Source organism: Marinobacter sp. V34 (assembly GCF_055524115.1).
In genome coordinates, this window is sequence record NZ_JBUPZY010000009.1 from 113,323 (window position 1) to 170,993 (window position 57,671).

Below are 57,671 nucleotides of genomic sequence, written 5' to 3' on the forward strand. Positions count from 1 at the left end.
CATCGCCTCCTCCGTTGCCGGCGACGTGGCAGCCGCCTACCGCATCCCCACCCTCACCCGCGACGTATTCCTGGATCACGAGCAAACCGAAGAGTTTGTGGATCAACAGTTCGAACTGCTGATCAAGCGGGCAAGGGAGAACGGCAGCGCCATCGGGATCGGCCATCCTCATAAGGTTACCGTGGATTATCTTAAGAAACGCCTGCCAGAGCTGGACGAACAGGGAATTGCCATAGCCACCGTAAGTGGAGTCTGGGCCCTGCGAAATGGAAACCGGCCGATGTTTGCGGAGGGTGAGAAACGAGCGATCCGGCCGGCGCTGGCCAAACAGGAGTCAGCGGATTAACGGTATGTCGGGCTCGTCAAAGCCCTAGCCCGACACAGTTTCAGTCACGCACCACAATCCCCTGGGCCTTCATAAACGCCTTGGCTTCCGGAATCGTATGCTGCCCAAAGTGAAAGATGGACGCCGCCAGCACGGCATCAGCGCGCCCTTCCGTGACACCATCCGCCAAATGCTGAAGCTCGCCAACACCGCCAGACGCAATCACAGGCACCGACACAGCATCGCTGATCGCACGCGTGAGCCCCAGATCGAAACCGATCTTGGTGCCGTCGCGGTCCATACTGGTCAACAGTAGCTCACCGGCACCCATGGTTGTCATTTTGCGGGCCCAGTCCACAGCATCCAAACCTGTCGGCTTGCGCCCGCCATGGGTGAAAATCTCCCAGCGCGGCTCTTCACCCTCACCACTGACCCGTTTGGCATCAATCGCCACCACAATACACTGACTGCCGAAGCGGCCCGCAGCCTCACGAACGAATTCCGGATTGAACACCGCCGCAGTATTGATAGACACCTTGTCAGCCCCGGCATTCAGCAGCTTGCGGATATCTTCAACGGTACGTACGCCGCCGCCCACCGTCAGCGGAATAAAAACCTCAGCCGCCATCCGCTCCACGGTTTCATAGGTGGTATCGCGGCTTTCGTGACTGGCCGTAATGTCCAGGAAGGTGATCTCATCAGCGCCCTGTTCATTGTACTTACGGGCCACCTCAACAGGGTCACCGGCATCGCGGATATCGACGAAGTTCACGCCTTTGACAACGCGGCCCTTATCAACGTCCAGACAGGGAATAATGCGTTTCGCCAGAGCCATAATCGAGTTACCCCTTCAGGCTGTCACAGAAGGCTTGAGCTTCAGCCACATCGAGAGTGCCTTCATAGATGGCACGGCCGGTAATGGCTCCCAGGATGCCCTTGTCAGCCACGGTAGCAAGGCGTTTGAGGTCGTCCATATTGGTAACTCCGCCAGAGGCAATCACAGGAATACCACCCTCTTCCGCCAGCGCAGCGGTTGCTTCGACATTGACGCCCTGCATCATTCCGTCGCGACTGATGTCGGTGTAGACAATGGCTTCGACACCGTCGTTGGCAAAGCGTTTCGCCAGATCTGTCGCCATGACTTCAGACACTTCCGCCCAGCCGTCAGTGGCAACACGGCCGTCTTTGGCGTCCAGACCGACAATAATATGGCCGGGAAAGCGCTTGCACATATCAGTAACGAAGTCCGGCTCTTTCACGGCCTTGGTACCAATAATGACCCACTGTACGCCGGCTTTAAGGTAAGCCTCGATGGTGTCGGCAGAGCGAATACCACCGCCGATCTGGATGGGCAGGTCCGGGTATTTGCGAGCAATGGCCTGGACGATTTCGCCGTTCACGGGTTCGCCGGCAAAGGCGCCATTCAGGTCCACCAGGTGCAGGCGACGGGCGCCAGCATCCACCCAGCGGGTCGCCATATCAACGGGGTCGTCTCCGAATACCGTGGAGTCGTCCATACGGCCCTGGCGCAGCCTTACGCACTTGCCGTCTTTGAGGTCTATGGCCGGGATGATCAGCATGTTCCAGTCCAATTGGTAAAGTTTTTCAGTAACTGCAGCCCCGCCCGAGCACTTTTTTCAGGGTGGAACTGCACCGCAAAGATGTTGTCTCTCGCCACCGCTGCTGCCAGATCGACGCCGTAACGGGTACGGCCGGCAATGTCCGGGTTGCCCTCGGCTTCAGCGTAGTAGCTGTGCACGAAATAGAATCGGTCGCCGTCAGGGATATCGTGCCAAAGTGGGTGATCCATGGTCTGGTGGACCTCGTTCCAGCCCATATGGGGCACTTTCAGTCGTTCGCCATTTTCGGTGAGATTGTCACCAAAAAAACGAACTTCCGATGGGAACAGATCAATGCAGTCCACCCAGCCGTTTTCCTCACTGCGGGACATCAGCGCCTGCATGCCTACGCAGATGCCAAGCAAAGGCCTGTCGGCAGCGACTTCCTTTACGAGGCTATCAATGCCAAGGCGACGAATTTCCGCCATGCAGTCCCGGATGGCACCTACGCCCGGCAGGATCACCCGGTCCGCACTGCGGATCTGATCGGCATTGTCGGTGACCAGTACGCGGGCGTCTGGTGCGACGTGTTCAACCGCCTTGCTGACGGAATGAAGGTTACCCATGCCGTAGTCAATAATGGCAACGGTTTTCATGTGAAGAGAGACTTCCTGAATCGTGGTTCTTTACTTGGTATAAGGGGCCGCTTACAGCGACCCCTTGGTAGACGGTGTGATACCCGCCATGCGCTCATCCATTTCGATGGCCACGCGCAGGGCACGACCGAAGGCCTTGAACACGGTTTCAATCTGGTGGTGGGTGTTCTTGCCCTTCAGATTGTCGATGTGCAGTGTAACCATGGAATGATTCACAAAGCCCTGAAAGAACTCTGCGAACAGGTCCACATCAAAGCCACCGACTGCACCACGGGTGTAAGGCACATCCATAAGCAGGCCGGGACGGCCGGACAGGTCAATCACCACGCGGGAAAGCGCTTCGTCCAGCGGCACATAGGCATGGCCATACCGGCGAATGCCCTTCTTATCGCCAACAGCTTGCTTAAAGGCCTGCCCCAGGGTGATGCCGATGTCTTCCACGGTGTGGTGGTCATCAATATGCAAATCGCCTTTCGAGACAATGTTCAGGTCCACCAGCCCGTGGCGGGCAATCTGGTCCATCATGTGCTCGAGGAAAGGCACTCCCGTATCAAAACTGGATTTGCCGGTGCCGTCGAGATCAATTTCAACAGTGATCTGTGTTTCCAGGGTATTTCTTTCTACCCGAGCCTTGCGTTCGGCCATGGGGACTCCAAAGTCATCAATCGGCATATGCCGGAAAAGTGTCTGCGCGCATTATACCTTTTATGATTCTCCGCGTCCCGCAACGGCCTTTATAGCCTTGATAGCAGCAGCCATCAGAACGCTTTTTTCAGGTTACTCATGTAAGTATCAACCAGGCTGTTGAACTCGTGCTTGATCACCGGGCTGATCGCCAGTTTCAACAGGCTCGGCAGTGGTACAGTCAGCTCAGCGCTGGTCTGGAATTTCACAGAGGTAGTGCTGTCGTCTTTCTTTTTGAGGGTCCAGGAGCCTTTCACAACACCATTACCCTCTCCTTTCACCGGCTCCCAGGTAATCTTGCCGTTGTCCTTGTCAGCGAAGTACTTGCACGCATAAACAGACTGAATGGCATGCTTGTCTACGCCCACCTTTTCCATTTCCCAGCGATACGCATTGTCACCCAGATCCACCAGGTTATGCACCTTGGGGAAATGGTTTGCCGATGCGGGCACGTCCGCCAGCAGCTCGAATACTTCGTCATATCCGGCGGGCAGGTCCAGTTCCCGGTTAAGCTCAATAGAGACAGTAATAGCCACTGCTTGCTCCTTTTTATCGTTGTAAGACGCGCTTTATATCGTTGTGTAGAAATAAGGTGCCTATTTTGGCTGATCACTAACGTATTGTCATACACTCAGGCTTTTATTTTGTTACCCCTGGGTTATCCTTGGGCTAATCACAAGCCCAGTTACCGGACACGAATTAACGGAAGGACGCCAAAATCATGAAAGCTGTTCGTTATGTGGCTCTTGCCATCGTTGGCCTGCTCATTCTCGCCGTTGCTGCCGTCGCCATCGCGGTTGCCGTTATTGACCCAAACACCTATAAGCCACAGATTGAGAAAGTGGTCGAGAATAAAACCAACCTTGACCTGATCCTGGCCGGGGATATTGGCTGGTCGTTCATCCCACTGGGTCTGGAACTGAACGACGTTGAGGCCACGCTGGAAGATGAACGCCTGGTCAAGCTTGATCAACTGGTGGCCCAGGTCAGCTTCTGGTCCCTGGTAACCATGTCGCCTCGGGTCGACACGTTCCTGTTGAGCGGGCTGGATGCCAACCTGTCCGTCGATAAAAACGGCAACGGTAACTGGACGCGGATCATGCCTGAAGGGGAAGAGCAGCCGCAGCAGGAAGAACCCGCCGCCCCAACTGAAACGGCTGAAGAACAGCCGGAGGGCAGCGGCAGCAGCGAGCCTTTGAACTTCAACGTAGAAAGCGTGGAAATCAGCAACGCCCGCGTCCATTACGAAGACAGGGGCACGGGACAGGCATTTACTCTGGAAGACTTCACCGTAAACGCCAGCGAGATCACCCTGGGCTCAAGTTTCCCATTGGACGTGTCGTTCCGCTTTGCCACCAACCAACCCCAGTTTGAAGTTCAGGGGGACATCAGTGCTCGCCTGGCCGCCAATGAGGCTCTCAACGAGTTCGGTGTGTCCGGACTGGAGGCCATCTTCGACATGAACGGCGAGCCCTTTGGTGGCGAATCCGTTCGCGCCGAACTTGCCGGCTCCCTGGAAGCCAACCTGGAGAATGAAACCGCCACGCTCAACGGCTTCTCTGCCAGCCTCGCGGACCTGAAGCTGAATACCGACCTGACGGTGAACGGCTTTGGTGACAAACCTAAGCTCGAAGGCAGCCTCAGCGTTGACGAATTTTCTCTCAAAGCGCTTCTGGCTGCCCTTGGCCAACCCGCCATCGAAACAGAAGACCCTGACGTGATGAAAGCCGTCGCTTTCTCCACCAACATCGGCGGCCCAGCTGGCACCGTTGAACTCAGTGACCTCACCATCAGCCTGGACGACACCACCTTCCAGGGCGGCGCCAGCTATGCCCTGGCCAACAGCGCCATTGGCCTGAATCTCCAGGGTGACGCTATCAATGCCGACCGCTATCTGCCGCCTGCCAGCGAGGAACAACCCGAAGCGGCCGCAGAGGAAGCCCCGCAAGGCGGTGGCGCCCCGGCGGAAGAGAGCGACTTGCTGCCCCTGGAAACACTCCGCTCGTTAGCACTGGACATTAATCTCGGTCTGGGGGAACTGATTGTCAGCAACCTCACCATCAAGGAAATCAAGTCGGTCATCACCGCAAACAACGGTGTGCTGGAAGTACAGGACTTCAGCGGCAAACTGTACGAAGGCTCTTTCGGCGCGAAGGTCACTCTGGACGCCCGTACCGATAACCCGAAGTGGACCATCGGCTCCAAGGTTAACAACGTGCAGACCCTGCCACTGCTGACCGACCTTGCTGAAGTGGATATGCTTGCCGGTGGCGCCAACCTGTCCGTGGACGTGAATACCACAGGCAATCGCATCTCCGCCCTGCGCAGCAACGCCAAAGGCGACATCAACTTCAACCTGGCCGAGGGTGAGTTTACCCGCATGAACCTCACCCGCATGGCGTGCCAGGGCATTGCACTGGCCAACCAGGATAGCCTCTCGACATCGGACTGGGGCACCAGCACCCCCTTCAATGACATGAAGGGCACCCTCAAGATTGACGGCAATACCCTGAACAACACGGACCTTGTGGCCGCCCTCGCAGGCATGAGACTTGAAGGCGACGGCACTGTGGACCTGGCCGCTTCCGACCTGGATTACGAGGTTGGCCTGCGAATCGTGGGCGAGATTCACCGCGATGAGGCTTGCCGAGTGACCGAATACGTGGAAAACGTGGTGATCCCGGTTGAGTGCCGTGGCGACTTCGCCGAAGACCCGGCCGGCCTCTGCTCCTTCGACGGCTCACGCTTCCGCGATACCCTGAAAACCATTGCCGCCAACGCTGCCAAAGCCAAGGCGCGCGAAAAAGTGGACGAAGCCAAATCCAAAGCGGAAGACAAAGTCTCCGAAAAACTGAAGGAAAAGCTGGGTGAAGAGAGTGGTGAAAAAGTGAAAGACGCTCTCAAGGGCCTGTTCGGTCAATGAACGACGGTTTTGCCCAAAAGCTTCTCGCCTGGTACGACGAAAACGGCAGGCACGACCTGCCCTGGCATCATGACCGGAACCCATACCGCGTGTGGGTTTCGGAAATCATGCTTCAGCAAACCCAGGTGACCACTGTTATTCCCTACTTCGAAGCCTTTATGCAGCGCTTTCCAGATGTGAAAGCACTCGCCTCCGCCCCTGTGGATGACGTGCTCAGCCACTGGTCCGGTCTTGGGTACTACGCCCGCGCCCGCAATCTCCGGAAAGCGGCACAACACGTGGTCGACGATCACGAAGGCGAGTTTCCCGGTAGCCTGGAACAACTCCAGGCCCTGCCCGGCATTGGCCGCTCCACCGCTGCGGCCATCCTTGCCCAGGCCTTTCAGCAACGGGCAGCCATACTGGATGGCAACGTAAAACGGGTACTGGCCCGTTATCACGCCATCCCCGGCTGGCCGGGTAAAAACGACGTGCTCAACCAACTCTGGGAACGCGCTGAAGAACACACGCCCGAGGCACGCATCCGCGACTACACCCAGGCCATCATGGACTTGGGCGCCATGGTCTGCACTCGCAGCCGTCCAGCGTGCGATAGTTGTCCGCTGCAAGACGGATGCGACGCCTATGCCAACAGCGAAACCAGCCTCTACCCCGGCTCAAAGCCGAAGAAAGCCAAGCCCGAGAAAACCACCTGGATGGTGATACTGGAAGATCACCAAGGTCGCATACTGCTGGAACGCAGACCGCCCAGTGGAATCTGGGGCGGCCTCTGGAGCCTTCCCGAACTGGACCCGGCCTACGGCGCGGAAGAACTGCCAGATGCCTGCGAGCAGGCCTTCGGCTTCCACTGCAGCGCACCGGCACTCACCAGTGGCTTTCGTCACACCTTCAGCCACTACCACCTGCACATCCAGCCAGCGCGGCTGACTGTTCAAAGCGCCGCCCAAGTCAACGACACAGACAACCATCAATGGATTCACCGGGACGAAGCTCTCTCCCTCGGCCTGCCGGCCCCCGTTCGCACACTGCTGACCTCCCCGGAACAAACCCTCCTGCTCTGATCTGTTATCATCCCTGCAGATTTCAGCAATACCACCTCCAAACAGGAGTAGACATGAGCCGCACCGTATTCTGTCGCAAATACCAGGAAGACCTTGAAGGGCTGGACTTCCCCCCCATGCCCGGCAAGAAAGGCGAAGACATCTACGAAAACGTCAGCAAGAAAGCCTGGGAAGAATGGCAGGCTCAGCAAACCATGCTGATCAACGAAAAGCACCTGAGCCTGATGGACCCCAACACCCGCAAGTACCTGCAGGCGCAGATGGAACGCTTTTTCAACAACGAGCCGTTCGACCAGGCCGAAGGGTACGTGCCACCGGAGAAGTAAGCCGCCAACCTGTGGAAGCGCCTATGAAAATTTTCCTGGAACGGCCTTGACTCAGGCAACCTAAACCGGTTTAATAGCGCCCCGTTGCAGCAGCACCGCAACACGCCCGGATAGCTCAGTCGGTAGAGCAGGGGATTGAAAATCCCCGTGTCGGTGGTTCGATTCCGCCTCCGGGCACCATTAGAATTCAGATGAAGCCCACCCTAGCGTGGGCTTTGTCGTATCTGGCTCCCAGAAAAACCAACATTTTCCGCGCCTCATCCTCTCATTGGTTTCGCCTTCAGACTGGCACAAAAGGCGAGCACAATGGCTATCCGTATGGCCCATTGCTTCCTCGGCTACACCGTCTACCTGATCTCAACCACGTTCACGTTCTATGCAAGTTCAGCCAAGCAGGCACTCCCGCGAGAGCTTCTGGCTGACTTCCCGGCGCTGTCGCCTAAGGCGGTTGCCCTGGTCATTGGAGTATCCGGCGCGCAGTTGTTTCTGGATTCGGTCCAGTTTTTTCCGATACTTCTCACAGCGGGCGTTTTTACGCTCGCGCTCGCGGGCTTCCTGTTTTTCGGATAGCGTTCGCCTGCCGCCACTACCGGCTTCAAGACTACGATTCACCTGCTTGTTGATGGTGCTTACACGCTTGCCTCGGGTGATGTTCTCCCGCATGGGAACAAGCGAGGGGCGCTTGAGCTCCACATGCTCGTGTTCACGCGCCACAGGCTTTATGTCGGTGAAGTGCGCAACGCCCTGATCATCAATCCAAGTGTACATTTTTTGGGCTGATGAAATGGCGGGGATGACGAAAAATAAAAGAACTGCGGCCGGCCTCCATGGCATCGGTTTCCACTCCCTGTGGTTTGTGTGTCGGCGCGGGCATTATAAACAAAACCGCCAGCGAGTGAGAGGGCCAGGGTGCTCCCTGGCCCTCAAATCACGCATCCAGAAGCTCGATCCAGTGTTGAACTGGCACCTGCGCCTTGGTTTCGAGATGCATCTGGCAGCCAATATTGGCCGTGACGATGCGGTCAGGATTATCTACAGTCAGCGCCTTGAGCTTGTTGTTTAGCAAGCGTTGGCTGAGCTTGGGCTGGAGAATGGAGTAGGTGCCGGCGGAACCGCAGCACAGATGTTTCTCCTTGGTTTCCGCCAGATCAATGCCGGCCTTGCGCAATACCTGGTCCACCACGCCGTTTTGCTGCATGGCGTGCTGCAAGGTGCAGGGGCAATGGAAAGCCACCTTGCCGGCTCCCTGGGGCACCTTCAGTTTTTCCAGATCCTGTTCAAGCAGGAAGGCGCCAAGGTCGATGGTCATGTCGCTGACTTTCTGCGCCTTGGCGGCGTACATCGGGTCATCCTTTAACAGATGACCGCACTCCTGAACCATCGCCCCGCAACCGGAAGCGGTCATGATGATGGCCTCGGCGCCGGCTTCGATGGCGGGCCACCATGCGTCGATGTTGCGGCGCATGGCGTTAAGGGCTTGATCGTGTTCTGAGAGGTGATGGTTCACCGCACCACAGCATCCGGCTTCCGGTGCTTCCACCATGGTGACGCCCAGTTTGTAGAGCACCCGGGCAGCCGCGGCGTTGGTGTTGGGCGTGGCAGAGGGCTGAACACAACCGGCAAGGGCCAGTACGATGCGGTCGTGGCTGGCAGCCGGCCAAGGGCTGGCCTTTTTCCTGGGCGGTACTTTGGTGCGCAATACGGATGGTAATACCGGGCGGAACAATTGCCCCATGCGCAGCAGAATTCCGAACAGTCGACGGTTAGGAAGTACCCGTGCCAGCGACCAGCGTATCCAGCGCTCCTTGGGCGGCCTTGGCATTTCCTGTTCCATCAGGCCCCGGCTGATGTCGACCAGGCGGCCGTACTGCACGCCAGATGGGCAGGTGGTTTCGCAGCTGCGGCAGGTGAGGCAGCGGTCGAGGTGTTCGCGGGATTTTTCGGTGACTTCTTCGCCTTCCAGGAACATTTTCATCAGGTAGATGCGGCCGCGGGGGCCGTCGCGTTCGTCGTTCAATTCCTGGTAGGTTGGGCAGGTGGCGGTACAGAAGCCGCAATGCACGCAGGCGCGAAGGATGGATTCGGCTTCCTGGCCTTCTGGGGTGTTGGCGAATTGTTGGACTAGATTGGTTTGCATTATTTACCTGCTTTCTGAATATTGGTGCACAAGTGAGCGGATAGGGCGCCTCTGAAACACGCTCCTTCGGCACATCCATGTGACGCTTGGACTCCGCCATCCATGGCTCCGTACAGTTTCAGAGACGCCCTACCCGCTCACTTCCCCGGCATCTTCGCAGCCCTCACAGCCACAAATCAGATTCCGGACTAAATTATTAAAGCCAGCTGTACAGTCGCCCGGGGTTAAAAATACCGTCGGGATCGAACGACTTTTTCAGTCGTTGCTGGATTTCCTTTAAAGCCCTCGGCTGGTGGTGCATTACCTCATCGGTGCGATCCCCGCCGCGGAACAGGCTTACCTGGCCACCGGCGCGTTGGGCTATGGTTTCCAGTTTGGCGATATCAGCTTCGCCTCGGTACCAGCGCTGGGAGCCGGCCCAGTCGATCAGCCAGGGGCCGTCGAGGTCCGGGTTTTCGGCGGTGGAGCCCACGGAGAAGCGCCAAAGTGGGCCATCACCGGCAAAGAATTCGTGCTGCATGTGTTGCAGTTGTTGCCAGAATTTGTCGCCCTGCTCGATGACCTCACCGGTCCATTTTTCGGCGGTAGCCTCCACGGCGGATTTGGCGCCAGCGAGTCGCAGATACACTTTGCCATCCACCCAGGCAGCGCCGGTGATGGGCTTGGGCTCTTTGGCGCGGCTGTTCATGTAGTGGATGACATCGTCCATCGCCATGTCCTGCACCAGGGTCAGGGACATCGCCGGTTTGGGCATGACTTTGAGGCTGATTTCGGTGATCGCTCCCAACGTGCCCATGGCGCCGGCCTGCAGTCGGGAGGTGTCGTAGCCAGCCACGTTTTTCATCACCTGGCCGCCGAAGCGCAAGTGTTCACCTTTTCCGTTGAGCATGCGAATGCCCAACACCTGGTCCCGTACCGAACCGGACCAGGGCCGTGCAGGGCCAGACAGATTGCAGGCGAGTGTGCCACCGAGGGTGGAACCATCACCAAACCTGGGCGGTTCGAAGTGCAGGCACTGGCCTTCTTCGGCCAGGGTGGCTTCGATTTCCGCAAGGGTGGTGCCGGCACGTGCGGTCAATATCAGTTCCACAGGATGATATTCAACAATCCCCGTGTGCTCGCTCATTTTCAGAGAGCCTGCATCGGTGTCGGCGGCCCGCCCCATGAAGGCCTTGGTATCGCCGCCTTCGATATTCAGTTTCTGGCCCGTCTTCCGGGCTTGGAGAACCTGCTCCTGCAGCTTCTGAGACAGATCAGCCATGCGCCGCGTCCACCGTGTCGTGCTTGTGTTGTTTATGCTCCAGTGAGCGGTATTCCTGGCAGAAACGCAGGGCGGGAACGCCCTTGCCAGGGTTGAGAATGCCAGCCGGGTCGAACGCCGCTTTGACGTCGTGGAACTGCTGCAGTTCTTCGTCGTTGAACTGCACGGCCATCTGGCGGATTTTTTCAACGCCTACGCCATGTTCACCGGTGATACAGCCGCCCACTTCCACGCATAGATTGAGAATACTGCTGCCAAACGCTTCAGTGCGCTCAAACTCTCCGGGCACGTTTGCATCGAACAGGATCAGCGGGTGCAGGTTGCCGTCGCCGGCGTGGAAGACGTTAGCGACCCGCAGGCCGAACTCCTCGGACATTCTCTCCATTTCCAGCAGCACGTGCGCCAGATGCCGGCGTGGAATGGTGCCGTCCATGCAGTAGTAATCAGGCGAAATTCGTCCAACGGCCGGGAACGCAGACTTACGACCCTTCCAGAGCAGCGCCCTCTCCTCTTCGCTCTGGGAGGTTTTGACCGACGTAGCACCCAATTTTCGGAACACGTCCTCGGCCTGCTCGATGTGTTCATGGACTTCTTCTTCGGTGCCGTCCACCTCACACAGCAGCAATGCTTTCGCCTCACGCGGGTAACCTGCCTGTGCAAAATCGTCCGCTGCAACAATGGCATAGCCATCCATCATCTCCAGGCCACCGGGGATAATGCCGTGGGAGATAATCCCGCTTACGGCATCACCAGCTTTCTGCACACTGTCGAAGCCGGCCATCACCACCTGGGCAATTTCCGGTTTCGGCAACAGCTTGACTTTCACCTTGGTGACGATGCCCAGCAATCCCTCAGACCCGGTCATCAACGCCAACAGATCCATGCCACAGGCGTCCAGAGCGTCGTTGCCGACAGTCACCCGGTCACCCTCGGCAGTGATCATTTCCACGCTGAGAATGTTGTGAACGGTCAAACCGTATTTCAGACAATGCACGCCGCCGGAGTTTTCCGCCACGTTGCCGCCAATGGTGCAGGCGATCTGCGAAGACGGATCCGGCCCGTAATAGAGACCGTACTGAGCAACCTCCTCGCTGATCGCCAGGTTACGCACACCCGGTTGCAGTAAGGCCGTTCGCGCCAGCGGGTCGATGTCGAGGATGCGGTTGAACTTGGCCAGCGACAACACCACGCCTTCCTTGTGCGGCATGGCACCGGCACTCAGGCCCGTTCCGGCACCACGGGCCACCACGGGCACCTCGTGCTCGTTGCAGAGTCGCATCACCCGTTGCACCTGTTCGGCGGTCTCCGGCAGCACCACGAGCATTGGCATCTCGCAGTACATGGACATGCCATCGCATTCATAGGGCTTCATGGTTTCGTCATCGGTGATGACGAAGTCCGGGTCTATGAACGCGCGGAACTGTTCCGCCAGCTCCGCTGCGCTGATTTTCGGTTTGCTGTTCATATCATTCTCTGGAAGTGATGGCTTTCAGTGAGACAGCCATCAACCGCGTTTGGTTTCAAAGTGATCAATCCCTGCCTGGGCACAGTCCATATCCTGTTGGGGAGTGCCGGAGCTGATACCGATACCACCTACAACCTCGCCATCGACCATCACCGGCAGGCCACCACCGACAGAGCTGATACGCCCACCCACTTCGGTATGGATGCCGAAAGCCAGCTTGCCGGGCACGTTCACGGCGTTGTAATCGTGGGTCGCCTTTTTCGCCGCCGATGCAGTGAAGGACTTGTCCTGGGCAATGGTCACGCTGGTGATCTTGCCGCCGTCCATGCGTTCGAACGCGATCAAATTACCGGACTCGTCGGTAATCGCGATGCACATGGGTACACCAATTTCGCGCGCCTTCTCGGCTGCACCTTCGATCAATACCCTGGCGTCCGCCAGATCAAGTCGTTTAACCGTCAACATGAGCAATTACTCCTCTTTTTAGCCATAAACCAAATTGGGCAGCCAGGTAACGACGCCCGGAATGAGCACACAGATAAACAAACCGAATGACTGGATGGCAAGAAATACCAGGGACGATTTGAAGATCGTGCCCATGGTGATATCCGGCGGACACACGCCCCGAATATAAAAAAGTGCATAACCGAAAGGTGGGCTGAGGAACGACATCTGCATATTCACCAGATAGAGCACACCAAACCACAGCACCACATCCTCGCCGGGCACTGGCGGGAAACCCAGCAGGCCGGGGAATTCCAGAGCCTCGACAATCGGGATGAAAATGGGCACCGCCAGCAGCAGAATACCAACCCAGTCAAGGAACATACCCAGCACCACCAGCAGAACCATCAGCAGCAGCAGGACAGCGTAGGGTGACAGACCAATACCCAGAATGGTTTCGGTAATGAAGTCTTGCCCACCCTGCAGGATATAGAACCCCACAAACACCGACGCGCCAAACATGATCCACAGCACCATCGCCGATGCCTTGGCGGTGGTTACCGACGCATCGCGAAGCGTGGCAACTGAGAACACTTTGTGTTTTATGGCCACCAGGATTGCGCCGAAGGAGCCAATACCCGCAGCTTCCACCGGAGTGGCAATACCGCCGAACAGCAAACCCAGCACCAGGAAAACCAGGAAAAGCGGTGCGATCAGGTCTTTCAATAACAGGAGTTTTTCTTTCAACCCAATCCGCTCTTCCTCCGGTACCGGCGGCCCGAGTTTTGGATTGATATTCGCGCGGATGCCCACGTAAAGGATATAAAGCGACGACAGGATCAGCCCCGGAATCACCGATCCCAGGTAAAGCTCGCCCACTGACTGCTGCGCGACAACCGCATAAAGAATCGCAAGGATTGAAGGCGGTATCAGGATGCCCAGCGTGCCCCCGGCCATGATTGAGCCCAACGCGATCTTCTGGTCGTATCCGCGTTTGAGCATCGCAGGTAGCGCAATAATGCCCATAGTCACCACAGCCGCACCAATAACCCCAACCATAGCGGCCAGAATCGTGGACGCCAGTATGGTTGCAATGGCCAGGCCGCCGCCAAGGCCGCCCATCCACTTGTAGACCACGTTGAACATTTCTTCGATAAGGCCAGCACGTTCCAGCATGGACGCCATGAAGATGAACAGCGGTATCGCGGCCAGGTCCGAGTTGGTCATCATCGGGAAGATCCGGCTGGGGATGATGTTCAGCATCATCGAGTCACCCACCAGATAGATAAACGCGACGCCCAGACCACCCGTCACAAAGGCCAGGGGTAACCCCATCATCAACAGCACGGCCAGCGAGCCGAACATGATGTAGGTCAGCGGGCCGATCTTCACATCCGACAACAGGCCGGACAGCTTGAACAGGAATTTTTCGTCGCTCCAGGGGTCGTAAAACAGAATATTGATTACTTCCACCAGCACGACAAAAGCAAGGGCAACCGTGGCGATAATCATCAGCCAGGTGCCGAGCTTACCGATCAGGGAACCGGTCCCCTGGTTGGTCATGGTATCTGAGCTCATGCGTGTTGCTCCCGGCCAAGTTTAACGAAGATAGTGATGTCCTTGAGCAGCTTGGACAGGCCCGCCAGGAACAACAGCGTCGATCCGAGGAGCATTACGCCCTTCACCGGCCAGTACTGAATGCCCCATGTCTCAACGGTTCGTTCGTCCATGGAATAAGAGTTCTCAAGGAAGGTCCAGGAGGTAATCATCAACGCAATCGCGAACATGAAGAAGAACATGGACGTGAAAATATCCATGCCTACGCGGCCCCGAAGTGGCAAGAAGTTGTAAACTACGTCAACCCGCACATGGGAACCGTGAAGCAGTGCAAACGCACCCGCCATCAGGTACTGCATGCCGAACAGCAGAAAACTGGCTTCGTGTACCCAGATGGTGGGCTGGTTGAACAAATAGCGCATCACCACTTCGAAGAAATAGAACACCACCGCGTTCACGGTCCAGAAGGAAATAAAGACACCGGATTTCTCACTGATCCAATCCACCGCCTTGGTGAACCAGTTACTCGCATCACTGTAATCGACGCTTTTTTTCAGTTCCGCTTCAATCTGTTGAAGCTTCTCGTTGGCCTCGGCATTTTTATCGATGGCTTCCACACCACGTTGGGACAACCAACGGTCCAGCGCCATCATGATCAACGGCATTACCGCCAGCCAGCCCCAGTAGAACCAGTGAGGCAATACAAAGCCGAACGCACTCAGATCAGACATGTTTTATCACCTTTAATCACAGAGCGGGGAAGGCAGCGAGCGTGCCGTCGGCGCACTCCCTGCCTTCCCCGTGATCGGTTTATTATGGTTGTGCAGGCTTACATGCCTTTGATGTCTTCTTCGTTGAGGTAGCCAACGGTCTCGTTCATCATGTACTCAAGCTGGATATCCAGAATTGCCCGGGCATCATCGTTCTTGCCGGCCCAGTTGAACCAGATCGGGATGGCAGCCTTCCGGAACTTTTCCAAGTCTTCCTGGCTCAGACGAGTCACCGTAGAGCCATCCTCTTTGAACTTCTCCATCGCTTCAATATTGCGCTTCTGAATGGTCAGGTAGTGCTTCTGGGAGTATATGCGAACCTCGTCCTCAACCAACTGCTGAAGTTCCGGATCCAGCGCATTCCAGGCACGCAGATTGACGGTCAGGTCCATCAGGTCCACCGGCTGGTAGATGGACATCACACCAGGAGGCCCAAACATGATGTAGTCGGTCACCTGGGAGAAACCCAACTCGTAGTTCACGGCAGGACCAACGTAGTCAGCGGCATCGATGGTACCCTTCTCCAGAGCGGGGAAAATATCCGAACCCGGCAGGCTCACCGTGGACACACCAAACTGCTGGAACACCTCAGCGACCATGCCACCGGGCACACGCATCTTCATACCTTCCATATCCGCCAGGCTGTTGACCGGCTTCTTGGAGTGAATGATGTTGGCATCGTGTTGAATCGGGCCGACGTAAAACAGACCGAACTTCTTGTAGATCTCACGGGTTTTTTCCAGCATGCCCATGGAGTAGAACATGATGTCCCACTGGTGCGGCTGGTCGGGACCAGCAGGGTAGGATGACAGGAAAACCGAGGCCGGAATCTTGCCGGACCAGTACAGGGTGAACGGATTCATGCCCTGCAGAACGCCGTTGCGAACCGCCTCGAAGAGGGCGTTATTGTCCGCAGCAACCGACTTGGCCGGATAGGGCTTGATGATCAGCTCACCACCGGACTTTTCCTTCATGCTGTTGGCCCATTCCTCGAACAGGTCATAGCCTACGGTTCCAGCGTCCCATACCGACTGAATCTTCCAGGTGGTTGCGGCCTGAGCCTGGCTGGCGCCCGCAAGCGCGACACCGCAGAAGGCAGCGGCAAGGGCAACTGACTTCAGGAAACCCCTCCTCGGGGTTACATTTCCAGCCTGCGTATCCGGAGCACTTAACTGCTCGCTGTTCTTATTGGTAATCATCGACACATCTCCGTTGACTTTGTTTTTATCGGGGGTCAGGTCAACGCCGGTAACGGCCGGCATTAGACCGATATTCGTAGTCCTGCCGGGTTTAGTCCAGAACATTGCCAACTGGTCAGACCAGTTTTGTAAATGCCCGATAGACGAAAACGCTGTAATGAGCCATATTTACTGGTCCCGAAAGGGTTTCTTTAATTCAAGGCACGATAAAAACGACTGGTCTGACCAGTGACTCCTGGCAGGAAACATCATGGCAATCGCACAGGAAATCTCCTATCGACTCGAACGGCTCATTCTCGACGGCGGGCTGGCACCGGAACAGAAGATGCCGTCGGAACGACAACTGGCCACCCGACTTGGCGTGTCCCGGGCCATCATCCGGGAAGCACTGCACGAGTTACAGGGGCGGGGCGTAATAGAAACCCGACATGGTAAAGGCTCCTTTGTGGCCCGAATTGTGCCCGGTAGTGAGGAGGACGGTGAAGACAGCCCTTTGTTGCAGATGTTTACCGGTCACCCACGCACCCTGTACGACCTGCTCGAAGTACGGGAACAACTGGAGGGACAGGCTGCCTACCTGGCCGCAGAACGCGCCACTACACAGGACCTCCATCGTATCACCAAGGCCTATTCCGCACTCGAACAGACCGACCCGCTCACCAACGCCCGGCCGGACCACAGTTTCCATCAGGCCATCGTGGAAGCGTCCCACAACCCGGTACTTGTGCATGTGTTGAATGGGTTGAAGAACCTCATGCTGTTGACGGTGGAAGCCTCCGTGGCCAACCTGAATCCCCGTGAGGAAATGCGTAACAAGATCTCCCGGCAGCACAAGCGAATCTACCAGGCGGTAATGGCGGGAAAGCCCGAAGCGGCAAAACGAATCGCCATGGCCCATGTGCGCTTTGTCAGTGACGCCATGCGCACGATCGAGCAACAGGGAACCGCCATTATCCGGGTTTCGCTGCACGCATCGACAACACCGGAGAAGCCAACACAACGGGCATAAACGGCAAAAAGCTTGCATCAAACGTTCAATAATCCACAATTAACATGCGGTATGTGTGGTAAAAAACGGCAAAACCCCGCTTTAGGGGGATTGATTTCCGCATCCACAGCCCGTAAAACTTGCGCCTTTGTTATATAGCCTCGGGAGCCACCTATGGCGGATTCAGCGCCTCTGATCTGCAAGGACATCCACAAGACCTTTGATCAACTGGAAGTCCTTAAAGGCATTTCACTGGAAACAAAAAAAGGGGATGTCGTTTCCCTGATCGGCAGCTCCGGCTCCGGTAAAAGTACGTTTCTGCGCTGCATCAATATGCTCGAAACGCCCACCTCCGGCGACATTATCGTGCATGGCGACCCGATTCGGTTCACCACCAACCGCAAGGGCGAGCGAATTCCAGCGGACAACAAGCAGGTTGAACTGATTCGCGCCCGGCTTTCCATGGTTTTCCAAAGCTTCAATCTCTGGTCCCACATGACCGTTCTGGAAAACATCATTGAAGCCCCTATTCACGTACTCAAGGTGCCCAAGAAAGAAGCCATCGAAAGGGCCGAAGCCTACCTTGAAAAGGTAGGCATCTATGAGCGCAAGGACTACTACCCGGCCCAGATGTCAGGCGGCCAACAGCAGCGGGCGGCCATTGCCCGGGCCCTGGCCATGGAACCGGAAGTGATGCTGTTCGACGAACCTACCTCCGCTCTTGATCCCGAGCTCGTTGGCGAAGTGCTGAAGGTTATGCAGAACCTCGCGGAAGAAGGCAGAACCATGATCGTGGTGACCCACGAAATGTCATTTGCGCGGGATGTGTCATCCCAGGTCCTGTTTTTGCATCAGGGCGTGATCGAGGAGCAAGGCACACCGGACAAAGTCTTCGACAATCCGGACTCGGAACGAATGAAACAGTTTCTGGCTCCCAAGTTCTGACGTGCAATGCTATCTTGAAACCATGTTTCCTTGTCGGGGCAGACCCGCCCCGTAAGTAAACGCCAAAACCAGCAAAATAAGGCAGACCACTGCCGATAATAAAGCCCACAAGGCTGACTACTGGAGAAGTGACTCATGAGAAAACTGATTGTTGCAGCAAGCGTCGCCCTGGCCATGATGGCCGGTGTCGCCCACGCCCAGGAACGTAACCTTCGCATCGCCTTCGACGTGCCCTACGAGCCGTTCGAATACAAGGATGAAAACGGCGATCTGACCGGTTTCGAAGTGGAACTGGCCGAAGCAATGTGTGAAGAGATGAGCGCCAACTGCGAGTTCGTCATACAGGCATGGGATGGCATGATTCCGGGCCTGCTGGCGCGCAAGTTCGACCTGATCATGTCCTCCATGTCCATCACGCCCGAACGTGCTGAACGTGTACTGTTCTCCGAGCCGTACTACAACACTCCAGGTGGCTGGTTCGGCCCCGAGAGCTTCAACACCGACGTCACCGACATGGCCGCCATGGAAGGAATGACCGTTGGCGTTCAGCGCGGCACCACCATGGATACCTTTGTGACCGAGGAAATGGGTGGCGTTGTGAGCATCAAGCGCTACACCACCGCTGACGACATGGTCCTTGACCTGGAAGGCCAGCGCCTGGACGTGGTCTTTGTCGACTACCCCGTTGGCGAGCAGACCGTGCTGAGCAAAGATGGCTTCAAGGAAGTTGGCGAGCCGGTCAAACTCGGCCAGGGCGTGGGCGTTGCCATGCGCAAGCGTGACGAGGAGCTGGCGCAGGAAGTGAACGAGGCGCTTGCCACCTTGAAGGAAGATGGTACCTACGACACCATCATGGAAAAGTACTTCGCTTACGACGTCAAGATGTAAAAATGGCTGGGGGGCAGCGGTTGTCGCTGCCCCCGCTTATCGGATGTACCCATGATTGACTTGAAAGGCTACGGCCCGGCCCTGCTGGATGGGGCTGTGGTCACTATCGAACTGGCCTTCTTTTCCCTTGCTCTCGCGCTGGTGCTAGGGCTGATTGGCGCTTCTGCCAAGCTGTCCAAAAGCCGGGTAGCCATTGGGATTGCGACCACCTATACCACCCTGATCCGTGGCGTACCGGATCTGGTCATGATGCTGCTGTTTTATTATGGCGGTCAGGTCGCTGTTAACAATCTGTCGGATTACCTCTACGACGCCTACGACATAGACTTCTTCTTCCAGTTTGACCCCTTTATTGCCGGCGTCATCACCATTGGTCTGATCTTCGGCGCCTACATGGCGGAGACGTTCCGTGGCGCCTTTCTCGCAGTGGAAAGCGGCCAGATTGAAGCAGCCCGTGCCTACGGCTTCAGCCGCTGGCGCACTTTTCACCGAATCATACTGCCGCAAATGCTGCGCCATGCCCTGCCCGGTATCGGCAACAACTGGCAGGTACTGCTCAAAACCACCGCGCTGGTCTCCATCATCGGCCTGACTGATATGGTGCGGGTGGCCGAAGAAGCCGCCAAGGCCGAACGCATGCCGTTCCATTTCTTTATTCCGGTGGCGTTTGTCTACCTCAGCCTGACAGCCGGTTCCGAGCTGTTTATCAAGTGGCTCAACAAGCGCGCCAATATTGGCGTGGTACAGGGGAGCTGAACCATGCCTGATTTTCTTGCTGAACTGCTTAGCCAGAACGATATCTTCACTGCCCCCACCATCATGGAATACTGGGGCGGGCTGGTCACCACCGTGCAACTGGTTTTTCTGTCACTGATCCTGGGCCTGCTGGTCGCCGTTCCCCTGGCGATCATGCGCACCTCGAAGAACCCCCTGATTAACGGCCCGGTCTGGTTCTACACCTACATTTTTCGCGGTACACCACTGCTAATCCAGCTGTACATCATCTACTACGGCCTTGCTCAGATCGAGGGCATCCAGCAAACCTTCTGGTGGGACATCTTCCGTGAAGCCTTCTACCCGGCCCTGCTGGCCTTCACCCTGAATACCGCCGCCTACACCACGGAAATCATCCGAGGCGCTATCGTAGCCACTCCCAGTGGCGAGATAGAGGCCGCAAAGGCCTATGGCATGAGCTGGGCACTACGGATGCGGCGAATTATCCTTCCGAGTGCGGCCAGGCGGGGCGTACAGGCGTATTCCAATGAAGTCATTTTCATGCTTCACGCCAGTGCCATTGCCAGCGTAGTGACCCTGGTGGACCTTACCGGGGCAGCGCGGAACATCTATTCCCGGTTCTACGCCCCCTTTGATGCGTTTATTTTTGTGGCACTGCTGTATATGGTTTTAACGTTCATGTTGGTGTTTGCCTTCCGCAAGCTGGAAAACTACCTGCTGCAGCATCAGCGGCCGGTTAGTGGCTGACCCATCAAAAAGCGTAAGTGAGCCCGGAGCGCAGGTGAAATGATTTTTGGTCCCGGCCTTGATTGGCTTTCTCACACGCTCGCACGAGCAGAGCACGCTGCGTCTGAAAAAATTGTTGTTCTGAACGACGGCACGGGGCTGCAGCTACAGGACTCCGGTCTCCTCTATCTGGAACCCCCTGCTGGTCGCAACAACCCCAATAACGAATCGCTGATCGTGTCCGCTGGCATTCATGGTAATGAAACTGCACCCATCGAGGTTTTAAACCATCTTCTGAATGAGCTGATCCACGGCCAATGGCAACTGGCCTGCCCGGCCTTGTTGATTCTCGGCAACCCACCGGCGATGGACGCCGGTCAGCGCTTTATCGACGTGAACCTCAACCGCCTGTTCGGTGGCGCCCACCGTAAACCGGAATACCGGAACTTTCCCGAGGCGGAGCGGGCCCGGCTGCTGGAGGATGCATGCAAAGCCTTTGCAACGAAGCACCCCGCCAACCTGTGCCACTATGACCTGCACACCGCCATTCGCCCGTCACTGCGGGAGAAGTTCGCACTCTATCCGTATGTGGAGGGACGGGGCATTCCGGAAGGGCAGATTGATTTCCTGCTTGAAGCGGAGGTGGAAACCCTGCTACTGCAGCATCGTGAAGGCACCACCTTCGCCTCGTTTTCCTCCTCCGAACTCGGGGCGGAAAGTTTCACCGTCGAGCTCGGCAAGGTGAAGCCTTTCGGGCATAACGATCTCAGCCGGTTCACAGGGATTGCCAACGCTCTGCGACGGCGCCTCAAAGGCGAGGCGCTGCCGAAAAAAGACACAACCTCAGCACCGATAACGGTGTTTGAAGTGGTGCACGAAATCCTGAACACCGGCGACAGCTTCCGATTCCACGTGCCAGACGACGTCGCCAACTTCACCATGTACGATCCAGGCACGGTCATCTGGGAAGACAACGACACCCGCTACACCGTAGGCGACACACCCGAAGGCATCGTGTTCCCGAACCGCGATGTGCCCGTTGGCCAGCGGGTGGGCCTGATGATCAGGCCCACCCGCTAGAGTCAGGAGTCAGGCTGGAGCATTCTCAGGCTCCGCCACCTTACAGCTGATCACGTGGGTACAGACCGATGGCACCACCAGTAACGTCAGTACCGTGGAAGCCAGCAGGCCGGAAATAATGGCCCAGGCCATCGGCGGCCACAGAGTGGAGCTGGAAAACGCCAACGGCAGCAACCCGGCAACGGTGGTCGCAGTGGTCAGCAGGATAGGCCGGGTGCGCTGCTCCACCGCCTTGCGAACCGCATCCCGAATGCCATCCCCTTTCTCCAACTGTCGATCCATCACATCCAGCAGTACGATGGCATTGTTCACCACAATCCCCACCAGTGCGATGACGCCCAGCAGCGACTGGAAACCGAACGGCGAGCCGGAGAATACCAGTCCCGGGAAGATACCCACGGTGGCCAGTGGCACGGTCAGCAGGATGATGCCTACCCGCCGGAAGGAATTGAACTGTATCAACAGGAAGAACAGCAACAGCAATCCACCAATGGGCGCGGTGGTCAGAAGAGCGTTGTTAGCATCACCGGAGCCCTCGGCGTCACCGCCCATATCCAACCGGGTTCCAGGGGGCAACGGGTTTTCTGCGAGCCTGGCATCCAGCCCTTCCAAAGCCTGGCTGAAGCTGTACCCCGCCATCAGATTGGACCAGACCGTGTTCATCCGGGTGCCATTGCGCTGGAACAGGGCCGCTGATTGCCAGGACGTTTCCACCGAAGCAATGGCAGACAGGGGCACCGCATCGCCCCGATCATTATAGATATTCACCGACAACAACCGTGGCAAGGACAGGCTGGTGCCTTCCCGGGAGCGCAACACCAGGGGAATCGGGTCCTCCTCCTGGCGATACTGTTCAGCCACCACACCAAAGCTCTGACCATAAAGACTCTGGGCAACATCGGCACGGTTCAGGCCGTAGCGCGCCGCGCTGGCATCGTCGACATTGATGGCGATGCTAGGCACGCCTATATCCAGATTATGACGTACATCCACCGTGCCTTTAACGCTACGCAACGCCGAGAACACCTGTTCCACGGCGCGGGCACGTGTGTCGTCGCTGGCATGATAAATCCGCACTTCCACCGGCGCCGCCCGTGGCGGTCCCTGCCCCAATATCCCCGCCGTTAGCTGCAACTCTGGCATTTCCTGCCCGGCGTAGTCGCGAATCCACTGCACCAGGCCGGTAGTATCTTCCAGGGTGGGGGTTGATACCACGATTCGCCCGCGGTTCGGCGCCTGGGGCTCGCGCTGCAGGTTGTAATAGAAGCTGGGGCCGGTAAAGCCAACAAACCGGTGCACCTCCAGGGCCTCCGGTCGGCTGCGGATCGCACGTACAAGGTCGGCCGCCACGCTTGACGTGCGCTCCTGATCCGTGCCTTCGGGCATGTACAGTTCAACCACCACCTGGGGACGATCCGCATTGGGGAAAAACTGCTGTTTCATGAACGGCGTCAGTGACAGGCTGAATACCACCAGAGCCGTACCCGCAAGGATCAAAGTTCCCGGGCGCCTGGCCACCAGGGCGCCAAGAAAACGGGAAAGCCCAACCAGCTTATCTTCCCGCGCGTCTTTCTTGCGAGGTTTCAGGAAGCGGGCTGCCAGTAACGGCACAGCGGACACCGCCAGCAGGTAGCTGACGGAGAGGGTGAGCATGATCATCACCGGCACACCACGGGTGAAATCCGCCGTTCCGCCTTTGGACAGCAGCAACGGCATGAACGCGGCGATGGTGGTGCCAGTGGAGGCTCCGAGCGGCCCCGCCAGCTCCTTTACGGACTGTTTCAGGGCATCCAGCCGTCGCATACCAGCATCCAGGTAGCCCTGGATGCTCTCGACAATCACGATGGCATTGTCGATCAGGATTCCCAGGGAAATCACCATGCCGATGACAGCAATCTGATGCAGTACGCCACCACCCAGATCATAGAGGCCGATACTGATCAGCGCCACCATCGGCAGGATCGACGCCACCAGCAGTCCCATGCGGATGCCCATACCGGTGAATACCACGGCCACAATGATGATGACGGACATCACCAGGCTCCAGGCGAGGTTGTCGAGCCGTTCTTCCACTTTATCAGGCTGGAAGAACATCTCACGGATTTCGTAGGGTTCGAACTCCTGACGAATCGTCGATAGCCGCTCCCGCACACGCTCACCAAACCGGATAGCGTCGGTACTGCCCTCCTCCATGATCATGGAAACCAGCACTACCCGCTCGCCGTCATACCAGGCTTCCGGTTGTCGCGGTTCCGCCGGCCCACGCCAGACTTCGGCGGCGGCAGCCAGTGGCACCTGAGAGCCATCCGGTAGCTCTATGGGCGTGGCGCGAATGGCATCCACACTGGTGAATTCGCTGTTAGGCAACACCGACAGACGGCGACCGTCGGCGATAACAAAACCACCCGGAGTGGTCTGGTTGCGGCGCGCCAACGTGTCCAGTACGCGTGCAGGGGAAATGCCCAATCGGTACATGGCCGCGTCGTCCAGCGCCAGGGTGATCTGTTCGTCAGCGTCACCTTCCAGCTCAATGCGGGATACCCCGGAAATATCCGCCAGGTTCTGTTTCAGTCGCTCTGCCACGTCACTCAGTTCGGTGACCGAGCCGGAACCGCCAACAGCCAGAATAATGGCGGGAATATCTATCATGCGGTCGTCGAGCACCATCTGGCCGACGTCATCGGGAAAATCCAGGCGCGCCCGGTCCATGGCCTGGCGTACGCGGTCCCAGGCGGAATCGGTATCGTAGATGGTGTCGTTCAGGCGCACGTTGAAAATCGCCACGCCGGTGCGGGCGGTGGCCTGAGTAAAATCCACTTCCTCGACCTGGCGCAACTCGTCTGACAACGGCTGCAGTACCAGCCGCTCAACGGCTTCTGCGCTGGCGCCGGGATAGCTAATACTGATCAGGCCGGCGCGATAGGGAAATGAAGGGTCTTCCTGACGCGGCATGGTGCTGTAGGCCGCAATCCCCAGGAGGCACAGCATGGTCACCACCATGCCCAGCAAGCGTTGAAAGTTCAGCAGGCGCAATGACATCAGCGCACCTCCACGGCATCACCGTCGGAAATACGGGTCATGCCTGCAAAGACCACCTGATCACCGGCGCTAAGATCGGTGGCATCCACCACCACCCGCTCACCGATAATCCGCTGTACCGTCACTGGCACCCGGCGGGCAACGCCATCGGAAATACGGAACACACTGGCACCACCGTTGGATTTCATCACCGACAGCAGAGGCACTGTCGTCGCCACGGTTTCGCGGGGCGTAATGCCCACTTCCACCGGCTCTCCAGGCTCCAGGGTATCTGCCGGCAGGCTGACCAATACCGGATGGAGCTCGCCGCGAACACCACCCGGCTGGGCAATTTCAACGACGGAGCCGGTGACCGGCGCACGATTACGATCCTGCACCGACCAGACCGGCAGCAGTTGCGACAGCGACACATGGTTGAGCATATACGCAGGTACCCGCACTTCCACTTCGCGACCCTCCGGGGACGACAGGCGCATCACTGGTTGGCCAGACGCCACAAACTCATCCCGTTCCACCAACAAGGCTTCAACCCGACCGTCAAACGGCGCCCTCAGCTCACTCTCCCGCAGCAGGCGCGTGGCCTCAGCAAGAGAGGCTTCGGCAGTCGCCATGCTGGCCTTCAGGCTGTCCCGCCGAGAGGCCAATTGCTCCAGCCCCTGCTCCGACACCACACCTCGCTCGTGCAGTTGACGGGAGCGTTCCCATTCCCGCTTGGCCTGGTCGTATTGGGTTCTGAGTTCATCCAGCCGGGCGGCCGCTGAATCCTGCGCCGGTTCCAGTGCGGGGTTATACACCCGTGCCAGCAGGTCACCGGTCTTGACGGTTTGCCCCAGCTCGACTGCGCGCTCTCGAAGGGTGCCGCTCACCTGGAACGTCAGCGTTGCCCGCTGGGCCGCCCGAACGATACCGGAAAAACGCAGCGACATGCCCTCCGTCTGACCGCCTGTCACTTCGGCAGCCCGCACCGTCACCGGGGCAGCGCCTTGTTCTGGCGCGGGTTCACTGGATTTACAGCCGCCAACAAGCAAGATTGCAGTGGCTATGAGGGAAACAATGGCGGAGCGCCGGGCGGTGTTCATTGAGAAGTCCTCTCTTCCATGGTCACAGTGTTTTTCATCATCCGTCCAATGGACAAAATTTCATTATCAGACATAATGTCATTCTTTGACAATTTGTCAATAATCAGCTTTCATCGCTAACCATGTATCATGAGAGCGCAGTCTCAATTATCCGGAATCCCCTATGAGTGAGCCGTTAAAAACCCGTAGAGAGAAAGAGAAGCAAGCCAGGTACGACAGCATCCTGGATGCTGCGGAGCTGGTGTTTTCGGAGAAGGGCTACGAGCGCACATCGATGGACGACATCGCCCGCACGGCCGCTCTCAGCCGTGCATTGTTGTACGTGTACTTCAAGGATAAGGCGGCGATCCAGCGTGGCATCATGCTACGTGCCGGCCACAGCCTGTGCCGCCGTTTCGAGGAGGCTCGTCTGACGGCCGATACCGGGCTGGCTCAGATATCCGCCATGGGAGTGGCCTATTACAATTTCTACCGTGAGCAGCCGGATTACTTCTCCGCACTGACAACAGCGTCCACGGCGATGGCGGAAGCAGATGATGAGCTGGCAGGCGAGATGTTTGGCTGCAAGGCAGAAACCATGGAGCTGATGGTCGGTGCGATACACCTGGGGTTGGAAGACGGCACCATGAACCGCGAGCGCATCCACAATCCGGTCGAAACCGCGCTCTACCTCCGTGGCGCCCTCCACGGCGTCATCATGCTATGCCAGAGCGAAATGACTGAAAGCGGCCTGGAGGACAACTTTTCAGCGGAATCGCTGATCCGTCATACCATGGAGATGCTGACGTCCTCTATCTCGTCCTGAGAAGAGAGGACGATGACCGGATTAGAGCTGGAAATCGTAGATAGACCCAAGCCCCAGAATACCAGTCAGCTCATCCAGCGCCTTACGGACTTCCTCAAGCAGCATCGGGTCACCCAGATCCTCCTGCGACAGCTCCTCTCGATAGTGCGCCTCGACCCAGGTAGTCAGGCGCTCATACAGGGAGTCGGTTAGCAATACTCCGTGATGCATGGCCTTGAGCTCGTCGTCGTTCAGAACCACCCGCAAACGCAAACACGCCGGGCCGCCGCCGTTGCGCATGGACTGTTTAACATCGAAAACCTCCACCGACGTAATCGGCCCCGAGTCATTCACCAACTCGTCCAGGTAACGGCTGACCGACGCAATTTCACGACACTCGCCCGGCACCGCCAGCATCATGCCATCGGGCGTGTTCAGCAACTGACTGTTGAACAGGTAGGAGGCTACAGCGTCCTCCAGCGGCACCTGCTCACTGGTGACACGCACGGCTTCCAGTTCTGCACCTGTCAGGCGCGAGCGGATATCAGCCAGCACGATTTCTTCATCCAGGAACGCCAGCTCGTGGTAGAACAGGGCGTTGCCATTGCCCACCGCGATAACGTCGTTGTGGAACACCCCGGCATCAATCGCGGCCGGGTTCTGCTGGACGAACACCACATGGCTGTCTTTCAGGCCATGCAGACGGGCGATGGCCTGGGAAGCTTCCAGAGTCTGGCGTGCGGGATAAAGCTTCGGGGCCGGAGCCTGTTCGTTGAAGGCGATCTGGCCATAGACAAACAGCTCTACACCCGGCTCGCCATACCCTCCGCACAGACGGGTGTGGTTGGCGGCGCCTTCGTCACCAAACTGGCTGACCGATGGCAGCGCCGGATGGTGGGCAAACCAGGCGTCATCCGCAAAGATGGATTTCAGGGCCCTGCCGGTGACGACGTGCTCAATGGAGCGATGAAACTTGGCGCTCAGGTTTGCCGGCGTAAAATGCACGCGGTGATCAGAGGTGTCCGCACTCGGCGAGACCGTAGCGGCGTTTGCCGTCCACATGGTAGACGCCGACGAAGCAGCAGCCAGGATGGACGGGCTCTGCTTGGCGGCAGCGCTAAGAACGTCGCGGTCCGAACCGGTAAAACCCAATGCCCGCAAGGTCGGAATATGCGGGCGTTCGTGGGGCGGCAGCACACCCTGAACAAAACCGCGATCCGCCAGGCGCTTCATTTTCGCCAGCCCCTGCAGGGCGGCTTCCTTCGGATTGGACACCGAGCGAATGTTGGATTTGGACGCCACGTTGCCCCACGACAGCCCGGCGTAGTTATGGGTAGGCCCTACCAGGCCATCGAAATTGGCTTCTACTGCGTGCTTGGCCATGACTCGTCTTCCGTCAGTCGAAATTTAACCCAGGCGCCAGGCTGTCCGGCACTTCGCTCTTCTTCGACTCCAGCGAGGCCATGGGCCAGGCGCAGTAATCGGCGGCGTAGTAGGCACTGGGGCGGTGGTTGCCACTGGCACCGACACCGCCAAACGGAGCGGCGCTGCTGGCCCCCGTCAGCGGTCGATTCCAGTTCACAATGCCGGCGCGCACTTCGTCCGTCAGCCGCTCGTAGAGCTTGTGGTCATCCGTCAGAATACCAGCAGAAAGCCCGTAGCGTGTGTTGTTCGCAAGCTCCAGGGCCTCGTCAAAGCTCTTGTAGCGGTAAACGGTCAACAAGGGGCCGAAGAATTCCTCATCCACCAGGTTCAAGCCGGTCGCGTCCACGATGCCCGGCGACAACAGGCCCGTGCCTTCCCGCAAACGCTGCATTTCCAGTAGCAGTTGTCCGCCCTGAGTCACCAGACTGTTCTGGGCTGCCAACAGCTTGTCGGCCGCCTGCGCCGAAATCACCGAGCCCATGAATGGTTGCGGGTCGGCATCGAAATCGCCCACGGTAATGCGGCTGACCACTTCAACAAAGCGCTCCAGGAACTGGTCGCCCTTGGCACCCTTTGGTACCAGTAAACGACGTGCACAGGTGCAGCGCTGGCCCGCCGACAAGAAGGCAGACTGGAGGGCGTGATGCACCGCGCCATCCAGATCATGCACGCTCTGGACGATCAGTGGATTGTTGCCGCCCATCTCCAGCGCCAGAATTTTCTCGGGCTGACCGCCAAACTGTTTGTGCAGCAGATGCCCTACCGTGGAACTGCCAGTGAAGAACAGCCCATCAACACCCGGGTGTGACGACAGGGATTTACCCGTCGCCATCGCCCCCTGTACAAGGTTGATGGCTCCGGGAGGAAGGCCGGCCTTTTCCCAAAGCTTCATGGTCAGCTCGGCGACACCGGGAGCCAGCTCGCTGGGTTTGAACACCACGGTGTTGCCCGCCAGCAACGCCGGTACGATATGGCCGTTGGGCAAGTGCCCAGGGAAATTATAGGGGCCAAACACCGCCACCACGCCATGGGGGCGATGCCGCAATACGGCATGACCGCCGGCAACGTCGGATTCGGAGTGGCCGGTGCGGTCGTGGTAGGCGGCAACGGAGATTCCGATCTTGCCAATCATCGCCGCAACTTCGGTGCGCGATTCCCACAGGGGTTTTCCGGTTTCCGAACCGATCTGGTGCGCCAACTCTTCCTTGTGCTCCTCCAGTAGCGTGCCAAACTTTTCCACCAGTGCCTGGCGCTCACTGAACGGACGCTTGCGCCAGTGAACAAACGCTGAGCGGGCCTCGCGCACCGCGGCGTCTACGTCCTCGATACTGGCGCTGACGCCATCCCAGACCACCTCTCCGGTGACCGGCTGGAGGGATTCGAAAAAGTCGCCATGGCCTTCCAGCCAGAGCCCGTCAATAAAGAGTTGACCTGTCAGGTTTGCCATCGTCATTACCTCCTTCCGGTATCTTTCAAAGGGGCCAGCCGCACGAGGTCTCCGGATTCTACTTCCAGCGCCTCAGCCACATCGGCCGGAATACTGACAGTATCGAGCCCTATGCACTCGGCCGGTATGGTGGTTACCCGAAAGTCCCGGAACGAGCGGTTGGATATCATTACCTGTTGCTCCGCCGGAACATCCATCACCAGCGGCTTCTTACGAATCATAACGTGGCGATTTATACCTTCGCGCACGGTACGGATGCTGTGAATAAAAGCCTCAACCGCCGGGCCACCATCGAAGATGTCCACCATGCCGTTGAAGTTAAAGCCTTCCGCCTGCAGCATTTTCAGTGCCGGCGCGGTGTTTTCATGCACGCGACCAATAACGGCTCGTGCAGCGTCCGGCAGCATAGGCAGGTAGATGGGGTATTTGGGCATCAGTTCAGCAATGAACGATTTGTTGCCAAGGCCCGACAGCATGTCCGCCTCACTAAACTCCATGTCAAAAAACTTGCTCCCAAGGGCATCCCACAACGGGCTCTGGCCATTGCTGTCGGAAACCCCCCGCATCTCGGCGAAGACTTTCTCGGAGAAGTGCGAGCGGAAGTCGTCCAGGAACATGAACCGGCAACGGGACAACAACAGGCCCGTGCCACCGCCCCGATGGGAGCTCGAAAGCAGCAGCGAGCAAACCTCAGTGGTACCGGTCATGTCATTGGACAGGTGCAGCGTTGGGGTGCGCACATGCACGTCCAGCTCCCGGGAAGCATTCACCGTCACACTCAGCCGGTAATTGTAGAACACCTCGTCCAGGCCCACCCGCGCCTGTATGCCACTGATGCCCACACACCGTTTCAGCTCGGTATCCTCGAGAGCAAACAGGTACAAGCCAGCTTCTGGCGCGCAGCGCTGGTTGAAGGTCTCCTGTGCATGCTGGATTTTCCTTGCCAGCAGTGCCCTGTCCGCAGGTAATGTCGTCAGCCCTTTTCCAGCGCCCTGAGCCATGGCGTACAGGGCGTCGAGGTCGTTCTCCTGCAAGGGTCGGATCACCAGCATTCCGGCCTCCTGTCTGTAATTGCCCTGTTCATAATGGCGTCACCCGTACCGTGTCTCCGGAGCTCAGGCCCAGATACTCCCAGGTTTTCGGCGACACTTTCACTTCGTCTTGAAGGCTCTCGGAGAGCGGTGTCAACGTGCTGCGAAAATCTCCGCCCTCACCACCGCAAATCAGACAGGTTTCGCCATCGTCGGTAGGGGCGGCATGCAGGGTTTTCGGATGACTGGTCACAACAGACTTGAGCGCATCGGTGCGCGCTTCCAGTACCGGCCCGGCATCGAAAATATCGAGATAGCACCCAGCCCGGAATCCTTCGCGCTGAAGCAACTCATACGTCGCCTGGGTTTGTGAATGAGGTTGCCCGAGCGCGTCCTGAGCGGCCTGGCTCAGCAGCGTGACGTAGATCGGGTTGGGTGGCATCAGTTCTGCAATAAAGGTTTTGCTCAACAGCCCGGAGTATTGATCGGCGGTTTCAAAATCCATATTGAAGAAATGCCGCCCCAGACTGTCCCAGAACGGCACCTCGCCGTCTTGTGTCTGCACACCCTGAATTTCCACAACCACCTGATTCGTGAACAGCGAGCGATGGCTGGCGATAAACAGCATCCTGGCGCGGGACAGCAGCTCGAAGGCGTCAGTACCGCGCAGCTCCGGCCTTATGGCAAAGGAGCACAACAGCGTGTGGTCGGTCAACGCATGGGATGGGTACAGAACCTCCACCCGGCGCGAAACGCCCAGCTCATGGGAGGCGTGGATGAGCGCATCCTGCCGGTAATTGTAGAAGGGCTGGCCATTACCCGCCCGCGCATCGATACCGGATACGCCCTGGACCTTACCGGTACGGGTGTCTTCCAGGACAAACAGGAACCGCCTGGGTTCATCGGGTTTGTTTGTGCCGGCAAAGGAACGAGCGGATAGGTCGATCTTGGCGGACAATGCGTCCTGTTTTTTGGGCAGGGTGGATGACATCCGGGGGCCCTGGCCCCCGGCGATGTCGAGTATGTCGTTCAGGTCACCCGGCTGAGCCGGACGTACCAGCCACATAGGCGGCTCCTGTATTCATGTTTGTGGTTAATGTCGCGGGTTAACGCCTGCTACTTGCCACAAACCTTTTTCACGCCAGCTTCAAACCGCGCCAGTGCTTCGTCAATATCAGGCTCTGGAACAATCAGTGACGGCGCCAGTCGCACGACATTCGGGCCGGCAATCAACACCATCACGCCTTCATTCAGGCCGGCATTGAGAAATTCTTTCGCCTTGCCTTTCCACTCCTCCGTTAGAACACAGCCGAGCAACAAGCCAGAGCCACGAACCTCACTGAAGATGCCATAGCGTTCACCAATGTCCATCATCCCCTTCCGCAAACGCTCCGAACGCGCCGCAACGCCCTTGAGGATGTCCGGCTGGCTCACCGTATCAATAACCCGTTGGGCGACAGCACAGGCAAGGGCGTTCCCGCCGTAGGTGCTGCCATGGGTACCGATACCCAGGCTTCTCGCTACCTTCTCCGTGGTCAACATGGCCGCCACGGGGAAGCCCCCGCCAAGCCCCTTGGCCGTGGACAGGATATCCGGCGTTACACCATACATCTGGTAGGCATAGAGGTGACCGGTGCGGCCAACGCCGGACTGGACTTCGTCGAACACTAACAAGGCATCGTTTTCGTCACAGAGCTGGCGCAGGCCCTTGAGGAAATCCGGATCGCCGGGCATGACGCCACCTTCGCCCTGGATAGGCTCTACCACCACTGCGCAGGTCTTGTCCTTAGAGATCAGTTTTCGAACAGACTCCAGATCGTTGAAATCGGCGTGATGAATGCCTCCAGGCGCAGGCTCAAAACCCTCAAGGTACTTGGGTTGACCACCGACGCTGACCGTAAACAGGGTGCGACCATGAAACGAGCTCTTGAAGGAGATGATTTCATTCTTTTCCGGGCCGAAATGCTCCCAGGCATAGCGCCTGGCCAGCTTGAACGCGGCCTCATTAGCCTCGCCGCCGGAATTGGCAAAGAATACACGCTCGGCAAATGTCAGATCGCACAGGGTCTTGGCCAACCGCAGGGCAGGCTCGTTTGTCATGACATTGGACAGATGCCAGATTTTTTCGGCCTGCTCCATCAGCGCACCAACAAGGCCAGGATGATTATGACCGAGGCAGGTCACCGCAATGCCACCCGCCAGGTCGATGTATTCCTTACCTTCCTGATCCCAAATGTGGGAGCCTTCACCCTTGACGGGGATCACAGCCCCGGGTGCGTAGTTGGGGACCATTACCTCATCGAATAACTCACGGCTGACAGGTTCTCTGTTCATCGGTGTCTCTCAAACAAAAACGTGAAAAGGTGCATTCAATCATACGCCACTCAAGGCATAAGCACATCCGGCCCTTTGAGCTGCTTTAATTCAAGCAGTAACGCCCCCAGCTCGGCAATGTTAGTACTTCCACCTACACGTAGAGCAATGTCGTTACCGAGGATACCGTCGCCAGAATTCGGCCTTAATAAAGCCGTAGTCTCAGAGCATCTTTGTCATGAAAATAGGTACGCACTGCTGGAATTAACCGATTTTCTGCCCTACTGGCTACGGGAAATAAACACAATCCTCAAAAAGTTCCCCTAAACCGGCGATTTCGTTGCATAGACATTCGTCTAATTAATGCAAGAATTTATTTGAAATGTCATCGAATGGTAACTACTTTGAAGTGGGTCCAACAAAAATAATGTGTGGAGACAACAAAGATGCAAAGCAATAAACTAAGAATGGCAATTCGATCAACGGCTGCGGTAGCAATTCTGGGGGTAGCTGCGCAGGCACAAGCGGTCAGCTTTGACGCTGGCGGTTACGACACAAGCGTTTATGGCTACGCTCGCCTAAACGCAAGCTATGACATTGACGAAGACGTAAGCAATTCAACCCGTTCAGGTCGGTATGATAGCATCAACACTTCCGGTAGTGACGGCGCAACCGGACACTTCGGTGCCGATGCTGTACAGACGCGTATTGGCGTAAAAACTACTTCTCCCGAGGGCGTTAACGTCACGGTGGAAGGCGACTTCCGCGGTGGCACTCTGCGCCTGCGTCACGGTTTCGGTGAATACAAAGGCGTCCTGATGGGCCAGACCTGGTCCAACTTCAACAGCTTCGTGGGTAACACCTCAACTCTGGACTTCGACTCACTGCCAGGTCTTGCCGGCCTGCAGGGTCGTGTTGCACAGGCTCGTTACACCACAGGGCCGCTATCTTTCTCTCTCGAGGAGCCAAGCAGCTCCATCCTGAACTCTCCGGCGCCAGAGAAAGACTCCATGCCAGCTATCACAGCTCGCCTGCAAGACTCTCAGGGTGGCCTGTCCTACTCTGCAGCGGTTCTGGCTCATCAGGTTGGCTTCGATGACGGCTCAAACGATGAAAGCACATTCGGCTTTGCTACCTTTGGTGCCCTGAAAATGGCGCTGACAGACATGGTGACCATCCAGGGCACCCTGTCATACTCCAACGGTGCGAACGACTACCTCTATCGTTCCGGAGACAACTTTGGCGCAGCTAGTGCCTATGTTGACGGCGGTGACGTGGAAGCTATCTCAGGCTTCGGCGGCTCAGTAGGCGCTGGCTTCAACCTGGGCGGCGGTCGCAGCATCAACATCGGTTACGGTCTTGTTACTGTAGACTGGGATGACGCTGAGGATGATCTTGGCGCAGCAGCAGTTGCTGGCGAGAGCGAAACCAACTCTGCGGTTATGGCTAACTACCAGTGGACCCCTGTCAAGAACGTAATGATGGGCGTTGAGTATGCCCGTCTGGAGCGTGAAAACGTTGACGGCAGCGACGGCGATGCAAACCGCATCCTGTTCGCAGCACAGTACAACTTCTAATCTGATTAGAAGTCAGCAATGCGAAAACCCCGGCCACGTGCCGGGGTTTTTTTATGCCTCTCGCATCATGAACTAAACTTCAGCTAGCTGCCCCACTCAACGTCGACGGGTATTCCGCTATTCAACACGAAGAGCGCCCATGAACTTTAAACGTCTGGAAACCTTTATCTGGGTAGCCACCCTCGGAAGCTTTCGCAAAGCAGCAGAGCGGCAAAACACCACCCAACCTGCGATCTCCAACCGGATAGCAGCCCTTGAAGAAGAGTTGGGCGTTCTGCTATTTGAGCGGGATTCGGGCCGCACCATGTTGACGACCCGGGGGCAGGAGCTGTTGCCCTATGCCGAGAAGATCGTCTCCATGTCGCAGCAACTCCGCAAGCGCGCAGACAGAGTAGCGTTACTGTCCGGCATCTTGAGACTTGGCGTTTCCGAAACCATTGTCCACTCCTGGCTGCCGCACTTCTTCCGCGAGCTGAACGAGAACACACCGAATCTGGACGTGGAGATCACCGTCGACGTGACCGGGAATCTCCGCACTGGCCTGATGGACCGAACCTTTGACCTCGCCTTCCTGATGGGCCCGGTTTCCGAACCCAAAATTGAAAATCTGGACCTGTGCAGCTTCCCCCTGATCTGGGTTGCAAGCCCCTCGCTGAAACTGCCAGACCGGAAACTGGAACTGGAAGAACTGGCCCAATGGCCCATCATCACCTACGCCAGAAACACTAAGCCGTTCGCCGAAATCAGCCAGAAATTCAGCGAACTGGACGAGTTGCCCGCTCGCTTCTATTCCTCCAGTTCGCTGGCAGCGTGTCGCCGGCTAACGCTGGATGGCATTGGCGTGTCGGCACTGCCACTGAGTGTGATCGCTGATGGCCTGAAAAGCGGGCGCCTGATTACCCTGGATGCGGCCTGGACACCATCACAACTGGCATTCACAGCCTCGTACCCCAGCGTGCCATTTAACCCGATTGCCGAACTGGCCGCCAACCTGGCGGTAAACGTTTCGAAACAGTACGCAGAACCAGACATCATAAAAAGTTATCAGCAAGCCTAAAAAACCATAATTAGACTTTTTCGCCAATAGGAATAACCTGAGCCATAACCACATAACAAATTCAATCAGGGGTAGCCGAGATGCAGACCGGCGATTATTCAGACTTCAAAACGGGCCTGCTCGACCAGGTATCTGAGCTGCGTGCGCAGATACGCTCCGGCACCCATACCGGAACCACCAGCGGCAAGGCGCAAAGCCTGGTTCAGGGCAATGTCGTCATCCTTCCGGCCGACTGGGCAAACGATTTTCTCCTCTACTGCCAAAGCAATCCTGTCGCCTGCCCCCTGATTGGCGTATCTCAGACCGGTGACCCCATGCTACCGGGCCTTGGATGTGATCTGGACATCCGAACCGACATCCCGGAGTACCAGATTTTCCGCAATGGCGAACGGGCTGAAACCGCCACTGACATTCGCGATGTGTGGCGCAACGATTTCGTGACGTTTGTACTCGGCTGCTCGTTCTCGTTTGAAGACGCGCTGATCCGCGCCGGCCTGTCTATCAGGAACGTCGAGCAGGGACAGAACGTATCCATGTATCGCTCGAACATTGCGACACAACCGGCCGGTCGATTCCACGGCAACATGGTGGTTTCCATGCGACCGTTCCGCGCTGCGGATGCCATCCGGGCGGTCCAGATCACAACCCGGTTACCAAAAGCGCACGGCGCCCCGGTTCATATTGGCGACCCCGCGTTGATTGGCATCACGGATATCAATAGGCCGGATTTCGGCGACGCCGTGGCGATCGGCCGTGATGAATTGCCTGTGTTCTGGGCCTGTGGCGTCACCCCGCAGGTCGCCCTGGAAAATGCGCGTCCCCCGATCGCGATCACTCACGTACCGGGAAAAATGCTGCTCACCGAGCGGCTTAATGAAGAACTGGCGGTGCTGTAGCAACTGCCAATTGATGACCAAAGCAACAACAACAAAAGAACGGGAGAATCGATATGTTCAAACAACTTGCGACAGCCACCCTGATGGCAGGGTTTTTCTTCACCACCGCAGTCAACGCTGCCCAATGGCACATGCCAACACCCTACGGCGATGCGAACCTGCCAACCAAGATCGCCTATGGGTTTGCTGAAGACATCAAGGCGGGCACCAACGGTGACATAGACATCACCGTCCACTCCGGCGCCTCACTGGTCAAGCATCCGGAAATTCCGAGGGCCGTCCGCACCGGGCAGGTTCAACTGGGCGAGATCTTCATCGGTATCATGGGCAACACCCATCCGGTGTTCAAACATGACAACATTCCGTTTCTGGCAACCAGCTTCGACGACGCAAAACGACTCTGGGAGGCGGCGAAGCCAGAGGTGGAAAAACAACTCGATAAAGAAGGCATGAAGCTGCTTTACACGGTGCCATGGCCAGCCCAGAGCCTCTACACAAAGGCCCCAGTCAACACCATGAGTGACCTGGAAGGTCTGAAGATGCGTGCCTACAGCCCGTCAACGTCCCGGCTTGCAGATCTCATGAACACTACGCCGACCACGGTTCAGGTCCCGGAAATTCCTCAGGCCTTCAGCACTGGCATCATCGACGCGATGATCACGTCACCGTCAACCGGCGCCAATGGCCAGGCCTGGGACTATGTCTCCTACTACACGGATATTAAAGCCTGGATCCCAAAAAACGTTGTGGTTGTTAACAAGCGTGCGTTTCGTCGCCTGGATGACGAACAACAGCAGGTCATTCTTGATGCCGCCGCGGCTGCCGAAAAGAAAGGCTGGGAGGGTGTTCGTGTCACCGCTGCCGAAGATACGGCGACACTGTCAGAGAACGGCATTGAGGTGTCCGAGCCATCCGAGCAGTTGATGAAGGAATTCCAGAAGATCGGCGACGTCATGATCAAGGAATGGGAAGAGGAGGCTCCGAAGGAAGTCGGCGCTATTCTGCAAAACTACCGGTAACCGGTCCATTCACAAGACGCTTTCCCCTGGAGCCCCCAGTGGGAAAGCCGCCTTGAGAGGCATCTTCCATGAGCACCCTTCGAGACAAGTTTTACTTGGCATCCGGCTACGCAGCAGGCTTCTGCATCGCATTAATCATGGTCGTGATTCTGGTGCAGATCGTCGGTCGCCTGTTCGGCTTCATCATTCCGTCCGCTGAAAACGTGTCAGGGTATGCACTGGCTGCCTCCACCTTTTTCGGGCTTGCCTACACCTTTCATGAAGGCGGCCATATCCGGGTAACCCTGGTTATCCAGAAGTGGTCGCCCCGGGCACGGTTCGTTCAGGAACTGGCGGTACTCATCCTTGGCCTTGGTCTTGCGAGCTTTATGACGTTCTACTGCTGGCACATGGTTTGGGAGTCCTACATTTTCGAGGAAGTCTCCCACGGCTACATTCCCATTCCGCTCTGGATACCTCAGATCCCGGTGGGCCTGGGCACGTTAGCGCTTACTATCGCGATCCTGGATGACCTGATCGCAGTGCTGCGAAAACGTGTGCCTTCCTACCAACAGCACGAAAGTGACGTCAACCTGGAGGAAATCTGATGGATACGACTCTGCTTTCCATCGCTCTCGCTGCCTCCATGATATTGATGCTGGCACTTGGCGTCTGGGTGTCACTGACGCTGGTCGGCATCGGCGTCCTGGGGTTGCTGCTGTCCGGCAACGACCAGATCGGGCTTTTGTTTGCAACGTCAAGTTGGGGCGCGAGTACCGGCTGGTCGCTGACCGCACTGCCCATGTTCATCTGGATGGGCGAGGTTCTGTTCCGTACTCGCTTGTCCGAGGACCTGTTCAAGGGGCTGTCACCCTGGATGGGTGGTTTGCCGGGCAAGCTGCTACACGTAAACATTCTCAGCTGCGGTATATTCGCCGCAGTGTCCGGTTCGTCGGCCGCGACGGCGGCCACTATTGGCCGCATGACCCTGCCCGAGCTCAAGGCTCAGGGTTACAGCGACCGCATGGCTGTCGGTACCCTTGCTGGTTCCGGCACTCTTGGGCTGCTGATACCGCCGTCCATCATTCTGATTGTTTACGGCGTGGCGGCAGAAGTATCCATCGGCCGTCTGTTTATCGCCGGTGCCCTGCCGGGCCTGATGCTGGTGGTCATGTTCATGGGTTACACCATGGTCTGGGCGGCATTAAACAAGGATGAGATGCCCAAGCATAAGAAAGAGCATATTTCGTTCTCAGCCAAGATCAAGGCGCTGCGAATGCTGCTCCCGATTGTGGGCCTGATTGTATTTGTGCTTGGTTCGATTTATGCCGGCTTTACCACACCCACCGAGGCTGCAGCACTCGGCGTTTTTGGCGCGCTGTTACTGGCAGCTGTCACCGGCTCTCTGAATGCCGACAGTTTCAAGGCCAGCCTGCTGGGCGCGGTCAAGAGCTCCTGCATGATTGGCCTGATTCTGGTAGGCGCGCACTTCCTCACGCTGTCCATGGGTTTTCTCGGCATTCCACGAGAACTGGCGGAATGGATCGGCAGCATGTCGCTCTCGTCTTTCGAATTGCTGGTGTGCCTGACCGCCCTGTTCGTGATCCTGGGCTGCTTCCTGGATGGCATCTCCGTGGTCGTTCTTACCGTCGCCGTGGTCATGCCCATGGTCCAGCAAGCCGGCATCGACATGCTCTGGTTTGGCATCTTTATTGTGCTGGTTGTGGAGATGGCACAAATCACACCACCGGTGGGCTTCAACCTGTTCGTGATCCAGGCGTTGACCGGAAAAGACATCCTCTACGTTGCCCGAGCTGCGTTACCCTTTTTCCTGCTGATCATGGCGGCACTGTTTCTGATCGGGTGGTTCCCGGAAATTGTTACCTACCTCCCTCAGACCATGAGCCGAGGCTAGCGCACATTCACCTGTTTCTGGAGACAACTGATGAAACTCAATTGCGATATGGGCGAGAGCTTCGGCAGCTGGACCAAAGGTATGGATGCCAAGGTCATGCCCTACATCGATATGGCCAATATTGCCTGCGGCTTTCATGCCTCAGACCCGTTGACCATGGACCGCACCGTAAGAACCGCGATTGCCGAGAAGGTCAGCATCGGCGCACACCCGGGCTATCCAGACCTGCTCGGCTTTGGTCGACGTGACATGGAGTTCGCGCCAGAGGAACTGGAAGCGCTACTGGTATACCAGATCGCTGCGCTGGACGGCATCTGCCGAACCCACGGCACAGCCATCGAATACATCAAACCCCACGGCGCGCTCTACAATAAAATGGCGGTTGACCGAACAACCCTGGCAACGGTAATGGCTGCCGTACGCAACTATGCGCCCCACTGCCCCCTGGTGGTCATGGCAACACCCGATGCCGACGAGGTTCTGGCGCTGGCCGCCGACGTTGGCATCGATGTGTGGTTCGAGGCGTTTTCCGACCGCGCGTATAGCGACGAAGGCCGGCTGGTTAAACGCTCGGCGAAGAACGCGGTTCACAACACACCGGCAGCCATAGAGGGGCAGGTAACACAGATCGTCACCGAAGGCAGCGTCACGTCGATTTCCGGCAAACGTATCCCGATAAAGGCTGACACTCTCTGCATTCATGGCGACAGCCAGCATGCAGTAGAGGCGGCCAGGCACATGCGGCAGGTAGTCGAGTCACTATGATCATCGAAGCCGTCAACGAGAGCACGTGCATCGTCTACTTTGGTGACCGTATCAGCGACGACATCGCCGGCCAGGTCAAGCGAGCCACGGAGGCCATACGCCAGAACCTGTCGGACCTGGTGATTGACCTGGTGCCTTCGTATACCTCCGTTCTGGTTTGCTATGACGCCGACAGAGCCGACCGCTTTGGTATCGCGTGCCGGATCCGCAAGTTACTGAGCCAGAGCGAACAAGCGACGTCGGAGGAAAACTCATCCAGCACCATCGAACTGCCAGTCTACTACGGGCCCGAAGTAGGGCTGGACCTGGACGAGGTCTGTGACTATTCCGGCCTCAGCCGGGAAGAAGTGATACGTATCCATAGCGAACAGACCTACCGTGTATACGCCATTGGATTCAGCCCGGGGTTCGCTTACCTCGGCATTACCGACCAGCGAATTGCCCTGCCCCGAAAAGCCACGCCCCGACAGAAAATACCCACTGGGAGCGTTGGTATCGCTGGCTCGCAGACCGCCATCTATCCCAGCGCTACGCCGGGCGGATGGCAGATAGTCGGTCGCACACCTCAAAGAATGATCGATTGGGACAGTGATTCTCTGGCGCTGGTGGCCGTGGGGGATCGGGTCCGGTTCCGGTCCATTGACCGCCAGGAATATCTGGACCTGGGAGGCAGCCTCGATGAGTTTTGAAGTTCTGGATGGCGGCATGCTGGCCTTACTGCAGGATCCCGGCCGCTACGGCTACCAGCATATTGGCGTGACCACCGGCGGCCCCATGGACGAGCACGCCTTTCGTTGGGCCAATCGCCTGCTCGGTAATCCGCCGGAGGCGGCGCAGATTGAGATCAATATTGGAAGACTGGGCCTGCTGGCCCATGAGGATACCTGCATTGCGCTCACGGGTGCGGACCTCGGAGCACAGATCAATGGAGAGGCGGCAGCGCCCTGGCATACCTATCAAATCCACCAGGGGGACCGCATCGAATTCGGCATGCCGGTAGCCGGGCTAAGAGCCTACCTTGCCGTCGCCGGGGGATTAAAGCCCACCGTAAAACTGGGTAGTTGCGCGACCGTCGTGCGCGAAGGACTTGGCGGGCTGGATGGGCGCGGACAACAGCTGGCCAAAGGCGACCGGATCGGGTTTGACCGCTGCCAGCATCAAACCATGGCGAGCCTGCCGGCCGGGGAAATCCCGGACTATAACCAGGACCTCCACATCGGTGTGATTCCCAGCTACCAATACGCACACTTCTCACCAGGTGAGCGTATGAAATTTTTCACCGGCACCTACGAAGTCAGCCAGCGAATTGATCGCATGGGCTACCGGTTAACGGGCGCCCCCATCACCTCTGAGCTGGACGGCATTATCTCAGAAGGCATCGCTTATGGCGCTATTCAGGTGCCCAGTGACGGCCAGCCGATTGTGCTGATGAAAGACCGGCAAACCATCGGCGGCTACCCGAAAATAGGCTGCCTGAGCGCTCTGGATGCGGGCCAACTGGCACAACGCGGCCCTGGCGCCCGAGTCTGTTTTTACCTTGCGGATGTCGCCGACGCCGAAGCCCAGCGCGCGATTTTCAACCACAAGGTGACTAAGTGGAAACTATCACTCGCCGGCCCGTAGTCGGGTGCGCACACCCCGTGACGTCATCACCGCCAACACCTCCATCAGTGACAGAGCGCCCCGGTCGTGCTTCTTCGGCGCCTTGCCTTTGCCCATGCGCCCCAGTTGCCGGGTGTACCAACTCACTTCCATGAGCGCCATATCGTCAATCATGCGGATGCCGGTGCGAATGGGCTTCACGGAACTGGTAAATGCCTGCCCTGCCATAATGCGCTTCGGGAAGTCCGGCTCCACCGCCAGTGGCCGCGCCAGACCCACCAGATCCGTAGCCCGCGATGCCACAGCTTCTGCCATGCCTGACTCAGTGCGGAAGCCACCGGTTACCATCAACGGCACGTCCACCCGCTTGCGCACCTTCTCCGCAAATTCCAGGAAATACGCCTCCCGTGCGACGGTGCTGTCCTTGGCGCCATTCGCACCCTTGGCACCTTTCGCCATCGCCGGGTTTTCGTAATTGCCGCCGGAAATCTCCACCAGGTCAATGCCGAGCTCCGCCAGGGTCTCGATAACCTTTAACGACTCTTCCTCGGTAAAGCCGCCCCGCTGGAAATCCGCCGAATTCAGCTTGATGCCCACACTGAACTGCTCGCCGGTCGCGGCGCGGATGGCTTTGTACACCTCCACCACAAATCGCATCCGATTCTCGGGACTACTGCCCCACTCGTCCTCCCGAACGTTATGGTGGGGCGACAAAAACTGACTCACCAGATAGCCGTGCGCGCCGTGAATCTGCACCCCGGAAAAGCCCGCCTTCTCTGCAATCGCCGCACTGCTGGCGAACCGCTGGATAATCTCCTCAATCTCAGACACTTCCAGCGCCCGGGGCGTCGCAAACATGGCCTGTAACTCCTTGCGAAACGGAACAGCACTGGGCGACACCGGCGCCTTGTTCAGCATTTTCGGGCTCTGCTTACCGGGATGGTTGAGCTGCATCCACAGCTGGCACCCATTGCGTGAACCAGCCCTAGCCCATTCCCGCAACAGGTCCAGATCCCGCTCATCCTCCAGCACCACATTCCCTGGCTCACCAATATGTCGCCGATCAATCATCACATTCCCGGTGATCGACAACCCTATGCCTCCGTCCGCCCAGGTACCGTAAAGCCTCGGCAGATCCCTCGTTACACGGTTATCCATGGTTCCAAGGGTTTCGCTCATCGCTGATTTGGCAAAACGGTTGGGAATCACCGCCCCGTTTTTCAGGGCCAGCGGCTGGGAAAGCAGTTCGGCAGGATTCATTGATCGGTCTCCGTAGGGCGCCTGGAGTTTTCCAAGGACGAGATCCGATCATGGCGAGTAAACAAAATGGCTGCATTGGCCGGAATGCCGAGAAAAGTCCCGTCATTAACAAGTCGGCAGAAGAAACGATAAACAAAAGGCGATATCAAAGGGGCAAAAACAAGCGAGGCCGGTAAGGCTGTTCAGAACCGTGGAGGGCCATGGATGGCCCGACCGAGACTACAGGGACGTACTCGCGGCGTGTTCTGAATAGCCTTACCGGCCTCGCGATCGCCCCATAGCTAGAAGGCTACAGAGCGATCAATCACTGGAAGTCAAAGAAGAAGAGATCGAATATCCCCCAACAACTGACTCAACACCGAGGTAAACCGGGCCGCATCCGCCCCATTTACCGCGCGGTGGTCATAAGACAGCGACAACGGCAGCATCAACCGAGGCTGGAAATCCTTTCCATCCCAGACCGGCTTCATCGCCGCCTTTGAGACACCAAGAATTGCCACCTCCGGCGTATTCACGATCGGCGTGAACGCCGTGCCGCCAATACCACCCAGGCTGGTGATGGTAAAGCAGGCACCCTGCATCTCTGCCGGTTTAAGCTGCTTGTCCCGCGCCTTCTGCGCCAGGTCCGCGCTTTCCGCCGCGAGCTCCCAGAGCCCCTTCTTGTCGACATCCTTGATCACCGGCACCATCAGCCCGTGAGGCGTGTCCACCGCGATACCAATGTGAATGTACTGCTTGCGGATCACTTCCTTGCGATCCATATCCAGCGACACATTGAACTGCGGCAAGTCCGCCAGCGCCGTGGCGCAGGCCTTCAGCAGGAACGGAAGCGGTGTCATCTTCACACCTTTCTTCTCGCCCGCCGCCTTCTGCGCTTTGCGGAAGTCCTCCATGTCGGTGATGTCAGCGTCCTCGAACTGGGTGACGTGAGGTACGTTCAACCAGCTGCGCTGCATATTGTTCGCCGTGGCAAACATCATGCGCGACATGGATTCCCGCTCAATCTCGCCAAACTGGCTGAAGTCCGGCAGTTTCACTCCGGGGATACCGGCACCGCCACCGCCAGCCACTGTGCTGCCCTGCTGCGTCTGCTGCAGCTGGCTCTTCACATAGGCCTGCACATCATCTTTAAGGATGCGGTTTTTGGGGCCCGACCCTTTAATTCGAGTAAGATCCGCTCCGAATTCCCTGGCCAATTTACGTACCGCAGGGCCAGCGTGAACCTTGGCCCCTGGAGTCGGCGGCTCATAAGTTGTTGATGGCTGATCGGGCTTCGGCTCCGAGCTCTTCTCTTCCGGCTTTCCCTTACCTTCCGACTTTTCCTCACTCGAAGTAGGCTCTGACGAGGCATCCTCTTCGTCCGTTTCGCCACCCTCTTCCACGATGGTCATTTCAACCAGATCGTGGCCTTCAGAGAGTTTGTCACCTTCTTTGACCAGAACTTTGCCGATCTTGCCGGCATAAGGAGATGGAATTTCCATCGTGGCTTTATCGGATTCCACGGTCACCAGTGCATCGTCCGCCTCAACCTCGTCGCCTTCGCTGACGTTGATCTCAATCACCGGCACATTGTCAAAGCCATCAAGCTGGGGCACCTTCACGGTTTCCTTCCGGGAACCGCCAGATTTCTTCGGTGCCGGCTTTTTCTCTTCGGACTTGGACTCTTTCTCGTCCGACTTGGCTTCCGCCTCGTCTTCCTTGCCGGACTTGGCGTCTTCGCCAGAATCCTTGTCGTCATCCGAGCCACCGGCGTCGCCAGCTTCCATCATGCCAACAACATCGCCTTCCTTGACCTTGTCACCCACTTTGACGGTGATCTTGGTGATTTTACCAGCGCCGGGTGACGGCAGCTCCACCGATGCCTTATCGGACTCCACCGTCAGTATCGGATCTTCTTCCTCAACCGAATCCCCCTTGCTGACGAGCACTTCGATAACCTCGACCTCGTCTGCACCGCCGAGATCCGGAACCTTGATTTCCTGTTCACTCATGGCGGTCTCCTTAGCTCAGCACCGGGTTCGTTTTGTTGCGATCGATTCCGTACTTGCGCATAGCGTCGAGAACCACGTCATTCTTGACTTCACCGTCCCGTGCCAGAGCCGCCAGCGCGGTCACCGCCACGTAGTAACGATCCACCTCGAAGTGACTCCGCAATTTCTCGCGGGTATCACTGCGACCAAAGCCATCGGTGCCCAGGGTCAGGTAGGTTTTCGGAATGTAGTCACGTATCTGCTCGGACAACAGCTTGATGTAGTCCGTGGACGACACCACCGGCCCCTGCTGTTTTTCCAGGCACTGGGTGACGTACGACTTCTTGGGTGTGCCGTCCGGGTGCAGGCGATTCCAGCGCTCAATGTGCAGGCCGTCCCGGGCCAGTTCGTTAAAGCTGGTCACGCTCCAGATATCACTGGCAACGCCGAAGTCGTCCTTCAGCAGCTCTGCAGCGGCACGCACCTCGTTGAGGATGGCACCGGAACCCAGCAACTGAACCCGCGGAGTCTTCTTGCGGCCCTTGGTTTCAACGGAATCCAGCAGGTACATACCCTTGATAATGCCGTCTTCCACTTTCTTCCCGTCCTTGCCTTGCGGCATGGCGGGCTGCTCGTAGTTTTCGTTCTCGATGGTCAGGTAGTAGAAGACGTTCTGGTTATCTTCAAACATTTCCTTGATGCCATGCTGAACCACCACGGCCATCTCATAGCCGTAGGCCGGATCATAGGCCTTACAGCTGGGAATGGTCTGGGCCAGGATGTGGCTGTGACCGTCCTGGTGCTGCAGACCTTCACCGTTCAGCGTTGTGCGCCCGGCGGTACCACCAATCAGGAAACCACGGGCCTGGATATCACCAGACGCCCAGGCAAGGTCACCCACGCGCTGGAAACCGAACATGGAGTAGAAGATGTAGAAAGGTATCAATGGGAAATTGTTGGTGCTGTACGAGGTTGCCGCTGCCATCCAGGCCGCCATGGAACCGTCCTCGTTAATCCCTTCCTCAAGAACCTGACCTTTCTTGTCTTCCTTGTAGTACATGATCTGGTCACGGTCTTCCGGCACATACTTCTGGCCTTCTGACGTGTAGATACCCATCTGGCGGAACATGCCTTCCATCCCGAAGGTACGGGCCTCGTCCGGTACGATCGGAACAATTCTCTTACCAATACGCTTGTCCTTGGTCAGAGCCGTCAGCAATCGCACGAATGCCATGGTGGTGGAAATCTCGCGACCGTTGGAGCCTTCCAGCAGGTTCTTGAAGGTATCCAGTGGCGGCGCCTGCAATGGCTGACAGTCCTTGCGACGCTTAGGATAAAAACCGCCCAATTCTTGCCGGCGCTTGTTCATGTAAACAATTTCCGGGCTGTCCGGCGCCGGCCGGTAATAGGGCACGTCTTTCAACTCTTCATCCTTCAGCGGCACGGCAAAGCGGTCACGGAAGGCTTTCAGCTGCTCAATATCGAGCTTCTTCAGGGAGTGCGCAGTATTCTGGGCCTCGCCGGCATTGCCGAAGCCATAACCCTTGATGGTGTGAGCCAGAATCACCGTCGGTCGGCCACCATTGTTATGGATGGCGTGGTGATAGGCTGCGTATACCTTGTAGGGATCGTGGCCACCGCGGTTAAGCTTGTTGATGTCCTCGTCGGTGAGGTTTTCCACCATCTTGGACAACTCCGGGTATTTGCCGAAGAAGTGTTTGCGAGTATAGGCCGGACCGTTGCTCTTGAAGTTTTGCAGGTCGCCGTCAACGGCTTCGTCCATGACACGCTGCATCAGGCCGTCCTGATCCTTCTCGAACAGCGGGTCCCACATGCGGCCCCAGACCACTTTCAGCACGTTCCAGCCAGCGCCCCGGAACACGCCTTCCAGTTCCTGGATGATCTTGCCGTTACCACGGACAGGGCCATCGAGGCGCTGCAGGTTACAGTTAACCACAAAAATCAGGTTACTGAGATTTTCGCGGCCAGCCACAGAGATGGACCCCAGAGTTTCCGGTTCGTCGCATTCGCCGTCACCGACAAAGCACCAAACCTTACGGTCGCCCATATCGATCAGCTCGCGGCTGTGCAGGTACTTCATCACGTGGGCCTGGTAGATGGCCTGAATTGGTCCAAGGCCCATCGACACCGTTGGGAACTGCCAGTAATCCGGCATCAACCAGGGATGGGGATAGGATGACAGGCCATCACCGTCAACCTCTTCCCGGTACTTATCCAGCTGGTCTTCATTAAATCGCCCTTCCAGGTAGGAACGGGCATAAATGCCCGGAGAGGAATGGCCCTGAAAATACACCAGATCCGATTCGCGCTTCTCGTCCCCACCGTGGAAGAAGTAGTTGAAGCCAACATCGTACAATGTGGCCGCCGAGGAGAAGGACGACACGTGCCCGCCCAGATCACCCGGGCGCTGATTGGCCCGCAACACCATGGCCATGGCGTTCCAACGGATCAGGGAGCGGATACGACGCTCCATGAACAAGTCGCCCGGCATCCTGGATTCCTGGGTAACAGGAATGGAATTGCGGAAGGGCGTGGTGATGGAATAGGGCAACTCAGTGCCGTCGCGGCTGGCTCGTTCGGAGAGCCTTTCGAGAATGTACTTGGCGCGATCAACGCCCTCCTGTTCGATCAGAGACTCCAGCGCATCCAGCCATTCACTGGTCTCTATGGGATCATCGTCCTGGTACATCAAACCTCCCCTTGGCATTAAAAAGTGCAGCGCGCCACGATCAGCAGCGGAGCGTCTTGCAATATCGATAAGCTGCGATGGAATGCAGAGCGTTTTATTATGGGTATCTGCCTGCCCGTTACCTTGAACAAGCATAGAACACGATCGCCAGTTTTACTGCGTGAAGCGCCTTTGCGTAACTTGGCCTTTGGTCAGGCGAATTCAGGTAGCACTCACACACCGGCAAAAACCACACCGACGATTAAGTAGTATTTTTACTACATTTCGGTATGAAAATTCAATTTTTGAGGAAAATTCACCATGACCTGTCGGACTATTTCGGTTACTTACGTAATAATGGCGCCTTTTTCTCTCCCAAACAAGCATAATCAGACCAAGGTCTTAGGATTACTACCAATTTGATTAGACCTGAAAATACTTTTAGATTTATGTATACTCGCCTGCCCGTTTTTTGACCAGCGGAGCGGTGGCAACCCCCACCCTCCAGAATATGGCTCACAACCAAAGAGGGCGATCTATGAACTCCATCGTCACGTTCCCGAACCGGATTCCTACCGCCGAGTTCGAAGAGCGGCGTTTTAAGGTCTACACAGACCGCCAGCTCGATAAAATTGACGTTATCCAGAATCTCCCTGAAGAGACCCTGTTTGAAATGAAGGTGGTAGCCAGTGTGCTGCCGTTCCGCGTTAACGAATACGTTATCAATGAGCTGATCGACTGGAACAAGGTGCCAAACGACCCGCTTTACCAGTTGGTGTTTCCCCAGAAGGGTATGCTGAAGGACGAGCATTACGAGCGCATGGCAAAGATGCACCGTGAGGGCGCGGAGAAGAAAGAAATTCAGGCCGTAGCGAAAGAAATTCGCGACGAACTGAACCCGCATCCGGCCGGCCAGATGGAAATGAACATGCCAGAACTGAACGGAGAGGTTCTGGACGGCGTTCAGCACAAGTACCGCGAGACCGTTCTGTTCTTCCCGGCCCAGGGCCAGACCTGCCACTCCTACTGCACCTTCTGCTTCCGCTGGGCTCAGTTCGTGGGCGACAAGGACCTGAAGATGGCCAGCACCGAAGCAGAAAAGCTTCACGGCTATCTGCAGGAGCATACCGAAGTCAGCGATCTGCTGGTCACCGGTGGCGACCCCATGGTGATGAAAACCAAGAATCTGGTCCAGTACCTGGAGCCATTGCTTCAGCCGGAGTTTGATCACATTCAGACCATCCGCATTGGTACCAAGGCCCTGACCTTCTGGCCATACCGTTTCGTGACCGACAAGGATGCGGACGAACTGATTGACCTGTTCGCCCGTCTTGTGGACGCTGGCAAGCACGTCGCCATCATGGCGCATTACAACCACTGGCAGGAAATCACCACCGATATCGCGGAAGAAGCCATCCGCCGCCTTCGTGCAACCGGTGCCGAAATCCGCGCTCAGGGCCCGCTGATCAAGCACGTCAACGATAATGCTGATGACTGGGCCAAACTGTGGGATAAGGAAGTACAGCTGGGCATCATCCCCTACTACATGTTTGTAGAGCGGGACACCGGCGCCAAGAACTACTTCGAAGTGCCTTTGGTGGAAGCCTTCAATATCTACCGCGAAGCCATGAAGCAGGTTTCAGGCCTGGCACGCACCGCCCGCGGCCCGTCGATGAGCGCTGGCCCCGGCAAGGTTGAGGTGCAGGGCATCACCGAGATCAACGGCGAGAAAGTGTTCGTACTCCGGTTCATCCAGGCCCGCAACCCGGATTGGGTTCAGCGCCCGTTCTTTGCCAAGTACAGCGAAACAGCCACCTGGCTGCATGAGCTGGAACCGGCCCTTGGGGAGGAGAAGTTCTTCTTCGAGGATGAGTATGAAGAAATGAAGAAGGGGAACGGCTAACGCCTTTCTCTCACCGTACCAAGGTGTCGCCGTGCCGGCGCCTTGGACATAAACCATTACCCCCTCCTCGCCCCCTCAAAATTCTGCACTACCTTCGAACACTGAATTACCCCCATATGAGGGCGTTTTCCTGACAACCCCAATGCTAGTCTCAAGCCTCACCAAACTGGCTGTTTGTCTAGGAGTCTTCAGTGAAAAAAATAAACCACATTGCATTTGCAAGCGCCCTTTCCTCCGCTCTCTTGCTCGCCGGTTGCGGCGGATCATCGAGTGGCAGTAGTTCATCAGAGAGCAACAACACTTCCGACGCTTCAATTTCTGGTACTGCCTCAGCACCCGCCGCAACAGTTGCATTCGAGAGCCCACCCAGCGCTATCGAATTTGCCCTGAACTTCTTTATCTCACCAGCCGCAGCCGCCATCACAGGCCTTGACCCAATTGAAGGCGCGACGGTTGAACTGATCCGTGTAGATAACGATGGAAACCAGATTGGTGAGATACTGGCATCGTCGGTGACCTCAATCACCGGCGACTACGAACTTACGTTACCTCAGAACGTCAATCTGGCTGGAAACCTGATTGTTCGAATCACTGGACAGAACGACACCGCCCTTCGAGCACAGGTGGTGGATCAGGACGTTGATATTTCGCCAGTTTCCGAATTTGTACTCCGAAAGTTCATCAGCCAGGGCGCTGAACTGGACCAACTGTTGGTAACCGACGTTGTAAAACTTGAAGGCAGTGTCGAAGAATTTGACCTCTCACTATCTGACTCGGCAAACCTTGAACAGGCTTTTGCTGCACTGGAAGACAGTATTGGTGACTTCGTCGAGAACGAAGTAGCGGTTGCCAAATCCGACAAAGGCGATGGCTCTGCTATCACCGGCAACTATCGTAGTGCCGCCTTCTCCTTGTCGCTCCACGACAGCGAAAACAATGAGAACGGCACCTACGCCAACGATTTGTGGGCCAGCACTTTCAGCTTTAGCAACAACGGGAACGGAAACATCTCAGTGACCCATATCACCGAGGATAGCTCCTATGGCAGCCTGTCTGGCTCGGCGCTGAACCAAAGCGGCGTCTATTACGAAGTTGGCTCGGAAGAGATTGACGAAACCTTTCCTGCGACGCTCACTGACAGCGGCATCCTGTCGATCTCCGGCGAATTCGAGGAGGAAATCAGTGGCGACTATGGCTGGCGCTTTCCCGCCCATACTTACAACTTGCAGCAAGTAACAGGTACCGGCCTTTTCTTCGTACTATCCAATGAAGCGGCTGTGCGTTACGCAACTGTCGACACAAACAGTGATGGTGAAAAGGATGCCGTTGACCCTAAACAAAAATCGGGTGACGAAGTATTTCGTACGCTTGAGGTATTTAGCCGTCAACCGGAGGATTTCCAGAACTCGGACCTGAACGGAAACTTTGGCCGGGTATTCATGGAATCCTGGATGACCGGAGGCATCACTGAACTGGCAACGGAAACCAATATTCTCATTTTCGACGGCGACGGTACTTTTGACTACGGCCAGGTCAGCGGTCACCAGATAGGCCTGGAGCCCACTGGCCCGACATACAGCGCTCTGGCTGAAGGTGCGGCGACTGGCCAACCCATGGTAATTACTGCAAATGGAGACATCACTTCAGCAGGCGGCGAGCCGGCGGATGGCTTCATCAACGACACATTTAACTTCATGGCCTTTGCCGAGGCCGAGGGCGACCAAAACAACGCCGAGGCCAGAAAAACCCTCTTGGTCAAGCTGCCAGAAACAGCACCAACGGTTACCGGCAATAAGTACCGCATGCTTCTGACCTCCATGAAGCTGGGCGACGGTGAAGAGTTTCTGCTGACTTCAAGCAAGTTCAACACCTTCCTCACAATGACATCAGAAACGGCCGGCACCATCGATGGTGCGTTCTTCGAAGTCATAAAGACCGGCCTGGGTGGCGACATCGAAATCACCACAGATACCGTTGAAACACAGGCAGCCGTGTCTCTCGGCGGCGCCGGAAAAACCTCAATAACGATTGCCGGCGCTGATGGGACCACCGTTCTGGACGGTTTCTTCGACGAAGAGGCCAATCTCGGCATCTTCACCCTGAAGTGGCAGGAAACCAACGAAGATCCAGACGAACTTGGCCTGGTTGTTTTAATCAAAACCAACGAATGATCAAAAGCTGATGCAGGGCGGGACCTTCCCGCCCTCACCAGCAACGCCAACTACTCCCCCCCCACCTATCTCACCGCAGCAGCGAAGAAAGAATAGTACTGATGAGCTGGCCCTGCCGACTCTGCCCGGTTTTCAAAAAAACCTGCTTCAGATAGCTTCGGACCGTTGCCTCACTTTTATGGCGCCGGTGCGCAATATCCTTCAGACTCATGCCTGTAATCAGATCCTTGCACAGCTGTGCTTCTGCTGCGGTCAGCGAGAAATACTGGCGAATCATCACCTCATCAGGAAACTTTCTTGATTCCGAATCAATCACCGTTACCAGCACACCGCCTGTCAGGAACTCGCTGTGCTCAAGAGGACGCAGGGTCATCAGCAATGGCGATCTCTCCAAACGAAGGATAACGAGTGTTTCCGGCTCATAGGTGTTGCCTTCCAGGTCCGCGTGGGCGACCCGGGTAATGGTTCGGAAAAAGGCTTTCTGGGCAATGTCGTCTCCGAACGTGAAGCGCTGCTGCCGCAACGTGATGGTTTGGTCCGCAGCCAGAAACTCCTCCCCCCGTTTATTCGACACCATCAGGCGCCCACGACTGTTCAGAACAAATGCAGCGTCCGACACCAGCTCAATAAACGTCGACAACGCCTTTTCAGATTCTGGACTCTGGTGGAAAGTCTCAGCCAGGCTGACGGACTGACGGATAAAGGGGATCAGACGATTCATCGCCTCAAGTTCTGAGGGACTATAGGCCCCCTGAGCAACAGTTCGCTGCACCGTCAGCATCACGATGTGAGTGTCAGAGGCATCGACAACCAGCCACGCAGAATCGAGCATGCTGTGATCTGACTCCCAACGGTCGTATTGATCGCCTGGTGGCCCCTTTTCAACAAGCGGCAGTGCCGAGTGAAAAGTGCCGGAAGCCTGAGTAATGGCATAATTGGTCACGGCATCGTGGGCAATCATATTGTTATCCAGATACCATCCAATGAACTCATCGGACAATCCCGCGTACCAGAGATGCTCAATCGCTCTGGGCGACCTGCGTACAAACGAGAGCTGGGCCGCACAACCATTCACAGAGCCCATCAGCATCGCCAGGAAATCATGAAATCCGGTCTGGTTCTGCAGTGATTGATAGAGGCAGTGGATCAGATCAGCTTCATTTGCTAGAAACGGGGCTGACGCTCTTTCTCGTTGCTGAAGGGGCATTAAAAGCTTTCCTGCTTTCTTCATTGGTAGGACTGTTCCGATTAATCCGGCAACAATCACTATAGGAAGATCACAGGAGAATGTGTAGTGAAAACGGGCATTCAGCCATGGGAAGAGGCGGTTCTCGTGCGAATGCCCGATTCAGGAAAAACCGAGATCAATGCATCAACGTATACAACTTACGCCGATAGGTACGCACGTCCGGGTTGTTATTTCCCAGCTTGTCGAATAACTCAATCAAAGTGGTTTTAGCCACCTCATCCTTATATTTGCTGTCCACCCGCATCAATCGAATCAGCAATTCCATCGCTTCTGCGTTGTTTTCCTGAAGGATGTGATGCAGCGCTAGCAAATGCAGGGCATTAGGATCTTTCGGATCTTTATCCAGCGCATCCTCCAGTTCGTGGATGGGAGGCAATTCGGCTGACGCTCTGAGGAATTTCAGCCGGGCCGCCAACTGCTTGGCCTGGTGCTGCATCTTTTCTTCCGGCGGCAGGCTTTCCAGTACCTGTTCAGCGGTTTCCAGGTCGCCCAGTTCCGCCTTCAGTTGCGCGAGGTCGATCAGTACCTTCAGATCATCCGGGTCGCTCCGATTCATCTCGGTTAGCACGGCCAGTGCAGCCTCAACATCGCCTTCTTCCCAGAGTCGGTGAGCCTTGTCGTAAGGGGCTTCCTCGTCTTCGGGCATTTCGATGTGCTTGTCGAGGACCTTGCGAATCTCGCTCTCCTGCAAAGCGCCATTGAAGCCATCCACTGCCTGGCCATCTTTCACCAGGATTACGGTGGGCAGGCTGCGCACCCCCAGGCTGCCGGTCAGTTGCTGCTGCTCATCAGCGTTCACTTTGGCCAGCATAAAGCCGCCCTTATACTCATCCGCCAGCTTTTCCAACAACGGCATTAACTGCTTACAGGGGGCGCACCATTCCGCCCAGACATCAATCAATATGGGCGTTTTGGAGGACGCTTCCATCACATCCTGCTGGAAGTTGTCCATGGTGGCTTCGAAAACGTACGGCGAGTTGCTCATGGATGGCACCTGAAAGTGGTTTCCTGAAATGTCATTAACGGATTGTTGTTGGTATTGGGGGCTGAGAGCCGAAATTCAAGGCTTTGCAGCGAGCTCTGTTCGATGACAGCAAATACCGGCACCTGCCTTGAAATAATCCCCTTTGCCGTTACATAGGCAATAGGACCGGGGCGACTGCCCGGATCAAATTCCCTGGAGGATGCGTGTACGGCATGAACGACGACAACCGCAACGACTCTTTTGATGCTCCCGAAGAAGACCTGACCGAGTACATCGGCAAGGACGAGAACAGCAAAAGCCTGGTACTGCCAAAACAGCAAATGCCACGCCGCATGTACGTGTTACCGGTGTCGAACAGACCATTCTTCCCGGCCCAGGTGCAGCCCATTATCGTTAACCAGAACCCCTGGCAGGAAACCCTCAAGCGCGTGGGCGAAACCGACCACAAGGTGCTGGGCATCTGCTTCGTCGAAGACAGCGACCCGGAACAGGGCGTTCCCGGCAGCGAGGAACTGGAAACCGTAGGCTGTGCCGTGCGTGTCCACCACGCCCAGGGGGAAAGCGGCAAAGTCCAGTTCATTGCCCAGGGCCTGCAGCGTTTTCGCATTACCCAATGGCTTCGGCGCAGTCCACCCTACCTGGTGGAAGTGGATTACCCGGACGAACCGGAAGAAGCCGCAGACGAGCTGAAGGCCTATACCCTTGCCATCATCAGCTCCATCAAGGAACTGCTGCGTACCAACCCGCTTTATGGCGAGGAAGTGAAGCAATACCTGTCCCGATTCGGTCCGGATGACAGCTCTCCGCTGGCGGATTTTGGCGCCTCCATGACCAGCGCTCCCGGCCAGGAGCTTCAGGAAGTACTCAATACCGTGCCTTTGCTCAGGCGCATGGAGAAAGTACTCCTGCTGATGGCGAAAGAACAGGAAGTCGCCCGCCTGCAAAGTGAAATCAGCGAGGAAGTAAACGAGAAGGTACAAAAGCACCAGCGTGAGTTCTTCCTGAGGGAACAGCTCAAGGTCATCCAGCGCGAACTGGGCATGGCGAAAGACGACAAAACCGCCGATGCCGAGCGCTTCCGCGAGCGCATGGCAAGCTTGAACCCGCCGGAACAAGTTCAGGAGCGTTTTGGCGACGAACTTCAGAAGCTGCAGGTGCTGGAACAGGGCTCACCGGAATACGGCGTGACCCGCAATTACCTGGACTGGCTGACCCAGATGCCCTGGGGACTGACCTCGGAGGACCATTTCGATCTGGCCGGGGCCCGCCGTATCCTCGACCGTGACCACGATGGACTGGACGACGTAAAAGATCGTATCGTTGAGTTCCTTGCCGAAGGCACCTTCAAAGGAGAGGTCAGCGGCTCCATCCTTCTGCTGGTCGGCCCGCCTGGCGTGGGCAAGACCTCCATCGGCCATTCCGTCGCCAACGCCCTCGGCCGCGAGTTCTATCGATTCAGCGTGGGCGGCATGCGTGACGAAGCCGAAATCAAAGGCCACCGCCGCACCTATATCGGCGCCATGCCCGGCAAATTTGTGCAGGCACTGAAAGACTCGAAGGTATCGAACCCGGTGATCATGCTGGACGAAATCGACAAGATCGGCGCCTCCTTCCAGGGCGACCCGGCCTCCGCCCTACTGGAGACACTGGACCCGGAACAGAACCGGGAATTCCTGGACCACTACCTGGACGTGCGCATGGACTTGTCCAAGGTCCTGTTTATCTGCACCGCCAACCAGCTCGACACAATCCCAAGACCCTTGCTGGACCGCATGGACGTCATCCGGCTATCCGGCTACATCACCGAGGAAAAGCTCGACATCGCCAAGCATCACCTGATGCCCCGACTGCTAAAACGAGCTGGCCTTCTGAAAAAGCAGATGAACATCACCGACGCCGCCATCAAACAGATCATTGAAGGCTACGCCCGTGAAGCAGGCGTCCGCAGCCTGGAAAAACTGCTGCACAAAGTCATTCGCAAAGGCATTGTTCGATTACTGGAAAATCCGGACGAGCCCGTGAAAGTCGGCGTCTCCGACCTGCAAACCTACCTGGGGCAACCAGCCTTCCGCAAAGAGAAATCCCTGAAAGGTACCGGCGTGGTCACAGGCCTGGCCTGGACCGCCATGGGCGGCGCCACCCTGAGCATTGAAGCCTCACGGATTCACAGCAGTCAGCGTGGCTTCAAACTCACCGGGCAACTGGGCGACGTGATGAAAGAATCCGCCGAAATCGCCTACAGTTTTGTCTCTTCAAACCTCAAGAGATTCAAGGGCGACCCCACTTTCTTCGACAAATCCTTCGTGCACCTGCACGTCCCTGAAGGCGCCACGCCAAAAGACGGCCCCAGCGCCGGCGTGACCATGGCCACCGCTTTGCTCTCCATCGCCCGCGGGGAATCGCCCCAGCAAAACCTCGCCATGACCGGAGAACTGACCCTCACCGGCCAAGTGCTCCCCGTCGGCGGCATCCGCGAAAAAGTCATCGCAGCAAGACGCCAGAAAATCAGCAACCTGATTTTACCGGAAGCAAACCGGGGAGATTACGAGGAACTGCCTGAATACCTGAAGGAAGGACTGACAGTAAACTTCGCCAAGCACTACAGCGATGTATTCCAGGTGTGTTTCGGAAATAAGCCGAAAAAGGGTGCGTCAGTGCACTAAATTCGGCGACAGCCAAAAGGTAAGATCGGTTCGGGGGTGGTGATAAATTTTCTGCCAGAAAATCTATCACCACCCCCAAACCAGGCACCCCTGAGGCCAACACCAAACCTCAGGCCTTGGCCTTCCACCCATCCTCACGCAACACCGGCCCCACATCCAGAACCGGCGACGCATCAATATCATCGGCATCCATCATATTGGCCACCCGCTGAAGCGACGCCAGAATCATCGTCTGCTCCCACTCCGCCAGGCTCTGGAATTTCTTGATGAAATCTTCCTGTAGCGGCTGCGGCGCTCGGGCCAAAATCTCCGCACCCTCCTCCGTCAGGTGGGCGTGAACTTTACGCTTGTCCTGAGTGCTGCGAACACGATAAACCAGTTTACGATGCTCCAGTCGATCAAGAATCGTGGTCACGGTTGCCTGGCTCAGGCTCACCTTGTCGGCAATGGTTCCGATCGTTACCTCGCCCAGGTCACGGATGCTGCGCATAATCAGCAATTGTGGCCCAGTCAGCCCCGCATGCTTGCTAAGGCGTTTGGAATGCAGGTCAGTCGCTCGAATCACCCGACGCAACGCCACCAAAACCTCTTCGTAATTGTTCAACGCACCACTCCGCTTCGATTTGCCAATTATTTATAACACTAAGTATTAGAGGTCTTTGACCCAGATATTGCAAGCAGTAGTACCCACACCCATCGGTGTGTATTGCACTGACCTGCCAGTCCTTTTGCGAATTTCAGCATTTCTTCCGCCAACCACTATGCTAAGGTCACCTCCTTGTTGAATTTCCGCAAAACGGACACAGCCTAATGAACACCCGAGCAAACAACTCCCTCCTGCACAGCTCTTTAAGAAAGCGCCTGGCAACCGTTCTCGCTTCATGCCTGATCGCACTATTATTCAGTGCCGTTACCATGGCCCAAGAGCCTGGCGAGAACCTTACCGCCGAAGATGTGCAGCAGCGAATCGACACCGCTGAAGAACCCATGTATACGCCGTTTGTTGAGCTGTACTTGCTGGAAGAAACCAAAGCACTGCGCAAGGAAATGATGAACACCCGAGCCGAGCTGATCGAAAAGGTTGTGGACAAGGAACTCTCGGTAGCAGACAAAACCATGTCGTA

50 protein-coding genes and 1 tRNA gene (2 of these 51 only partly in view) are annotated in these 57,671 nt (G+C 56.9%); 25 read left to right on the top strand and 26 right to left on the bottom strand.

Annotated elements, in window-relative coordinates; genetic code table 11:
• Window positions 1-346 carry the end of a divergent polysaccharide deacetylase family protein gene (locus tag AC0B60_RS15320; RefSeq protein ID WP_465086841.1) on the top strand. It extends 434 nt beyond the left edge of the window, so only the last 346 of its 780 coding nucleotides appear in the window; the start codon falls outside the window, past its left edge; the stop codon is at window positions 344-346.
• A 40-nt stretch (window positions 347-386) separates the two neighbouring features.
• On the opposite strand, the gene hisF is transcribed toward AC0B60_RS15320, so the two are convergent.
• The 5 genes from hisF to AC0B60_RS15345 form a co-directional block, all read right to left on the bottom strand.
• Window positions 387-1,160, bottom strand: coding sequence for an imidazole glycerol phosphate synthase subunit HisF (gene hisF / locus AC0B60_RS15325; RefSeq protein ID WP_465086737.1), 774 nt, complete (start codon window positions 1,158-1,160; stop codon window positions 387-389).
• 7 nt (window positions 1,161-1,167) lie between these two features.
• On the bottom strand, window positions 1,168-1,905 hold the full coding sequence (gene hisA / locus AC0B60_RS15330; RefSeq protein WP_465086738.1) for a 1-(5-phosphoribosyl)-5-[(5-phosphoribosylamino)methylideneamino]imidazole-4-carboxamide isomerase: 738 nt from the start codon (window positions 1,903-1,905) through the stop codon (window positions 1,168-1,170).
• Complete coding sequence (gene hisH, locus AC0B60_RS15335) at window positions 1,899-2,540, bottom strand: imidazole glycerol phosphate synthase subunit HisH (protein ID WP_465086739.1); 642 nt, start codon at window positions 2,538-2,540, stop codon at window positions 1,899-1,901. The genes hisA and hisH overlap by 7 nt, the downstream gene beginning before the upstream one ends.
• Window positions 2,541-2,591: 51 nt before the next feature.
• The gene (hisB, locus tag AC0B60_RS15340) at window positions 2,592-3,185 is read right to left on the bottom strand and encodes an imidazoleglycerol-phosphate dehydratase HisB (RefSeq protein WP_465086740.1); all 594 of its coding nucleotides are present in this window, start codon (window positions 3,183-3,185) and stop codon (window positions 2,592-2,594) included.
• A gap of 113 nt (window positions 3,186-3,298) precedes the next feature.
• Window positions 3,299-3,760 (bottom strand): SRPBCC family protein, encoded by a 462-nt coding sequence (locus AC0B60_RS15345; protein WP_465086741.1) that lies wholly within the window; start codon window positions 3,758-3,760, stop codon window positions 3,299-3,301.
• Window positions 3,761-3,945: 185 nt separating this feature from the next.
• Between AC0B60_RS15345 and AC0B60_RS15350 the strand changes: the two genes are divergently transcribed.
• From AC0B60_RS15350 to AC0B60_RS15365, 4 genes are all read left to right on the top strand, one after another.
• A complete protein-coding gene (locus AC0B60_RS15350) occupies window positions 3,946-6,147 on the top strand; it encodes an AsmA family protein (protein ID WP_465086742.1) in 2,202 nt (733 codons plus the stop codon).
• The gene (gene mutY / locus AC0B60_RS15355; RefSeq protein ID WP_465086743.1) at window positions 6,144-7,208 is read left to right on the top strand and encodes an A/G-specific adenine glycosylase; all 1,065 of its coding nucleotides are present in this window, start codon (window positions 6,144-6,146) and stop codon (window positions 7,206-7,208) included. Before AC0B60_RS15350 ends, mutY begins: the two co-directional genes overlap by 4 nt.
• Before the next feature lie 53 nt (window positions 7,209-7,261).
• The gene (locus AC0B60_RS15360) at window positions 7,262-7,534 is read left to right on the top strand and encodes an oxidative damage protection protein (protein ID WP_465086744.1); all 273 of its coding nucleotides are present in this window, start codon (window positions 7,262-7,264) and stop codon (window positions 7,532-7,534) included.
• A gap of 104 nt (window positions 7,535-7,638) precedes the next feature.
• Window positions 7,639-7,714 (top strand) — tRNA-Phe (locus tag AC0B60_RS15365).
• 204 nt (window positions 7,715-7,918) lie between these two features.
• Here AC0B60_RS15365 and AC0B60_RS15370 read toward each other — a convergent pair.
• From AC0B60_RS15370 to dctP, 8 genes are all read right to left on the bottom strand, one after another.
• Window positions 7,919-8,368 (bottom strand): DUF4124 domain-containing protein, encoded by a 450-nt coding sequence (locus AC0B60_RS15370; protein WP_465086745.1) that lies wholly within the window; start codon window positions 8,366-8,368, stop codon window positions 7,919-7,921.
• A gap of 94 nt (window positions 8,369-8,462) precedes the next feature.
• Window positions 8,463-9,671, bottom strand: a complete 1,209-nt coding sequence (glcF, locus tag AC0B60_RS15375; RefSeq protein ID WP_465086746.1) for a glycolate oxidase subunit GlcF — start codon at window positions 9,669-9,671, stop codon at window positions 8,463-8,465.
• A 196-nt stretch (window positions 9,672-9,867) separates the two neighbouring features.
• Complete coding sequence (gene glcE / locus AC0B60_RS15380) at window positions 9,868-10,932, bottom strand: glycolate oxidase subunit GlcE (protein WP_465086747.1); 1,065 nt, start codon at window positions 10,930-10,932, stop codon at window positions 9,868-9,870.
• Window positions 10,925-12,397, bottom strand: coding sequence for an FAD-linked oxidase C-terminal domain-containing protein (locus AC0B60_RS15385; RefSeq protein ID WP_465086748.1), 1,473 nt, complete (start codon window positions 12,395-12,397; stop codon window positions 10,925-10,927). Before AC0B60_RS15385 ends, glcE begins: the two co-directional genes overlap by 8 nt.
• Before the next feature lie 39 nt (window positions 12,398-12,436).
• Complete coding sequence (locus AC0B60_RS15390) at window positions 12,437-12,862, bottom strand: GlcG/HbpS family heme-binding protein (protein ID WP_465086749.1); 426 nt, start codon at window positions 12,860-12,862, stop codon at window positions 12,437-12,439.
• A gap of 18 nt (window positions 12,863-12,880) precedes the next feature.
• Window positions 12,881-14,419 (bottom strand): TRAP transporter large permease, encoded by a 1,539-nt coding sequence (locus AC0B60_RS15395; protein ID WP_465086750.1) that lies wholly within the window; start codon window positions 14,417-14,419, stop codon window positions 12,881-12,883.
• Complete coding sequence (locus AC0B60_RS15400; protein WP_465086751.1) at window positions 14,416-15,129, bottom strand: TRAP transporter small permease subunit; 714 nt, start codon at window positions 15,127-15,129, stop codon at window positions 14,416-14,418. Before AC0B60_RS15400 ends, AC0B60_RS15395 begins: the two co-directional genes overlap by 4 nt.
• A gap of 98 nt (window positions 15,130-15,227) precedes the next feature.
• Window positions 15,228-16,367: a TRAP transporter substrate-binding protein DctP gene (gene dctP / locus AC0B60_RS15405; RefSeq protein ID WP_465086753.1), complete on the bottom strand. Its 1,140-nt coding sequence runs from the start codon at window positions 16,365-16,367 to the stop codon at window positions 15,228-15,230.
• 250 nt (window positions 16,368-16,617) lie between these two features.
• Here dctP and AC0B60_RS15410 point away from each other — a divergent pair, with 250 nt between their 5' ends.
• The 6 genes from AC0B60_RS15410 to astE all read left to right on the top strand — a co-directional run bounded on the left by AC0B60_RS15410 (window position 16,618) and on the right by astE (window position 21,729).
• Entirely contained in the window at window positions 16,618-17,376 is a 759-nt protein-coding gene (locus AC0B60_RS15410) for an FCD domain-containing protein (protein ID WP_465086754.1), read from the top strand.
• A gap of 153 nt (window positions 17,377-17,529) precedes the next feature.
• The gene (locus tag AC0B60_RS15415; RefSeq protein WP_036208721.1) at window positions 17,530-18,300 is read left to right on the top strand and encodes an ABC transporter ATP-binding protein; all 771 of its coding nucleotides are present in this window, start codon (window positions 17,530-17,532) and stop codon (window positions 18,298-18,300) included.
• 135 nt (window positions 18,301-18,435) lie between these two features.
• On the top strand, window positions 18,436-19,188 hold the full coding sequence (locus AC0B60_RS15420) for a transporter substrate-binding domain-containing protein (protein ID WP_465086756.1): 753 nt from the start codon (window positions 18,436-18,438) through the stop codon (window positions 19,186-19,188).
• A gap of 51 nt (window positions 19,189-19,239) precedes the next feature.
• Window positions 19,240-19,944 carry an ABC transporter permease gene (locus AC0B60_RS15425; RefSeq protein WP_465086757.1) on the top strand — a complete coding sequence of 235 codons (705 nt, stop codon included), beginning with the start codon at window positions 19,240-19,242 and terminating at the stop codon, window positions 19,942-19,944.
• Window positions 19,945-19,947: 3 nt separating this feature from the next.
• A complete protein-coding gene (locus AC0B60_RS15430; RefSeq protein WP_465086758.1) occupies window positions 19,948-20,670 on the top strand; it encodes an ABC transporter permease in 723 nt (240 codons plus the stop codon).
• A 39-nt stretch (window positions 20,671-20,709) separates the two neighbouring features.
• A complete protein-coding gene (gene astE / locus AC0B60_RS15435; protein WP_465086759.1) occupies window positions 20,710-21,729 on the top strand; it encodes a succinylglutamate desuccinylase in 1,020 nt (339 codons plus the stop codon).
• A 9-nt stretch (window positions 21,730-21,738) separates the two neighbouring features.
• On the opposite strand, the gene AC0B60_RS15440 is transcribed toward astE, so the two are convergent.
• Window positions 21,739-24,768, bottom strand: a complete 3,030-nt coding sequence (locus tag AC0B60_RS15440; RefSeq protein WP_465086760.1) for an efflux RND transporter permease subunit — start codon at window positions 24,766-24,768, stop codon at window positions 21,739-21,741.
• A complete protein-coding gene (locus AC0B60_RS15445; protein ID WP_465086761.1) occupies window positions 24,768-25,847 on the bottom strand; it encodes an efflux RND transporter periplasmic adaptor subunit in 1,080 nt (359 codons plus the stop codon). The genes AC0B60_RS15440 and AC0B60_RS15445 overlap by 1 nt, the downstream gene beginning before the upstream one ends.
• Window positions 25,848-26,010: 163 nt before the next feature.
• Between AC0B60_RS15445 and AC0B60_RS15450 the strand changes: the two genes are divergently transcribed.
• Window positions 26,011-26,652 (top strand): TetR/AcrR family transcriptional regulator, encoded by a 642-nt coding sequence (locus AC0B60_RS15450; RefSeq protein WP_465086762.1) that lies wholly within the window; start codon window positions 26,011-26,013, stop codon window positions 26,650-26,652.
• Between the two features lie 21 nt (window positions 26,653-26,673).
• Here AC0B60_RS15450 and astB read toward each other — a convergent pair whose 3' ends face one another.
• Genes astB through AC0B60_RS15475 form a run of 5 tightly spaced genes read right to left on the bottom strand, consistent with a single transcriptional unit; the run spans window position 26,674 to window position 32,868 of the window.
• On the bottom strand, window positions 26,674-28,014 hold the full coding sequence (astB, locus tag AC0B60_RS15455; RefSeq protein WP_465086764.1) for an N-succinylarginine dihydrolase: 1,341 nt from the start codon (window positions 28,012-28,014) through the stop codon (window positions 26,674-26,676).
• A 13-nt stretch (window positions 28,015-28,027) separates the two neighbouring features.
• Window positions 28,028-29,503: a succinylglutamate-semialdehyde dehydrogenase gene (gene astD, locus AC0B60_RS15460; protein ID WP_465086765.1), complete on the bottom strand. Its 1,476-nt coding sequence runs from the start codon at window positions 29,501-29,503 to the stop codon at window positions 28,028-28,030.
• Window positions 29,504-29,508: 5 nt separating this feature from the next.
• Window positions 29,509-30,555, bottom strand: coding sequence for an arginine N-succinyltransferase (gene astA / locus AC0B60_RS15465; RefSeq protein WP_465086767.1), 1,047 nt, complete (start codon window positions 30,553-30,555; stop codon window positions 29,509-29,511).
• Between the two features lie 28 nt (window positions 30,556-30,583).
• Window positions 30,584-31,600: an arginine N-succinyltransferase gene (locus AC0B60_RS15470; RefSeq protein ID WP_465086769.1), complete on the bottom strand. Its 1,017-nt coding sequence runs from the start codon at window positions 31,598-31,600 to the stop codon at window positions 30,584-30,586.
• Window positions 31,601-31,650: 50 nt separating this feature from the next.
• The gene (locus AC0B60_RS15475) at window positions 31,651-32,868 is read right to left on the bottom strand and encodes an aspartate aminotransferase family protein (protein ID WP_465086771.1); all 1,218 of its coding nucleotides are present in this window, start codon (window positions 32,866-32,868) and stop codon (window positions 31,651-31,653) included.
• 425 nt (window positions 32,869-33,293) lie between these two features.
• Here AC0B60_RS15475 and AC0B60_RS15480 point away from each other — a divergent pair, with 425 nt between their 5' ends.
• The 9 genes from AC0B60_RS15480 to AC0B60_RS15520 all read left to right on the top strand — a co-directional run bounded on the left by AC0B60_RS15480 (window position 33,294) and on the right by AC0B60_RS15520 (window position 41,678).
• On the top strand, window positions 33,294-34,424 hold the full coding sequence (locus tag AC0B60_RS15480) for a hypothetical protein (RefSeq protein ID WP_465086773.1): 1,131 nt from the start codon (window positions 33,294-33,296) through the stop codon (window positions 34,422-34,424).
• Window positions 34,425-34,563: 139 nt separating this feature from the next.
• Window positions 34,564-35,481 carry a LysR family transcriptional regulator gene (locus tag AC0B60_RS15485; protein WP_465086775.1) on the top strand — a complete coding sequence of 306 codons (918 nt, stop codon included), beginning with the start codon at window positions 34,564-34,566 and terminating at the stop codon, window positions 35,479-35,481.
• 80 nt (window positions 35,482-35,561) lie between these two features.
• On the top strand, window positions 35,562-36,377 hold the full coding sequence (locus AC0B60_RS15490; RefSeq protein ID WP_465086776.1) for a putative hydro-lyase: 816 nt from the start codon (window positions 35,562-35,564) through the stop codon (window positions 36,375-36,377).
• 53 nt (window positions 36,378-36,430) lie between these two features.
• A complete protein-coding gene (locus tag AC0B60_RS15495; protein ID WP_465086777.1) occupies window positions 36,431-37,396 on the top strand; it encodes a TRAP transporter substrate-binding protein in 966 nt (321 codons plus the stop codon).
• 68 nt (window positions 37,397-37,464) lie between these two features.
• Window positions 37,465-37,983 (top strand): TRAP transporter small permease, encoded by a 519-nt coding sequence (locus AC0B60_RS15500; RefSeq protein WP_465086779.1) that lies wholly within the window; start codon window positions 37,465-37,467, stop codon window positions 37,981-37,983.
• Entirely contained in the window at window positions 37,983-39,290 is a 1,308-nt protein-coding gene (locus AC0B60_RS15505) for a TRAP transporter large permease (protein WP_421843673.1), read from the top strand. The genes AC0B60_RS15500 and AC0B60_RS15505 overlap by 1 nt, the downstream gene beginning before the upstream one ends.
• Before the next feature lie 30 nt (window positions 39,291-39,320).
• Window positions 39,321-40,055 carry a 5-oxoprolinase subunit PxpA gene (locus AC0B60_RS15510; protein ID WP_465086780.1) on the top strand — a complete coding sequence of 245 codons (735 nt, stop codon included), beginning with the start codon at window positions 39,321-39,323 and terminating at the stop codon, window positions 40,053-40,055.
• Window positions 40,052-40,744 (top strand): 5-oxoprolinase subunit PxpB, encoded by a 693-nt coding sequence (gene pxpB, locus AC0B60_RS15515; RefSeq protein WP_465086781.1) that lies wholly within the window; start codon window positions 40,052-40,054, stop codon window positions 40,742-40,744. The genes AC0B60_RS15510 and pxpB overlap by 4 nt, the downstream gene beginning before the upstream one ends.
• Window positions 40,734-41,678 (top strand): 5-oxoprolinase subunit C family protein, encoded by a 945-nt coding sequence (locus AC0B60_RS15520; RefSeq protein ID WP_465086782.1) that lies wholly within the window; start codon window positions 40,734-40,736, stop codon window positions 41,676-41,678. The genes pxpB and AC0B60_RS15520 overlap by 11 nt, the downstream gene beginning before the upstream one ends.
• On the opposite strand, the gene AC0B60_RS15525 is transcribed toward AC0B60_RS15520, so the two are convergent.
• From AC0B60_RS15525 to aceE, 3 genes are all read right to left on the bottom strand, one after another.
• Entirely contained in the window at window positions 41,661-42,917 is a 1,257-nt protein-coding gene (locus AC0B60_RS15525) for an NADH:flavin oxidoreductase/NADH oxidase family protein (protein WP_465086783.1), read from the bottom strand. The genes AC0B60_RS15520 and AC0B60_RS15525 overlap by 18 nt on opposite strands.
• Before the next feature lie 314 nt (window positions 42,918-43,231).
• Window positions 43,232-44,908: a dihydrolipoyllysine-residue acetyltransferase gene (aceF, locus tag AC0B60_RS15530; protein ID WP_465086784.1), complete on the bottom strand. Its 1,677-nt coding sequence runs from the start codon at window positions 44,906-44,908 to the stop codon at window positions 43,232-43,234.
• A 10-nt stretch (window positions 44,909-44,918) separates the two neighbouring features.
• The gene (gene aceE / locus AC0B60_RS15535; protein ID WP_465086786.1) at window positions 44,919-47,597 is read right to left on the bottom strand and encodes a pyruvate dehydrogenase (acetyl-transferring), homodimeric type; all 2,679 of its coding nucleotides are present in this window, start codon (window positions 47,595-47,597) and stop codon (window positions 44,919-44,921) included.
• A gap of 517 nt (window positions 47,598-48,114) precedes the next feature.
• On the opposite strand from aceE, the gene AC0B60_RS15540 reads away from it, so the two are divergent.
• Both AC0B60_RS15540 and AC0B60_RS15545 read left to right on the top strand, forming a co-directional pair.
• Window positions 48,115-49,479 (top strand): KamA family radical SAM protein, encoded by a 1,365-nt coding sequence (locus AC0B60_RS15540; protein WP_465086788.1) that lies wholly within the window; start codon window positions 48,115-48,117, stop codon window positions 49,477-49,479.
• A gap of 191 nt (window positions 49,480-49,670) precedes the next feature.
• On the top strand, window positions 49,671-51,650 hold the full coding sequence (locus tag AC0B60_RS15545) for a hypothetical protein (protein ID WP_465086789.1): 1,980 nt from the start codon (window positions 49,671-49,673) through the stop codon (window positions 51,648-51,650).
• Between the two features lie 70 nt (window positions 51,651-51,720).
• Here the strand turns inward: AC0B60_RS15545 and AC0B60_RS15550 are convergent, their stop codons facing one another.
• Window positions 51,721-52,857, bottom strand: a complete 1,137-nt coding sequence (locus AC0B60_RS15550; protein WP_465086790.1) for a helix-turn-helix transcriptional regulator — start codon at window positions 52,855-52,857, stop codon at window positions 51,721-51,723.
• A 157-nt stretch (window positions 52,858-53,014) separates the two neighbouring features.
• Entirely contained in the window at window positions 53,015-53,884 is an 870-nt protein-coding gene (locus AC0B60_RS15555) for a thioredoxin family protein (protein WP_136633514.1), read from the bottom strand.
• Between the two features lie 212 nt (window positions 53,885-54,096).
• Here AC0B60_RS15555 and lon point away from each other — a divergent pair, with 212 nt between their 5' ends.
• A complete protein-coding gene (lon, locus tag AC0B60_RS15560) occupies window positions 54,097-56,547 on the top strand; it encodes an endopeptidase La (protein ID WP_465086791.1) in 2,451 nt (816 codons plus the stop codon).
• A 109-nt stretch (window positions 56,548-56,656) separates the two neighbouring features.
• Here lon and AC0B60_RS15565 read toward each other — a convergent pair whose 3' ends face one another.
• Complete coding sequence (locus AC0B60_RS15565) at window positions 56,657-57,151, bottom strand: MarR family winged helix-turn-helix transcriptional regulator (RefSeq protein ID WP_465086792.1); 495 nt, start codon at window positions 57,149-57,151, stop codon at window positions 56,657-56,659.
• 311 nt (window positions 57,152-57,462) lie between these two features.
• On the opposite strand from AC0B60_RS15565, the gene AC0B60_RS15570 reads away from it, so the two are divergent.
• A protein-coding gene (locus AC0B60_RS15570) for a TPR end-of-group domain-containing protein (RefSeq protein WP_465086842.1) crosses the window boundary here: on the top strand, window positions 57,463-57,671 show its 5' portion. It continues 637 nt past the right edge of the window; only the first 209 of its 846 coding nucleotides appear in the window; its start codon is at window positions 57,463-57,465; the stop codon falls past the right edge of the window.

Coding starts and splice junctions, on each gene's coding strand:
- AC0B60_RS15550 (WP_465086790.1), bottom strand. CDS start 52,857: ATGCCCCTTCAGCAACGAGAAAGAGCGTCAGCCCCGTTTCTAGCAAAT.
- AC0B60_RS15495 (WP_465086777.1), top strand. CDS start 36,431: ATGTTCAAACAACTTGCGACAGCCACCCTGATGGCAGGGTTTTTCTTC.
- AC0B60_RS15430 (WP_465086758.1), top strand. CDS start 19,948: ATGCCTGATTTTCTTGCTGAACTGCTTAGCCAGAACGATATCTTCACT.
- AC0B60_RS15485 (WP_465086775.1), top strand. CDS start 34,564: ATGAACTTTAAACGTCTGGAAACCTTTATCTGGGTAGCCACCCTCGGA.
- hisF (WP_465086737.1), bottom strand. CDS start 1,160: ATGGCTCTGGCGAAACGCATTATTCCCTGTCTGGACGTTGATAAGGGC.
- astB (WP_465086764.1), bottom strand. CDS start 28,014: ATGGCCAAGCACGCAGTAGAAGCCAATTTCGATGGCCTGGTAGGGCCT.
- lon (WP_465086791.1), top strand. CDS start 54,097: ATGAACGACGACAACCGCAACGACTCTTTTGATGCTCCCGAAGAAGAC.
- AC0B60_RS15350 (WP_465086742.1), top strand. CDS start 3,946: ATGAAAGCTGTTCGTTATGTGGCTCTTGCCATCGTTGGCCTGCTCATT.
- AC0B60_RS15555 (WP_136633514.1), bottom strand. CDS start 53,884: ATGAGCAACTCGCCGTACGTTTTCGAAGCCACCATGGACAACTTCCAG.
- AC0B60_RS15450 (WP_465086762.1), top strand. CDS start 26,011: ATGAGTGAGCCGTTAAAAACCCGTAGAGAGAAAGAGAAGCAAGCCAGG.
- AC0B60_RS15370 (WP_465086745.1), bottom strand. CDS start 8,368: ATGCCATGGAGGCCGGCCGCAGTTCTTTTATTTTTCGTCATCCCCGCC.
- AC0B60_RS15470 (WP_465086769.1), bottom strand. CDS start 31,600: ATGTGGCTGGTACGTCCGGCTCAGCCGGGTGACCTGAACGACATACTC.
- glcE (WP_465086747.1), bottom strand. CDS start 10,932: ATGGCTGATCTGTCTCAGAAGCTGCAGGAGCAGGTTCTCCAAGCCCGG.
- AC0B60_RS15415 (WP_036208721.1), top strand. CDS start 17,530: ATGGCGGATTCAGCGCCTCTGATCTGCAAGGACATCCACAAGACCTTT.
- AC0B60_RS15520 (WP_465086782.1), top strand. CDS start 40,734: ATGAGTTTTGAAGTTCTGGATGGCGGCATGCTGGCCTTACTGCAGGAT.
- AC0B60_RS15360 (WP_465086744.1), top strand. CDS start 7,262: ATGAGCCGCACCGTATTCTGTCGCAAATACCAGGAAGACCTTGAAGGG.
- AC0B60_RS15505 (WP_421843673.1), top strand. CDS start 37,983: ATGGATACGACTCTGCTTTCCATCGCTCTCGCTGCCTCCATGATATTG.
- AC0B60_RS15390 (WP_465086749.1), bottom strand. CDS start 12,862: ATGTTGACGGTTAAACGACTTGATCTGGCGGACGCCAGGGTATTGATC.
- hisB (WP_465086740.1), bottom strand. CDS start 3,185: ATGGCCGAACGCAAGGCTCGGGTAGAAAGAAATACCCTGGAAACACAG.
- aceF (WP_465086784.1), bottom strand. CDS start 44,908: ATGAGTGAACAGGAAATCAAGGTTCCGGATCTCGGCGGTGCAGACGAG.
- AC0B60_RS15400 (WP_465086751.1), bottom strand. CDS start 15,129: ATGTCTGATCTGAGTGCGTTCGGCTTTGTATTGCCTCACTGGTTCTAC.
- AC0B60_RS15410 (WP_465086754.1), top strand. CDS start 16,618: ATGGCAATCGCACAGGAAATCTCCTATCGACTCGAACGGCTCATTCTC.
- hisA (WP_465086738.1), bottom strand. CDS start 1,905: ATGCTGATCATCCCGGCCATAGACCTCAAAGACGGCAAGTGCGTAAGG.
- astE (WP_465086759.1), top strand. CDS start 20,710: ATGATTTTTGGTCCCGGCCTTGATTGGCTTTCTCACACGCTCGCACGA.
- AC0B60_RS15480 (WP_465086773.1), top strand. CDS start 33,294: ATGCAAAGCAATAAACTAAGAATGGCAATTCGATCAACGGCTGCGGTA.
- hisH (WP_465086739.1), bottom strand. CDS start 2,540: ATGAAAACCGTTGCCATTATTGACTACGGCATGGGTAACCTTCATTCC.
- astA (WP_465086767.1), bottom strand. CDS start 30,555: ATGCTGGTGATCCGACCCTTGCAGGAGAACGACCTCGACGCCCTGTAC.
- AC0B60_RS15500 (WP_465086779.1), top strand. CDS start 37,465: ATGAGCACCCTTCGAGACAAGTTTTACTTGGCATCCGGCTACGCAGCA.
- astD (WP_465086765.1), bottom strand. CDS start 29,503: ATGGCAAACCTGACAGGTCAACTCTTTATTGACGGGCTCTGGCTGGAA.
- AC0B60_RS15510 (WP_465086780.1), top strand. CDS start 39,321: ATGAAACTCAATTGCGATATGGGCGAGAGCTTCGGCAGCTGGACCAAA.
- mutY (WP_465086743.1), top strand. CDS start 6,144: ATGAACGACGGTTTTGCCCAAAAGCTTCTCGCCTGGTACGACGAAAAC.
- AC0B60_RS15440 (WP_465086760.1), bottom strand. CDS start 24,768: ATGTCATTGCGCCTGCTGAACTTTCAACGCTTGCTGGGCATGGTGGTG.
- AC0B60_RS15445 (WP_465086761.1), bottom strand. CDS start 25,847: ATGAACACCGCCCGGCGCTCCGCCATTGTTTCCCTCATAGCCACTGCA.
- AC0B60_RS15385 (WP_465086748.1), bottom strand. CDS start 12,397: ATGAACAGCAAACCGAAAATCAGCGCAGCGGAGCTGGCGGAACAGTTC.
- dctP (WP_465086753.1), bottom strand. CDS start 16,367: ATGATTACCAATAAGAACAGCGAGCAGTTAAGTGCTCCGGATACGCAG.
- AC0B60_RS15425 (WP_465086757.1), top strand. CDS start 19,240: ATGATTGACTTGAAAGGCTACGGCCCGGCCCTGCTGGATGGGGCTGTG.
- glcF (WP_465086746.1), bottom strand. CDS start 9,671: ATGCAAACCAATCTAGTCCAACAATTCGCCAACACCCCAGAAGGCCAG.
- AC0B60_RS15540 (WP_465086788.1), top strand. CDS start 48,115: ATGAACTCCATCGTCACGTTCCCGAACCGGATTCCTACCGCCGAGTTC.
- AC0B60_RS15475 (WP_465086771.1), bottom strand. CDS start 32,868: ATGAACAGAGAACCTGTCAGCCGTGAGTTATTCGATGAGGTAATGGTC.
- aceE (WP_465086786.1), bottom strand. CDS start 47,597: ATGTACCAGGACGATGATCCCATAGAGACCAGTGAATGGCTGGATGCG.
- AC0B60_RS15490 (WP_465086776.1), top strand. CDS start 35,562: ATGCAGACCGGCGATTATTCAGACTTCAAAACGGGCCTGCTCGACCAG.
- AC0B60_RS15525 (WP_465086783.1), bottom strand. CDS start 42,917: ATGAATCCTGCCGAACTGCTTTCCCAGCCGCTGGCCCTGAAAAACGGG.
- AC0B60_RS15420 (WP_465086756.1), top strand. CDS start 18,436: ATGAGAAAACTGATTGTTGCAGCAAGCGTCGCCCTGGCCATGATGGCC.
- AC0B60_RS15395 (WP_465086750.1), bottom strand. CDS start 14,419: ATGAGCTCAGATACCATGACCAACCAGGGGACCGGTTCCCTGATCGGT.
- pxpB (WP_465086781.1), top strand. CDS start 40,052: ATGATCATCGAAGCCGTCAACGAGAGCACGTGCATCGTCTACTTTGGT.